This is a genomic window from Williamsia deligens (assembly GCF_024171765.1).
Lineage (GTDB): Bacteria > Actinomycetota > Actinomycetes > Mycobacteriales > Mycobacteriaceae > Williamsia_A > Williamsia_A deligens.
The window spans coordinates 1-56,849 of sequence record NZ_JAMTCI010000002.1 but is presented as its reverse complement, the minus strand read 5'-3'; the positions used below and the strand labels follow the sequence as shown (position 1 = coordinate 56,849).

Here is a 56,849-nt window from a genome sequence, read left to right as displayed (position 1 = left end):
GGCACACGACCCGACGGCGTCGAGACCGTCACCCGGTCGACCGGCGACGTCGACCATCCCGCCAACCGGGGGCGACTCTGCACCAAAGGTGCCACCACGGCGGACATGCTCACCGCGCCGGGGCGACTCCACACCGCCCTGATGCGCGCGACGCGGGATCAGGCCGCGCTGCCGGTCGACACGACGACGGCGATCCGGGAGACCGGCGCACGGCTGCGGGCGATCATCGACGAGCACGGTCCGGAGGCCGTGGCCGTCTACGTCTCCGGCCAGATGACCACCGAGGCCCAGTACCTCGCGACCAAGCTCGTGAAGGGCTGCCTGGGCACGAACACCATCGAGTCGAACTCGCGGCTGTGCATGGCCAGCGCGGGCACCGGGTACAAGCAGTCGCTCGGCGCCGACGGCCCGCCCGGTTCCTACGACGACATCGACCACGCGGACACGTTCCTCGTGATCGGGTCGAACATGGCCGACTGCCATCCGATCCTGCACCTGCGCATGCTCGACCGCGTGCGGTCGGGGGCCCGGGTCATCGTGGTCGACCCGCGACGGACGGCCACCGCGGCCAAGGCCGACCTCCATCTGCAGGTGCGGCCGGGCTCCGACCTCTGGCTGCTCAACGGGCTGCTGCATCTGCTGGTCGCGGACGGCCACGTCGACGAGGACTTCATCGGCGAGTGCACCGAGGGCTGGGATCAGCTCGCCGCGTCTCTGGTCGACTACCCGCCGGCGGTTGTCGCGGACCGGTGCGGGATCACCGAGGACGACCTGCGCACGGCGGCGCGGTGGATCGGCGAGTCCGACGAGTGGATGAGCCTGTGGACCATGGGTCTCAACCAGTCGACCCATGGCACGTGGAACACCAACGCGCTGTGCAACCTGCACCTCGCCACGGGCGCCATCTGCCGCACCGGCAGCGGCCCGTTCTCGCTCACGGGTCAGCCGAACGCGATGGGCGGTCGCGAGATGGGGTACATGGGTCCCGGTCTGCCCGGTCAGCGGTCCGTCCTCGACGACGCGGACCGGGAGTTCGTCGAGGACACCTGGGGTGTTCCCCGCGGGTCCGTCTCCCGCCACGTCGGCGGTGGCACGATCGACATGTTCGAGCGGATGGCGGCGGGGGAGATCCGCGCCGCCTGGATCATCTGCACCAACCCCGTCGCGAGCGTCGCGAATCGCTCGACCGTCGTCGACGCGCTGCGCCGTGCGGACCTGGTCGTGGTCCAGGACGTGTACGGCGACACCGAGACCACCGACTACGCCGACATCGTCCTTCCGGCCGCCATGTGGTCCGAGACCGACGGGGTCATGGTCAACTCCGAGCGATCACTGACGCTCTGCGGCCCCGCCGGTTCACCCCCGGGGGAGTCCCTGCCGGACTGGCGGATCATCGCCGACGTCGCCCGCGAGCTCGGGTACGGCGGGCACTTCGCCCACTCCTGCGCCGAGGAGGTCTTCGACGAGATCCGCCGGTTCCACAACCCGCGCACGGGGTGGGACCTGCGCGGGATCTCCTACGCCGCGCTCGCGGACGGGCCGATCCAGTGGCCCTGCCCGCCGGGGTCCACCAGCCGGCGCCACCCCATCCGCTACGTCGACACCCCTGCGGACGCCGGCCCGGGTGACGCCGCTCGGCCCGTGTTCCCGACCCCGAGCGGTCGGGCACGGTTCCTGGCCCGTCCGGCCGTGGACCCCGCGGAGATGCCCGACGACGATCACCCGTTCCTGCTGAACACCGGTCGCCTGGCCCACCAGTGGCACACGATGACCAAGACGGGTCGCGTCGCGAAGCTGCGCAAGCTGGACCCCGAACCGTTCCTCGAGATCCATCCCGACGACGCACTCGCGCTGACGGTCGCGCACGGCGACCGCGTCGAGGTGGTGTCACGCCGGGGACGGGTCGTCTTGCCGGCCCGGATCACCGATCGGGTGCTGCCGGGATGCTGCTTCGCGCCCTTCCACTTCGCCGATCGGTTCGCCGACGACGTCGCGGTCAACGCCGTCACCAACGATGCCGTCGACCCCGACTCGGCCCAACCCGAGTTCAAGGTGTGCGCCGTGCGACTGGCGCGTGTGGACGCACCCGTCGAACCGGTGGCGTCAGACGACTCGTCGCCTCCCGCGGCCGACGACGACCGTCCTGCGCTCCTGGCCGCGGCACTCGGGGTCGACGCCGCCACGTTCACCGGCGACCGCGCCCCGGATGACGCAGAACGGCAGTGGATCTCGGGCTTCCTCACCGGCCTGGCGACCTCGAGCGTGGCGGCCGGCGAGGTGCCGACGGTTCCCGAGCACTCACCGCTGGGCGTCGGCACACGGCTGCGTCTCGACGGGTTGCTCGCCGGGATGTACTCCCGTGGGTCGTCGTCGACGCCTGGCCTGCCCGGGTCCGCACCGGCGGGGGAGGAGTCGACCGACGGGTCCGTCCTGCTGCTGTGGGCGTCGCAGACCGGGACCGCCGAGGAGGTCGTCGACGAGGTCTCCGCGCGGTTGACCGGCGCCGGTCTCCGAGTGCACGCGCAGGCGATGGACTCCTTCGATCCCGGACAGCTGACGACCGCAGGGCCGGTGCTGCTCGTCAGTTCCACCACGGGCGACGGGGACGCCCCCGACAACGGGGCCGACTTCTGGGGGACGCTGGCCAAGCAGTCGCCCGATCTCGGATCACTGCGCTATGCCGTTCTCGCGCTGGGGGACTCGTCGTACGCGGACTTCTGCGGCCACGGGCGCCGCCTGGACGAACGCCTCGCCGAGCTCGGTGCGACGCGTCTCGTCGACCGCGTGGACTGCGAACCGGAGTACGAGGACCGGGCATCTGCATGGGTCGACGCGGTGATCGCCGCGATCTCCAGTGACGACGACAGCGAGTCCTCCCCGCAGGCATCTCCCGTCGCCACGTCCGGCCCCGCGCCCTCCTCCCGCCGCCACGACCGCCGGTCACCGCTGCTGACCGAGGTGGTGCGCAACGTCCCCCTCACCCGGGACGGCTCCAGCAAGGACGTGCGACAGATCGGGTTCGCCGTCCCCGCCGGCACCATCAGCTACGAGACCGGCGATGCGCTCGGGGTGTGGCCCCGCAACGACGAGCGCATCGTCGACGAGTGGCTCGATCACACCGGGGCGGACGGCGCCACACGCATCGACCTCCCGTCCGCGGCCGGGATCACCCTGCGCGACGCACTGCGGACCAAGCTCGAGCTCGCGAAGATCACGCCGGACCTGATGCGCTTCGTGATCGCCCGCACCGGGGACGTCGATCTCGAGGCGTTGATGCTGCCGGAGAACCGAGACCGTTTCGCCGACTGGGCCTGGGGCAGGCAGGCGGTCGACCTCCTCGCCGACCATCCCGTCCGCGCGACGGTCGACGAATGGCTGACGGTGATGTCGCCTCTGCGGCCGCGGCTCTACTCGATCTCGTCGAGCCCGCTGGCCCACCCCGACGAGGTGCAACTGACCGTGTCGGCCGTCCGCCACAACGTGCACGGCACACCCCGTCGCGGCGTCTGTTCGACCTATCTCGCCGACCACTCCGACGGCGACGACGTCGGCATCTACGTCCAGCGGTCGTCGTCGTTCCGCCCGCCGACCGACCCGACGACGCCGCTCATCATGGTGGGACCCGGCACCGGGGTCGCCCCGTTCCGGGCGTTCCTGCAGGAGCGTCGGGCGTTGCGCCACACCGGTCCGAACTGGCTGTTCTTCGGTGAGCAGCACGAGGCCACCGACTTCTACTACCGCGACGAACTGGAGTCGCTCCGGGACGACGGTGTGCTCACCCGTCTCGACGTCGCGTTCTCCCGCGATCAGGCCGAGAAGGTCTACGTGCAGGACCGGATGCGGGAACACGGCGAGGAGCTGTTCCGCTGGCTGCAGCGCGGGGCCGTGTTCTGTGTGTGCGGTGACGCCGAGCGGATGGCCTCCGACGTCGACGACGCGCTCGTCGGCATCGTCGCGGAGTTCGGGAAGCTGGCGCCGCACAGCGCGCAGGCGTACGTGAAGGCTCTCGCCGCCGACAAGCGGTACCTGCGCGACGTGTACTGATCCCGCGGGACCGGTTGCCTGACGCGACCGGCGCCGGGTCGCGCCGACGATACGATCGGAGGGTGACGATCGTCGGGGCGGTGCTGCTGACGATCGTCGACGTGGCCATCGTCGCCGGGTGGGTGTGGTCGACGGTGCGCGCGTGGCGGGCGCCGTGGGACCCCGATCTCGAACTCGCGATCGAGGCGTCCCGGCACCGGCGATCGGGTCCTGACGACCAGTCACGTCGCGACGCGGTGGACTGGAAGGTCCGACTGGAGAACAGGGCCGGATATCCCGCCTTCGGGTCCGCGATACTCAGCGGCATCGCCGTGGGTTTCAGCGGGAACGCCGTGGACGCGGCCACGTCGCATTTCGACACCTGGATCATCGAGGCGGCCCTGTTCGTCGTGTCCCTGGCCGTCGCCTTTGTCGCACGCCTGCTCACCGCAAAGCGCATCGAACGCCGGTTGTCACCCTCCCGCTGACCGCGTCGTCGTCGCCGCACGCGTGCGACGAATCGGACCAATCCGACGAAAGCCCTACGCGGCGAGCGCATCTGAGAAGCGACAGAGATCCACGCCACACCCGCGCCCGGAATAGCGGGGGATGCCTGTGTACTTAGTTGTACTAAGCTCACGATCCAGTGTGAGGTGGAGGTCCCCGTTCATCGGGAGTGACAGGAGGGCACATCATGACCGCTTCGGAGTCCGCGACAGACGCCCGCGACGAGCGCCTCGCGCAGCGGCGCCAGCATCTGCTCGAGAACGATCCGCAGTTCCGGGACGCCGTCCCGGACCCCGATCTCGCCGAGTCGGTGCTGGCCGGCGACCTCCCGCTCACCGCGGTCATCGACGCGATCCTGACGCGCTACGCCGACCGACCCGCCCTGGGACGTCGCGCGACCGAGACGGTCACCGACGACACGGGCGCGACGACGGTCCGGGTGCTGCCCGAGTTCGAGACGATCACCTACGGGGAGCTGTCGGACCGGGTCACGGCCGTGTCGGCGGCGTGGGCGGCCGACGGACTCACCGCCGGGGACTTCGTGGCCACACTCGGGTTCACCAGCGTCGACTACGCGACGCTCGACCTGGCGTGCATCCGCTCCGGCCTGGTCACCGTGCCCCTGCAGACCAGTTCTGTCCCCGCCCAGCTCCTGCCCATCATCGGCGAGACGGCGCCCCGCCTCCTGGCGATCGCCACCGATCACCTCGACGACGTCGTCGAACTGGCCACCACGGACCACCGACCGGATCACGTCCTGATCTTCGACCACGATGCTCGCGACAGCGCCGAGCGCGACGCCGTCGACCGTGTCCGGCGGGATCTGACCGACGCCGGGATCGCCGTCACGACGATGGCCGAGGTGCTCGATCGCGGCACGGATCTTCCCGCGCCGGCCCCGCACGGCAGCGACGACGGCCAGGACCACTCCGACGACCTGGCCAACCTGATCTACACCTCGGGGAGCACCGGGGCGCCGAAGGGCGCGATGTACCCGCTGCGCGCGGTCCGGCGGCTCTGGACCACGTTCTGGTTCACCGGGGACGCGACGCTGCCCGCCATCACCGTCAACTACATGCCCATGAGCCACGTGGCGGGCCGCGCGATGCTGGCCAAGACCCTCGCCACCGGCGGCACCGCGTACTTCGTCGCCGCCGCCGACCTCTCGACCCTCATGGACGACATCGCCCTCGTGCGTCCGACCGACCTGGCCCTCGTGCCGCGCGTGTGCGACATGATCCATCAGCGGTACCTGAGCGAACTCGACCGCCGCGCCGACGATCCCACCGAGGACGACGAGGCCGCGGTCCGTCAGGACATCCGGGAGACCGTCCTCGGCGGACGGGTCCTCAGCGCGCTGTGCGGGACCGCGCCGCTCGCGCCCGAGATGGCCGACTTCATCGCCGAGTGCCTCGACGTCCACCTCATCGACGGGTACGGGTCCACCGAGGCGGGGTCGGTGCTCATCGACGGCCAGATCACCCGGCCGCCGGTGACCGAGTACAAGCTCGTCGACGTCCCCGAGCTGGGGTATCACGTCGACGACCACCCGCATCCCCGCGGCGAGCTGCTCATCAAGTCCGAGTCGCTGTTCCCCGGCTACTACAAGCGACCCGAGGTGACTGCGGAGGTCTTCGACGACGACGGCTTCTACAAGACCGGCGACATCATGGCCGAGCTCGGCCCCGATCACCTGACCTACCTCGACCGCCGCAAGAACGTGCTGAAGCTGGCCCAGGGCGAGTTCGTCGCCCTGTCGCGGGTGGAGGCGACGTTCGCCGCCGCCGAGACCGTCCGACAGATCTTCGTGTACGGCAACAGCTCCCGGTCCTTCCTGCTCGCCGTCGTCGTGCCCACCGAGGACGCGATCGCCCGCAGCGGTGGCGACGACGCCGCCCTGCGCGCCTCCATCGTCGACACCCTCAAGCGGGTCGGTCGCGAGGCCGGCCTGAACTCCTACGAGATCCCGCGCGACGTCCTCGTGGAGACGACCCCCTTCAGCCGCGAGAACGGGCTATTGTCGGGTGTCGGCAAGGTCTTGCGACCCAAGCTGATCGACCACTACGGCGAGCGCCTCGAGGAGCTGTACCGCGAACTCGCACAGGGGCAGACCGACGAGCTGCGTCAGCTGCGTCGCGACAGCGACTCCCGTCCCGTGGCCGAGACCGTCGGACGGGCGGCGGCCGCGGTGATCGGGGGTGGCGGTGCGGTCGCACCCGACGCGCACTTCTCCGACCTCGGCGGCGACTCGCTGTCGGCCCTGAGCTTCTCGACCCTGCTGACCGAGATCTTCGGCGTCGAGGTCCCGGTCGGGCTGCTGATGAGCGCCGCGACGGACATGGCCGCCATCGCCGACCACATCGAGGCCCAGAGGTCCGGCGAGGCCGCATCACCGACCTTCTCTACGGTGCACGGCGCGGGCGCGACCACCATCCGCGCCTCGGACCTGCGTCTCGATGCGTTCCTCGACAGCGAGCTGCTCGGCGCCGCACCGTCGCTCCCGAGCGCCCCGGAATCACCGACGACCGTCCTGCTCACCGGCGCGAACGGCTACCTGGGGCGCTTCCTGTGCCTCGAGTGGCTCGAACGGCTCGACGCGGTGGACGGCACCCTGATCTGCATCGTGCGCGGGCGCGACACCGACGACGCCCGTCGGCGACTGACCTCGGTCTTCGACTCGGGCGACGAGGCGCTCTCCGCACGGTTCCGTGAGCTGGCAGAACGACGGCTCGACGTCCTGGCCGGCGACATCTCGTCACCGCGCCTCGGTCTCGACGGGCCGACCTGGGACCGCCTCGCCGCCGATGTCGATCGGATCGTCCACCCCGCGGCGCTGGTGAACCACGTGCTGCCCTACGAGCAGCTGTTCGCCCCGAACGTCCTCGGCACGGCGGAGATCATCCGGCTGGCGCTGACCTCGGTCCGCAAGCCGGTCACCTATCTGTCGACCGTGGGCGTCGCCAGCGAGGGCGGTCCGTCCGTCCTCGACGAGGACCTCGACATCCGTGCGGCCAGCAGCGAACGTGCCGTCTCCGAGGGGTACGCGAACGGCTACGGCAACAGCAAGTGGGCCGGCGAGGTCCTCCTGCGCGAGGCACACGACCTGTGCGAGCTGCCCGTGTCGGTGTTCCGGTCGGACATGATCCTGGCCCACAGCGAGTTCGCGGGTCAGCTCAACGTGCCGGACACGTTCTCGCGGCTGCTGCTCACCGTCATCGCGACCGGTCTGGCGCCGGCGTCGTTCTATCCGCGTGAGGCCGACGGCAGCCGGGCGCGAGCCCACTACGACGGACTGCCCGCCGACTTCACCGCGCACGCGATCACGGTCCTCGGCGAGTCCGTCACGAAGGGGTTCGAGACCTACAACGTCGTCAACCCGCACGACGACGGCATCTCCCTCGACACCGTCGTCGACTGGATGCAGGACGCCGGTGTGGCACTCCGGCGGGTCGACGACTTCGACACCTGGGTGGAGCGTTTCGAGACCGCGATCCGCGGTCTGCCCGAGCGCATCCGCCAGGCGTCGGTGGCACCGCTCATGCACTCCTACCGCGCGCCGCAGCCGGTGGACCACGGATCGGCCATCCCGTCCACCCGGTTCGTGGCGGCGGTGGCCGACGCGGGGCTCGGTGACGGCGGTGAGATCCCGCACCTGACCGAGGCCCTCATCGCGAAGTACGTGTCCGACCTGCGACTGCTCGATCTGGCCTGATCGTCTCGACGCCGGTTCAGGCGCGCGCGGTGCTGCGATCGCCCAGGATCACGGGCATCGACGAATACCCCTGCAGCACACGGGTGTCGCGCCGGACCGGCGTCCCGGCCTCGCGGAGGTCGGGGTAGCGGTCGAAGAGGGCACGCAGGCCGACCTCGGTCTCGGCGCGGGCGAGTGCCGCACCCAGGCAGTAGTGCCGGCCGCCCGAGAACGAGTGGTGCTTGGCCGCGTTGGACCGCGTCACGTCGAACCGGTCGGGGTCGGTGAAGACCGCGGGGTCGCGGTTCGCACCCGCCAGCACCAGGATGATGAGCTCGCCGCGGTCGAACGACACTCCTCCCACCTCGGTCGTGCGGACCGCGGAGCGCGCGGTCATCTGGACCGGCGAGCGCAGGCGGAGCATCTCGTCGGCGGCGTTCGCCCACAGCGACGGGTCCTCCTGCAGCAGTGCGAGTTGATCCGGGTGACGGGTCAGCAGGTCGATCCCGCTGCCCAGGATGTTCACGGTGGTCTCGAATCCGGCGGCGAGCACGAGGCCCGCGATGCCGCGCAGTTCCTCGTCGGTGAGCGACACGCCGTCGTCGGTGGCGCGGATGAGCTGGCTCATCAGGTCGTCGCCGGGGTTCGTCCTCAGTGCGTCCAGATGGTCGGCCAGCCAGTCGTTGAACCCCTCGATGCCATGCTCGACACGACGAAACTGACCCCAGGGGAGGCCGAGGTCGAGACTGGGTGCGGCGAGTTCGCCGAAGTGCAGCACCTGGTCGCGCTCCGCCTCGGGCACCCCGAGGATGTCGCCGATGACCGTGACCGGCAGCTTCGCGCAGTACTCCGCGACGATGTCGACCGTCCCGGCCCTGCCGTCGAGATCGTCGAGCAGTCGAGCGGCCGTGTCCTCCACGTTCTCCCGCATGGCCGCGACGGCCCGCGCGGTGAACACCGACGACACCATCTTGCGGTAGCTGGTGTGCTGGGGCGGTTCGGTCGCCAGCAGCGACGGCGGTCGCAACGGGTGCAGGGCGGTGGATCGTGTGTGCCGCTCGATGAACCCGAGCGGTCCGGGGAGTCGCGAGCCCAGGATGATGGTGCGGAAGTCGTCGGAGCGCAGGACCTCGTGCACGACACCGTGATCGACGGTGATCGCCGCAAGCCGACCCGTCGCCACCGGACCCCGCGCACGGATCTCCGCGTAGAGACCTGTCGGGTCCTCGCGGACGTCGGGGTCGCCGATGAGCCGCGCCTGCAGATCTCCCGCGGCGGCGGCACGACCGGCCACCAGCCGCAGGAAGCCGTGCATCACGAACCACCGCAGGATCAGTCGCATCGTCGTCTCGTTCCGCTCGTCGGTCCTCGGATGCCATGATGCCGTAGACACCAGTGGCACAACAGCCGTTGATACGACGACGACCGCGAGAGGCACAGGATGGTGATCGCCGACTACCGGGCGTGGCGTGCCGTGGGACCGGGTGGCCTTCCCGCCAATCCCCTCGGGTGGGGCATCGCCCGCGCGCTCGGGACCGTCCGCCGCGACACCCTGTCCACGTCCGGGGACACCGACCACCGCGGGCCGGACGCGCTGGCCCTGCCGCGACGCGGGGGATCACGACCGGCCATGGCGCCGTTCGTGATCCCGCACCGACAACTCGACGGCATCCCCGACACTTCGCTGGTGAGCGATCTGCTCGCCCGCGTCGCCGCTGTGGGAGAGCAGCCGGGGTGTCATGTGGCGACCAGCCGCCTCGAACGCCACGGGGACGCCGTGTTCGCCGATGACCCGGGCGCGTCCTGGGTTCGTGCCACCGGCGGGGAGGTGGCCCACGTACACGCCGGACAGGGGTCACTCCACGTCGTCGCCGCACCCGCGGACGTGGCGACGATCATCGACCACGGATGGGGCGAACGCCATCCACTGGCCGGCCGCCGGCCGCTGGGTCTGCCCGACAGCTACCTGTTCCTGTACGCGCCGGTCGACGAGTCACAGACGGACACCGTCCTGACGATCGTGCGCCGATGCGTCGCTCAGGCGGGCCCGGCCGCAGCGCCTTTGTGACCCACCGGGTTCGACACCGATCCGATCCGCTCGAGGGTCAAGGTCACCTCGTCGCCGGCACCGATCCACCGGTCGATCTCCAACCCGGAACCGGACGGCAGCGTGCCGGAGGTGAACAACTCGCCGACGCCGATGTCCTCACCTCGGCTCGCGTAGGCGATGCACTCGCCGGGTCCGTACCGCAGACCCGCCGTGCTGGTCGTGGCCCATGTCTGCCCGTTGACCTCGACCCTCCCCTCAAGCGCGTCGATCACAGGGAGAACCACGTCGGGCGTGACGATCTCCGACCCCATCGAGCTGGCGAACGTCTTCGTCTTCACCACCGGCCCGAACGGGCTGCGCCGCTGTTCGTCCCACTGCGTGTCCCGAGCGCTCACGTCGTTGAACACCACGAACCCGGCGATCGCCGACGTCGCCTCCGACTCCGTGGCGTCGCGTAGGGGACGGTCCACGACGACACCGAACTCGAGTTCGTAGTCCAACAGGTCGGTGTAGTCGGGCCAGGGGAGCGGCTGACCGTGTGCGCGGATCGTGCGGTGGTTGCCGGTGTAGTACACGGGATGGTCGTCGTAGGCCGCCCCGGGACGGAGTGCGGGGAACGTCCTGCGCGTCACCACCTCGACACCGCGGATGAACGGCATCGCCGCGGGGAGATTACGACGGACCAGGCTGTGCGCGGCCTGGGTCCAGTGCTGTTCCCAGCCCATGAAGCACCGCAACGACCGGGCGTCGAACGACAGTCGGTGCCCGGGCTCCACGAGCGCGACACCCTCGGCCACGGCGCGGTCGGCGAGATCGGCGGCGAGCTCACGGCCGCGTTCGCGCGCACCGAGGAACGACAGGACGTCCCGGGTCAGGGGCCCTCGGCGGTCGTGTCCGAACATCGCCGCGGCAGAGTCGAGGTCGACCCATGCGCCGGACTCGTGTGCGACCGCGACCGCCGATCGACCACCGTCCTCGATCCGTCGAACCCGCACGATGGCCTCCCCCGGGGCGAGGCCCGCGCCGCCCCCCGCCGTCGATCACCGAATCTACAGGTGTTGAGGCGGGTGGACACCGCGCCGAGGACGCAGGCCACGCAGGAGTCAGTCCTCGTCCGCCTCGGACGCGTGCGGGTAGTCCTCGTCGTCGATCTCGACGACCTGGTTCTGTTCGATGACGTCCGCCTCGGCGCCCTCGGGCACCGGCTTGTCCGGGACCAGGTCGGCGGGGACCGCGTCGGTGGCGCGGGGATCGATGGCATCAGGGTCGACGGTCATGTCGCCTCCTCTCATCCGACGATGTGGGGCACCCACCGTAGTCGAGGCGACGTTCGGGATCGCGACCCCCGGGGGCTCAGACCGCGGCGGCCGCGGCGGCGTTCAGGTCGTCGAGGGTGCCCGTCGCCTCGAGATACTCCTGCACCCAGCGCTCGATGACGGCGGAGGTCTTCTCGACCTTGCGGAACTGTCCGACGACCTGCCCGACCGGGTTGAACGCCACGTCCACCGTCTGGTCGGGGTACTTGTGGGTGGCGGCCACGGCCATGCCGGACACCATGTACTGCAGCGGCATCCCCAGCGGGTCGGGGTTCTCGGGCTTCTCCCACGCGTCGGTCCAGTCGTTGCGGAGCATGCGACACGGCTTGCCCGTGAACGATCGGCTGCGCACCGTGTCCCGGCTCGTGGCGCTGATGTACGCCTCGTGCTGCTTCGCGGTGTTGGCCGATTCCTCGACGATCAGCCACTGCGATCCCGACCAGGCACCCTGGGTCCCGAGCGCGAGCGCCGCGGCGATCTGCTGACCGCTGCCGATGCCGCCTGCCGCGAGGACCGGGATCGGCGCGACCTCCTTGACGACCTGCGGCCACAGCACGATCGAGCCGACCTCGCCGCAGTGACCGCCGCCCTCACCGCCCTGGGCGATGATGATGTCGACGCCGGCGTCAGCGTGCTTGCGCGCCTGGTAGGGCGAGCCGCACAGCGCGGCGACCTTCCGCCCCGTGCCCTGGATCCGTTCGATCATCTCGACCGGCGGTGTGCCCAGGGCGTTGGCGATCAGCCGGACCTTCTCGTGCTGCAGTGCGATCTCGACCTGCGGCGTGGCCGTCGCCTCTGTCCAGCCGAGGAGCTGCAGGCTGTTGTCGTCGTCCTCGGCGAGCGGGACGCCGTGATCGGTGAGGAGCTTGCGACCGAACTCCAGCGTCTCGGACGGCACCATCGATCGCAGCATCTCGGCGAGCTCGTCACCGGACAGGTCGGAGTCCATGCCCTCGTACTTGCTGGGGATCACGATGTCCACGCCGTAGGGACGGTCGCCGATGTGGTCGTCGATCCACGCCAGCTCCACCTCGAGTTCCTCCGGCGTGTAGCCGACGGCGCCGAGAACCCCGAAGCCTCCCGCCTTGCTCACCGCGACGACGACGTCGCGGCAGTGGGTGAACGCGAAGATGGGGTACTCGATCCCCAGGGTGTCGCAGAGCGGTGTGTGCACGATCGTCCTCTCGGGCCCGAAACTTAGAACGTGTTCTAGTTTAGGGCACGGCGGGCGTGCGGGGGAAGTGCTCCGCGATCAGCGCAGCGTGCGTGCGAACAGCGCCTCCAGCTCGGAGAACGCCCGCTCGGCGCCCGCCTCCTGGTACATCGACGTGTCGGCCATCGTGTACCCATGCGGCGCGTCGGGGTAGATCTCGTTCGAGGCGGTCAACCCCGCGGACGCGAGTGCCTCACCGAGCGTGGCGACGGCCTCGGGCGGCATCGACCCGTCGTTGTCCGCGTGGCCGTAGACGAACTCGGCCCGCGCTGTCGACAGCTGCCGATGTGGGCTCCCGGGGTCGTCGGTGGCCAGCCCACCGCCGTGGAAGCCGGCCGCGGCGGCCACGTCCTGGGGGTGCCGGCAGGCGAAGAGCGTGGCCAGACGCGCACCCATGCAGTACCCGACGGCACCGATCGGGCCATCGCTCACACCGTCGAGCCCGCGCAGCGCGTCGCGGTACGCGTCGAGATCCGTCGAGAGGTCCTGCGCGAACAGCCCGCGGACCCGGGGCATGGCCTGGGCGAAGAAGGCATCGCGCGCGCCCTCGGCGCGCAGATCCACGTGCGGGCGCACATCCTCGACCGAGCCGTTGCGGTAGAGGACGTTCGGGCTCAGCACGACGTATCCCCAGGAGGCGATGCGCTCGGCCATCGACGCGATCTGTGGGCGGACACCGATGGCGTCGATGAAGTGCAGGACGCCCGGGCCCGAACCCGAGGACGGTCGTGCGACGTGGGCTTCCGCGGGACCGTCGCCCGCCGTGACGCTGATGAGTTCCATGTCCGCGACGGTAGTCCCGCGTGGCGGGGCCGGACCCGCCGCGCTGGTCCGGGTGCGACGAACCCGGCAGAGGCGGTGGGTAAGGTGTGCCCCGGCGGTATAGAGGTTCGGCGCCGGAGTGTGTTCTGTGATGCGAAGGAACAGCAGTTGCCCGACTCAGCCAGCCCGTCCCCTGGTGCGCAGCAAGAGGTCCCATATCCCGTCGGGGCCTTCCGATTCTCGTTCGACGACGACCGGTGGGAGTTCAGTCCGGAGTGCCTCGAGATGCTCCACCCTGACCCGTCTGCCGCGACGGGTGGGTGCGACGAGAACGTCTCGGCGGCAGGGTCACTGGAGCGCGCCACGGCGACGCTCGCCGGCACGGACGTGCGTACGGCACTCGACCTGGTCCGAGAGTCGCCCAGCCCGTTGGCATCCCGGCACACCGTCACCGATGCATCCGGCCGCCATCGCCATCTGCTCGTGATCGCCGAGCGGGTCCTCGACGCGGATCGAGCCGTCGGCGCCTCCGGTCAGATGGTGGACGTGTCCGGCGTCTTCGACGACGCGGTGGGGTCGCTCGACACCCAGGTGAACGAGTTCGTCGAGAACAGATCCGTCATCGAGCAGGCGAAGGGGATGATGATGCTCGCCTACAGCTTCGGTGACCAGCACGCCTACGACGTGCTCGCCTGGCGGTCCCAGCACACCAACACCAAGGTGCGGGCGTTGGCCGCCGCGGTCGTCCGCGAGGTCCCCTCCGCGGTCAGCCTGACCGATGCGGATCGGTCGGCCTTCGACCACATCCTCCTCAGCGCCCACGAGACCGACGACGAGTGACACGCGGCGGCGACCGCCGCGTCGACCGCTCCGGTCTCCGCGTCAGGATCGTTCGGCGTCGCGGAGGGCGTTCTTGCGCACCTTGCCGGTCGAGGTGCGGGGGAGTGCGTCGATGAACACGATGTCGCGGGGCGCCTTGAACGCGGCGAGACGTCCTCGGACGTGGGCGGTCAGCGTGTCCGCGTCCACCGACTGCCCCTCGGCGAGCACGACGAACGCCTTGGGCCGCTCGCCCCACTTGTCGTCGGCGACACCGATCACCACGACGTCGGCGACCGCGGGATGTGCCGCCAGCGCCTGCTCGACCTCGATGGTCGAGATGTTCTCCCCACCGGAGATGACGATGTCCTTGGCCCTGTCGAGCAGCTGCACATAGCCGTCGGGGTGCATCACCCCGAGGTCGCCGGAGTGGAACCAACCGCCGGCGAACGCCTCGGCTGTCGCCTCGGGGTCGTCGAGGTAGCCCTTCATGACGCCGTTGCCGCGCATGACGATCTCGCCCATCTCGGCGCCGTCGGGTGCCACGTCGACGAGAGAGCCGTCGGCGGCGGGCTCCCGCTGGACGACCCGGAGCCTGTCCGCCGTGAGCATGCCGGCACCCTGCCGCGCCATCTGGACGTTGAGCGCATCGGAGTCGAGCGCGTGCCAGTCGTCGCGGGGTTCGCAGATCGAATAGGGACCGTAGGTCTCGGTGAGCCCGTACACGTGGACCAGCGTCGCGCCGAGTCCACGGATCTGTCCGACGGTGGTCGGACTCGGCGGTGCACCGGCGGTGACCACCGTCAGGGGACTGTCGAGATCATGGGCCTGCGACGCACCGGCGAGCGTCGTGAGCACCGTGGGCGCCCCACACATGTGATCGATCCGCTCGCGGTCGATGAGGTCCCACATGTCCGCGCCCCGCACCGCCCGCAGACACACATGGACACCCGCCGCCGCGGTGACCGCCCACGTGGTGCACCACCCGTTGCAGTGGAACATGGGCAGCGTCCACAGGTAGCGGCTGTCATGGGTGAACCCCTGGTGGTACACCTCGCCGAGTGCGTTCAGGTACGCACCGCGATGGGTGTACATGACGCCCTTGGGGCGCCCGGTGGTGCCGGAGGTGTAGTTGACCGTGATCGTGGCGGTCTCGTCGGCCACCTCCCATGGCAACGCCTCGCCGGTGCCACGAGCGAGGAAACCGTCGAGGTCGGTGTCGAGGTCGACGACCTCGCGCACCGGGAGATCGACGTCGCCCAGCGCCGCGAGCAGATCGGTGTCACCGAAGAGCATCCGCGACGCCGAGTGCTCGCAGATGTAGCTGACCTCGTCGGGCGACAGTCGGGTGTTGACCGCCACGAGCACCGCACCGGCGAGCGGGACACCGAAATGCGCCACCAGGAGTTCGAGACGGTTGGTCGCGAGGAACGCCACCCGCTCACCCGGCGCCACCCCTGAGGCAAGCAGCGCCGAGGCGAATTCCTCCGCTGCGTGCGCGAACTCGCGGTTCGTGATCCGGCGGTCACCATCGACCACCGCCTCGGAGTCGGGGTGCACCTCGGCGGCGCGTTCGAGGAATCGCAGCGGTGTCAGTGGGGTGTCGAGGCCGGCCATGCCGCGAGCGTAGACCGACGTACACCGCGGCCGGGCCGGTTGCGGACGTCCCCCGTCGGGCTCGTCAGAGCAGGTGGCACCGACGGTAGATGCGGGCGGCGGACGGCGTGAGGAGTCCGACCTCGTCGAGGAACTGCATGAGGTGGACGCAGCTGGTCCGCAGCATCGCGTGTCGGTGCTCGTTGGATATCATCTCGCCGACGGCCCGTCGCCGGTCGAGGCCCGCGTCGGCGAAGGCCTGGGGACGGACGAGGTTGATGACGATCATCTCCGCACCCAGGGCGACGAGGACCGCACTGATGCGGCGGCGCACCGGGCCGGCGTCCGCCATCGAGGCGCGGACCTGTTCGCGGGCGAACCGCATGTGGCGCGACTCCTCGAGGACGTGCACCTCGTTGACCGTCTGCATCAGCGGGAGCACCCGCGGGTCGCCCAGCGAACCCCGTTGCAGCACATCGAGGATCTCCTCGGCGACGAGGATGCCGGCGTAGGCGACCTCGCCTCGGGCGGTGTTCATGAACACCCGTCCCATCCGCGCGACGCGGGCCGACGGGTGGTACGAGCGTCCCACCACGCGCTGGGAGGCCGCCGCGAACATCAACGAGTGGCGGCACTCGTCGGCGATCTCGGTCATCGCGAACCGGAACTCGGGGGAGTGGGGCGCGACGGCGTGCTGGTCTCGGATGACCAACTGCTGCAACATCATCTCGAACCAGATGCCGACGGTCATGACCGACGCCATCTCGTGTCGGGTCACGGCCACACGCTCGGCATCGGACAACTCCGACCAGTAGTCGGTCCCGTACAGCGCCGACCACTCCGGACTGCATCCGTGCAGCGTCGGGTCGAGCGGCGCGGACCAGTCGATCTCGGTCAACGCGTTGCGGGAGGCCAGGATCGAGGAGTCCATCAGTCGTCGCGCGACCTCGTCGATCCCTGTGTCGCCGCGGCTCGCCCCGGACGATGTCGGGTCGGTCTCGGTCATCGGTGACTGCGTCACGGTCATCGGTCGCTCCCATCAGCCACAGTGCCATTGCCCGATGTCACCGTACATCTATGTGTGACCGATGGGAACAGTCAGATGTCGGAGGCCCCGATATCGTCCCGAGGGTGACCCGGAAGGCACCACACGACCCGCCCCGCGAGCACCCCGCGGCCGTGGATCTGAAGCGCGTCATCCCGACGTATTCGGCTCGTCGCGGGGTGTTCGCGGTCGTCGAGGTACCGCCGCTGCAGTTTCTGATGATCGACGGGCACGGGGACCCGAACACCGCTGCCGAGTATCACGACGCCGTGAGCACCCTCTACCCGATGGCCTTCACACTCAAGGCCCTCGGGCGGCGGGTGCACGGGACGAACCACCGCGTGATGCCGCTGGAGGCGCTCTGGTGGGCGGACGACCCGAGCGCATTCACCACCCGGCGTGACAAGTCGCGGTGGTCCTGGACGGCGATGATCCTCGTGCCCGACGAGGTGACGGCGCAGGACGTCGACGAGGCCCGACGCCTGGTCGCGACGCGGGGATCCGCACCGGCGGTGGGGAAGGTGCGGTTCGACCGACTCGACGAGGGCACGTGTGTGCAGACGCTGCACGTGGGGCCCTATGACGCCGAGGGACCAGTCCTGGCGCAGATGCACGAGGAGTTCATCCCGGCGAACGGACTGTCACCGACCGGCCCACACCACGAGATCTATCTCGGTGATCCGAGACGTGCTGCGCCCGAACGCCTCCGGACCATCCTGCGTCAGCCGGTCCGACGGACCGGCTGACCGTGCACGGTCCGGTCAGCGACGCAGGGCGCCGGCGACGTAGCTGGCGGCACGCAGGGTGTCGCCGTTGACGCCGTAGAGCACATGGACCGCTCCGGGGCCCGCGAGACGGGCACCGTTGCAGATGTTGTCGCTCGGGATGCAGTACCGCGCGGTCCGGTTCGTCAGTTCAGGACGGACACGCACCGCGGGGGCACCCGCGTCGGAGAGGAACCGCGCCGAGGGCGGCGCGAAGAGCACCACGGCGGCGATCTTCGAGATCAGGTTCGGGGCCAGCGCCCGCGGGGTGAAGGTGCGGTACTCGGGCGGGAGGACGACGCTCGGGCTCACGGTGTACCCGGCCACCACAGCGCCCTGGGAGTAGCCGCCGAGCACCACGCGGGTGCCGGGGCACGCGGTCGCGAGGTACGCGATGCGGCGCTGCACGTCGTTCACTCCGGTGATCACCGACCGCGCGGTGCCGATGCGGTCGGTGAAGCTGGCAGACGCCGGGTAGTTCACGCCGTACGCGGCGACCGATCGGCCGGGCAGCTGGGAACGGACCGCCGCCACGAACGACGATCCCGTCAGACCGATGGGCGGGGCGGGCTCGGCGGTACCGCGGGCGAAGATCACCTCGACGTTCGAACATGTCGCGGCAGCCGCCGGGGCGGTGACCGCGATCCCGGAGACGGAGGCGGCCACGGCCGCGAGGACGGAGGCGGACGCGAGCAGACGCTTGATCACGTTCCGGATGCTACGGCACCACGGTCTCCACAGGACGGGAGTCCGTCGCCCCGCAGGCTTCCCGTCGAAGCGGTCTTGGAGCCACTGCAGCGCGGGAAGAAGTCGATCGGCGGGGTCGCCGGCGTGGAACGCCGCCCAGTCCCGGATGCCCCTGTCCTCGTTTCGCACCCCGTGCGACGGGTATGCGTCCGGCCATGACCCAGAAGCCCCGCACCGTCCTCGTCACCGGCGCCTCTCGCGGTATCGGCGAGCAGGCCGCACTGCGATTCGCCGGACGCGGCGACGCACTGGTGCTCGCGTCCCGAGACCAGACCTCCCTCGACGTGGTGGCGGATGCCTGCCGGGTCGCCGGCGCCGCCGAGGTGCTGACGGTCGCCACCGACATCGGCGATCCGGAGGCGGTCGCGTCCCTGTTCGACACCGCCGTCGGCCGTTTCGGGGGTGTCGACGTCGTGGTGCAGAACGCGTCGGTCGCGGCGTTCGGACGGTTCACCGACATCCCGTCGGACGTCTTCGACGCCGTCATCCGGGTCAACGTCCTGGGTGCCGCCGCGGTCTGCCGCGCAGCGCTGACACAGTTCCGCGCGCAGGGGCACGGCAGCCTCGTCGTCGTCGGATCGCTGCTCGGCCACGCCGCGGTGCCGCTGATGTCGCCCTACGTGATGAGCAAGTTCGCGATCACCGCCCTCGTGCGCATGCTGCGGCAGGAGACGAGGGGTGAGCGGCACATCACGGTGCACGGCATCTACCCCGGCGCCGTGGACACCGCGATCTACCCGTTGTCGGCGAACTACTTCGGGCGTCTGGCCCGGGTGCTCCCGTTCAACGACCCCCCGGAGAAGATGGCCCGCGCGATCGTCGCCGCGGCGGACGGTCGCAGCGGTGAGAAGCAGGTGGGACTCGCGAACCGTCCGATGCTGCTCGGGTACCGGATCGTGCCCCGGGTGTTCGACATGATGGTGCGTCCCCTCATGGGCACGCTGTCCTTCACGCGCCGCCCACTGGACCCGACGACGGGGAACGTCATCGCGCCGGTGCCGCAGACACCGGCTGTGGCCGACACCCACCGCTGACCGCCGACACGCCAGGGGGTTTCGCGCGGACGCACGTGGGCATCCGTCATCACGACACACATCGACGGAAGCGAGACCATGGCACGCGCAACGATCTTCCACCAACTCCACGACGTCGGGCTGGCCGCCTGGTTCGGCGGGACCCTCGCCAACGCGGTGGCGCTCAACCCCGCCGCCTCGGCCGCCGGATCGCCCCAGGCGGTGGGTGCCGTCACCAACGCCGGGTGGGATCGATGGACCCCGGTGAACGCCGCCGCGATCGGAGCCCACCTCGTCGGCGCCGCCGGCCTGCTCAAGCATGATCTCGGCCGCGCGAAGGCCCAGAAGGGCGTGCCGTCCATGGCCATCGCCAAGACCGGGCTGACGGTCGCCGCGCTGGGCGTCACCGCCTACAGCCGGGTGTTGGGGAGCAAGGTCTCCGACCATGGAGCGGTACCCGCCTCGGAAGGCACCGAGCCCGCGGCATCGACACCCCCGGATGTCGCGGCGGCACAGGCGATGCTGGATCGGCTGCAGTGGGTCATCCCGGCACTGACCGGCGGGATCCTCGCCATCGGTTCCTTCGCCGCCGAGCAGTACCGCCCCGAGGAGGTCACCCGTGGCCTCGTGCAGCGACTGGTGAAGTAGCCGCACGGACGACGACGACCCCGCGAGCCGACGGCTCGCGGGGTCGATCCGTTGATCACGGGGCAGGCGACACCATGCGTCGTCGCGCCGGCATCCACTGCGCGGCCACCGCCCCCGTCGCGATCAGTGCGATCATCACGAGAAACGCTGCGCGATAGGCGTTCTGCAGGCCGTGGTCGGTGGTGACCGAGCTGTAGACGGTCCCGATCACGGCTGCACCCAGGGCCACGGCGAGCGCCTGCGCGGTCGTGAACACGCCCGACGCGGCTCCGGCGAGGGACACCGGCACATCGTGCAGGACGAGCAGACCCGCCGAACCGACGATCGCCCCGAATCCCGATCCGGCGACCACCAGGGCGATCGCGAACCACAGTCCCGGGTGTGATGTACCGACCGCGACCGTCATCAGTGCCATCCCGGCGATCAGCACCGCCGCGCCGAGGTGCAGGACGTGCTTGCCGATCCGTTCCGCGAGAACAGTCGCCGCGAGTCCCGCGGAGACGGGTACGGCGAGCGAGAAGGGGATCCACATCAGTCCGGCGTGCAGTACGGACCATCCCAGAGCGGCCTGTACGTGCAGCGACTGCACGAGGAAGAACCCACCGGTCGGGATCATGAGGACCGCGAACGCGATCAGTCCGGTGGTGAACGACCGGGTGGCGAAGAGCGCGGGCGGGACCATCGCCTCGACGCCGGACCGCGCCAGCGTCGACTGGCGACGACCGAAGGCCACGAGGCCCGCCCCTCCGGCGACCATCACCGCGAATCCCCAGACCGGCCAGTCGTTCTCGGGGCCGAGGGTGATGGGCAGCATCACCGCCACCAGCGACATCGCGAGCAGCGCGGCGGATCCCAGGGTGATGGGGGAGCGGCGGTCTGCTCGGGTCTCGGGGATGAACGCAAGCGCTGCCACGATGGCCATCACGGCGAGGGGGACGTTGATGAGGAAGATCGGCCGCCAGCTCAGGCCGAACCAGTCGCCGCTGGTGATCACCGCACCCAGGACCGGGCCGACGACGGCCGCGAGGCCGATGACCGAGGTGAACATGCCCATCGCGCGTCCACGCTCGGCCGGCGGGTAGAGGACCTGGATGTTGCTGAGCACCTGCGGCACCATCAGCGCGGCCGCCGCTCCCTGCAGGAGCCGGAACACCACCAGCTGCGTCGGCGACGCGGCCACACCGCACGCCAGTGACGCGAGACCGAATCCCGCCAGTCCGATGACGAACACGCGACGGCGCCCGACGTTGTCACCGAGGCGGGCACCGAGGATGAGACCGACCGCGTAGGCGAGCGGATACCCGGCGACCACCCACTGCAGGCTCGCCGTCGACGTACCGATGTCACGTTGCAGTGTTCTCAGGGCGACGTTCACCACCGTCGCGTCCATCAACTCCATGAAGGAGGCGGCGAGCAGACACAGCAGCGCGATGGTTCGTGCTCTGCCGACGGGAAAGCCCGCCACCGGCACAGCCGGATGGACGGGCTCCCCGCGGGTCGGGTCGAGAGGGGTCGTGGTCATCGGATCCTCCGTGTGATCGAGTGGGACTCGGACGCCGATGACGCTAGGAACGATCGCGGACAGATACTGTCCGCTGCATCAGGCCTGCTGCGCGACCGCCTCGTCGCGATCCCGATGTCCGGCGACGATTCCGGCGTGTATCAGCGCGCCGACGAGTCCTCCGACCAGCGGGAACACGACGAACACCCACAGCTGCGACAGCGCTGTCCCGCCGGCGAACACCGCGGGACCGAACGACCGCGCGGGGTTGACGGAGGTGGAGTCGATACCGATCGCGATGAGGTGCGCGACGGTCAGCGTCGCGCCGATCGCGACGCCGGCACCTCCCGGGGTGGCGATGGAGTCGGTGGCGGCGAACACCACGAGCACGAGCACGGCGGTCAGGACGATCTCCGCGACGGCCACCGGCAGGATCCCGTAGCCACCTGTCGACTCCGAGCCGTAGCCGTTGGTCCCGAGGCCGTCCGCGCTGAGGGAGTACCCCGGCCGACCCGACGCGATCACCAGGACGATGGCGGCGCCGACGAGCGCGCCGACCGCCTGCGCCACGACGTAGCCGAGGGCCACGACCGGCGTGATGCGACGACGGATCGCCATCGCGAGAGTGATGGCGGGGTTGACGTGGCAGCCCGAGATCGGGCCGATCGCGTAGACCAGCGCGGCCAGGATGAAGCCGAAGGCCAGGGCGATGCCCACGGTGCCGACCGTCTTGCCGGCCAGGACTGCGGTCCCGACCCCGCCGACCACCAGCACCGCCGTACCGACCGCCTCGGCAGCGAGCGCGCCGACCGGCATCGACCTCGCGTGCTCGTCACTCATCGTTGACTCCTTCTCCGTTCCTGGCCGAACCCTGTGCTCGGCCAGGGTTGTAGTCGGGCATGCGTGCGCTTTTACACCAGCGCGTGGCCTATGACGCTGGTCACACTTCCCGGCAGCGTCGTCTGGCAGGGTTGGGGGATGAGCGACACAACGCACGTCACAGTCGAACGCACCATCGAGGCGCCCGTCGACGCGATCTTCGATGTCCTGACCAATCCCGAGCGGCACCGGGAGCTCGACGCCGCCGGGTTCATCCGCGGCGTGGACCACGCCGACCGCATCGCCGAGGTGGGCGACGTGTTCACCATGAACATGCAGGGCGACCACATGGGTGGGGAGTACCAGACCGACAACCATGTGTCGGGCTACGCGAAGGACAAGTTGGTCGCGTGGAAGACCGCGCCCGCCGGCACCGAGCCCCCCGGGTGGGAGTGGCTGTGGGAGCTGGAGTCGCAGGGACCGGGGGAGACCCTGGTCCGCCACACCTACGACTGGTCGAAGGTCACGGACAAGAAGCTCCTGGAGCAGGTCGGGTTCCCCCTCGTCACCGAGGCGCAACTGGAGGAGACGCTGGGGCGCCTCGCTGCCGCTGCCACGGCCTGAGACACAGCCCGTCGACGCCCGTCCCCGATCGCGGGGGCGGGCGTCTGCTGTTCCGTGGCGAGCCTGACGTCAGATCTCGTCCCCGCGGATCACGCGTCGGCGGGCGGAGAGCAACTGCACCTCCGGTCGCCCCGCGGCGTGACGTTCGAGTCCGTCCAAGACCTCGGTGACGTGTCCGCTGTCGGGGGCGACGACGGACGCCGCGACAGTGGCGCGGCGGTGGAGGTCGAGGTCATCCACCTCGGCCGCGGACACCGCGAACTTCCGTCGCATCTCGGCGACGATCGGCCGCACGACGGAACGCTTCTCCTTGAGGGAGTGCACGTCACCGAGCAGGAACTCGAGTTCGATCCATCCGATCCACATCGGCGCGAACGCTACCGCTCGGTCACAATCGACGACACCGTCGAACTCGTACCGACACGACCGGAGGCGCCATGTCCGAACCCCGCCCGCCTGTGCCACCCTTCGACCTGGCGTCGGCCACCGCCAAGGTCCAGGCCGCCGAGGACGCCTGGAACACCCGCGATCCTGCGAAGGTCGCGCTCGCGTACACGCCGGATTCCGTGTGGCGCAACCGCGACACGTTCCTGACCGGCCGCGACGAGATCGTCGCGTTCCTGACCGCCAAGTGGGACCGCGAACAGGAGTACGCGCTGCGCAAAGCGCTCTGGACATACACCGACGACCGGATCGCGGTCCGCTTCCAGTACGAGTGGCATGACGCCGAAGGGCAGTGGTGGCGCAGCTATGGGAACGAGTTGTGGGAGTTCACACCCACTGGTCTGATGAGCCGTCGAGAGGCGTCGATCAACGACGTCGCCATCGAGGAGGGAGACCGACGGATCATCGGGACGCGACCGGGATCCGAGCACGGGCGCGATCTCCCGCTGCGCTGACCGACACGCGACGGCGGACCGGTAACAGCTGACCCGTCAAGCCCTCGTGATCCGTCTGATCGCAAGGATGGGGGCGGACATGCGACGCCGTTAGCGTCGCCGACATGACCTCTGTCTCGGACTCACCAGCGACCCTCACCGGCATCGAGATCGGCCACCTGGATGCACCCCCGTCGGTTGCGGCGGCACCTGTCGACGAGGGCAACCCCGGCCTGGTCGCGCTCCCACTGATCATCGCCGGTGCGGTGGGACTCGGTTTCACCAACACCGGGATCGTCGACGTGGGTGCCGCCGCCGTCCCGATCCTGGTGTCCGCCACCGCCGTAGGGCTGCTCCTGGCGACCATCTGGGCTGCCGCACTGCGCCAGAACGTGAACGCGACCGTGTGCGCGATCTTCTTCGGGTTCTACGGCAGTTACGGCGTGCTCTCGATCGGGTTGACGCACAACTGGTTCGGCATCGGCACGGCGGGTGCCGCGCAGACCACGCAACTGTGGCTGGGGAGTTGGCTGCTCACCATCGGACTGCTGACCGTCCTGACCCTGCGCCTGCCCTGGACCTACCCGGCCCTGCTCGCCATCGTCGACATCGCCCTCGTCCTGCTCCTGATCGGCAGCGCCGCCGACAGCAGGGTCGCCACCCAGATCGGCGGGGTGTTCGTGTTCGCGTTCGTCGGGTTCGTCATCTACTACTACGTCGCAGCCCTGTGGCAGGAGACAGGGGGTTCTGCCCTCCCGCTGGGGCGTCCGCTCGTGCGTTGACGCCAGGCTCAGCAGGACGTGGCGACATGGGACAGCGCCATGCGCGCGATCTCGTCGGCGATCTCCTCCGCCCTCGCCACGACCGCATCGACCGGGGCCGTGTCCGACTCGTGGACCGTCGTCACGACACCGGTACGAGCGCCGCAGTAGCCGAGGACACCCGTCTCGATCTGTGTCGCGATCGCGGTGTCGTAGCCCCGGCGGCGGAAGCCGTCGGCCGTGTCGCCGGCCGGCATGACGAGGTGCACGGTCAGGCGACCCAGCATCTTCTGGAACGGGACGACGCTGTCGTCGAACGCCCACCCCCGGACGAAGACCCGATCCACCCACCCCTTCAGCATCGCCGGCATCGACCACCAGTAGACCGGGAAGACGAGGATGACGTCGTCCACCCCGTCGAGACGCTGCTGCTCGGCCAGCACGTCGGACGGTGGCGGACCGTCGCCGAGGTACCGCCGACGATCGGCGAGAGAGAACCGCGGATCGAACCCCTCGGCGTGGAGATCGGCCATCTCGGTCCGTACCCCTCGACTCTCCAAGGTCGAGGCGATCCGGCGCGCGAGGTGGTGGGTCAGGGATCCGGTGTCGGGATGGGCGACGACGACGAGTGCGGACACGGTGGGCGGCCTCCGAATGATCGACAGCTACCATCAGTAGGTTACCGACAGTAGGTTACCGACAGTAGGTTACCAATGGTACACAGGATCGGGGAGGTGCTCGGATGGCGCGCGAACGGATGACCCGGCAGGACCGGTACGGCCAGCTGGTGGCGCTCGCGTGGTCGCTGGTGCACGAACTCGGCGCCGACGAACTGACACTCGGACGCCTCGCCGAGAGGGCCGGTGTCACCAAACCCGTTGTCTACAGCCACTTCGCATCGAGGAACGCCCTGCTCGTCGCGTTGTTCGAGGAGTACGACGACCGCCAGACAGCAGCGCTGCAGAGGGCGGTCGACGACGCGGACGCCACCGTTCCCGCTCGCGCACGAGCCATCGCGACGTCGTACGTCGACTGCGTCGTCGGACAGGGGCCCGAGCTGCTCGGCGTCGCGGCGGCCCTCGAGGGGTCACCCGAGCTCGCGGCGTTCAAGCGTCGGTCGGAGACGGCCTACGCCGGGCAACTCACATCGATCCTCGCGTCGGTCGACGGGGGCGCTGTCGTGACGACGCCGACCATGACCGGTGTCCTGGGCGCTGCCGAGGCCCTCTCCACCGCGGCGGCGGCGGGGGACATGACGCGCGATGTCGCGGTCCACGAGCTCGCGACCGTCATCGAGACGACGGTCGAGCGGTCTCGCCTCGCCCATCGATCACCGCGATGAGCTGAGGGCGCTCGTACGACCCGTCGGCGCACCGCTCGAGACCGCGACGCCGGGACCACGGACGGGCTGACGCCCGCGCGGCAGCGCGCGCGAGGAGAATGGCCGTATGAGCGCCGACACCCCAGCCCCCGACGAGCGATCCGACGACGAGGAGCGCGAGGCGCCGGCACCCGGTCCAGCCGACCACGGCGGAAGCGGCGGGATGGCCACGCGTGAACTCGGCGCCCACGGTGACGACGCCCACGGTGACGACGCCCATGACGACGAGACGGACTGACGTCATGCAGATCGGCATCGACAACTTCGTCTCGGCGGTGGTCGAGTACGACTCCGGCCGGGAGATCGGCGCCCGGCAACGCATCGCCCACCTGCTCGAGGAGGTCGAACTCGCCGACCGCTCCGGTGTCGACGTCTACGGCATCGGCGAGCACCACCGGGCCGACTTCTACGACTCGGCCCCGACCGTCCTGCTGGGCGCCGCGGCAGCCCGGACCGAGAAGATCCGCCTGACGAGCGCGGTGTCCGTCCTGTCCGCCGACGACCCGGTCCGCCTGCACCAGCAGTTCGCGACCATCGACCTGATCTCCGGCGGACGGGCGGAGATGGTCGTCGGGCGAGGGTCGTTCACCGAGGCGTTCCCGCTGTTCGGACTCGACTTCGACGACTACGACTCGCTGTTCGCGAACAAGCTCGACCTGTTGCTGCGCATCCGCGAGGACCCGTCGTCGGTGACCTGGTCCGGCCGCCATCGCCCGTCGCTGCGCGGCGTCGGTGTGCACCCGCAGCCGGTGCAGCGGCCCATCCCGATGTGGCTCGGTGCCGGCGGCAGCCCCGAGTCGTTCGTCCGTGCCGGACGCCTGGGCCTGCCGCTGATGGTCGCGATCATCGGTGGTGAGCCGCGACGCTTCCGCCCCCTCGTCGACCTCTACCGCGAGGCCGGGTCACGGTCGGGCTTCGCCCCCGAGCAGCTGCCCGTCGGCATCCACGCACCCGGGCTCGTCGCCGACACCGACGACGAGGCGGTCGCCGCGGCCTACCCCGGATGGGCGGACCTGTTCGGTCGGATCGGGCGCGAGCGGGGCTTCGGCGAACCCGGGCGGGCCGAGTTCGACGCCATGGCCGGCCCACACGGTGCGATGTTCGTCGGCTCGCCTCAGACGGTCGCCGACAAGATCGCCCGGGTGTCCGACGATCTCGGCGGACTCGCCCGCCTCACCGTGCAGATGACGAACACGAAGCTGCCCCACGACGCGATGCTGCGCGGGATCGAACTGCTCGGCGGTGCGGTGAAGCCGCTGGTCGCGGGGTCCGGATCAGGCGTCTAGACGTCCACGGCGTGGCCCTGCCCCTGATCGGCGGTGGGGTGACGACCTCATGGCAGGATCGCCGCGGGGCACACGACGCGCCTCACCGACCGAGGATGTGGCACATGGGCTTCGAGCGCCTGGAACAGATCGTGGACGAGGCACGCGCGAACGGGTGGTACGTCGAGGGATCGGCGAACGCCGCGCAGCTCGAGTCGTTGCGGCAGCTGGCGGAGGACGACCGCATACGCAGTGTCGTCGAGATCGGCTTCAACGTCGGGTTCTCCTCCCACGCGTTCCTCAGCGCCGACCCACAGACCCAGGTGACCTCGTTCGACCTCGGTGATCACGAGTACGTGTCGTCGGCGAAGGCGTGCATCGACGACGAGTTCCCCGGCCGGCACACCCTGATCACCGGCGACTCGCGGGAGACGGTGCCGCAGTACGCGGACGACCATCCCGGGCAGACGTTCGATCTGATCTTCATCGACGGCGGACACACCCACGAGGTCGCGCTCGCCGACATCCAGAACATGCGGCGCCTCGCCGGCCCCGAGACCGTCCTCGTGTTCGACGATGTCCTCCCACACAAGCCCTGGGGCGAGGGCCCCATCCGGGCCTGGCAGGACGTGATCGCCGACGGCACCGTCGTCGAGACGGGCTTGTTCGCCGACGGCGTGCAGGTCGACGCCGTCGGCCCCGACGCGGCACGCGCCTGGGTCGTGGGGAAGTACGTCGTGTGACGTCGGTGGTCGAGCAGTACCTGGCGCGGATCGAGTCGGGCTGCCTCCCACTCGACGCCGGTGCGGTGGCCGACTACATCCCCGAGCTCGCATCGGTCGATGCGACCACCTTCGCCGTGTCCCTCGTCGTCCACGACGGACATGTCTACTCCGTCGGCGACAGCACCCTCGAGTTCACGATCCAGTCGATCTCCAAGGCGCTGACCTACGCTCTGGCACTGCGTGATCGAGGCGTGGAGGTCGTCGACGCCCACATCGGGGTCGAACCGTCCGGGGAGGCGTTCAACGAGATCAGCGTGGACCATCGGACGCGGCGCCCCCGCAACCCGATGATCAACGCCGGCGCGATCACCGCCACCGCGCTGTTGATCCGTCCCGACAAGGACGGGCAGCAGCCCACGACGCGGGAGGAGTGGGCGCCGGTGCTCGACACCGCGTTCGCGAGCATCCTCGAGTTCTACTCGGGGTGCGCCGGCCGGCAGCTGTCGATGGACCGTGCCGTCTATGCCTCCGAGATGGCCACCGGTTCGCGCAACCGCGCCATCGCCTACATGCTGCAGAGTTTCGGCGTCTTCCCATCCCATCCCCAGGCGGCGGTCGACCTGTACGTCCGGCAGTGTTCGGTGCGGGTGACGTCCGACGACCTCGCGGTGATCGGGTCGACCTTCGCCAACGGGGGAGTCAACCCGCGGACCGGCCGACGGATGGTGGACGGTCAGATCGCCCGTCGGGTCCTCAGCGTGATGACGACGTGCGGCATGTACGACGGGGCGGGTGACTGGGTCACCACCGTCGGGCTGCCGGCGAAAAGCGGTGTCGGCGGCGGCATCCTGGCGGTCCTGCCCGGCCAGTTGGGTATCGGCGTGTTCTCCCCGCGTCTGGACGAGCACGGCAACAGTGTTCGCGGTGTGCGGGCCTGTCGACTGCTGTCGGAGGATCTCGGCCTGCACATGTTCACCGTCGCGCGCGAGAGCCGCGTGACGATCCGATCGGTCTACGACGGGCGCGAGCTCGACCCGGCGGCGACGGAGCGTTCTGTCCGGGACGCGACTTTCCTTCGCGCACATCGCGAACGGATACGGGTGCTCGAACTGCAGGGGGATCTCACATTCTCCGGCGTGGAGAGCGTGGTGCGACGGGTGGAGGCCCTACAGAATCGCACCGACGTCTTCCTCATCGATCTCAGTCGTGTCGGAGTCGTCGACGACGTGTCCCGACGGCTGCTGGTCGCACTCCTGCGTACGCGTCGCGACGGCGCGGCGGGGTGGGTCGTGGTCGATCCGGACGGGGTCCTGTCAGGACACGGGGCGCCGCCGCGCGCACCGGACTCGACACCCGGCGGCGACGATGTCGCAGTCACGTCGTCGTCGGCCGAGGCGGTGGAGATCGCCGAGACGATGCTCCTCGGCCGGGCCGAGCGATCAGGGTGACCCCACGCGGCACACTGGGACGGTGAACCCCCGAGACCACGCCGTCACCCCGTTCCGGATCGACGTACCCCAGCAGGAACTCGACGACCTCGCCGACCGGCTCGGGCGGACGCGGTGGGCCGAGCCCGAGACGGTGGACGACACAAGTCAGGGTGTGCCGGAAGCGTTCCTGCGCCGCCTCGTCGAGCACTGGGTCCATGGGTACGACTGGCGGCGGATCGAACAGCGCCTGAACGATCTCCCGCAGGTCCGTGTCGACGTGCGGGGAGGCGGTGACGACTCGCTGGCGGTGCACGTCGTCCACGTCCGATCGGAGCGCCGCGACGCGACGCCGTTGCTGATGACGCACGGCTGGCCGGGCTCGGTGCTCGAGTTCCTGGACGTCATCGAGCCGCTGACCGCACCTGCCGACGACCAGCCCGCGTTCCATCTCGTCCTCCCGACCCTTCCGGGGTTCGGCTTCAGCGACAAGCCGACGGCACCGGGATGGGGGGTGAACCGGATCGCGCAGGCCTGGGCGGAACTCATGGCGACGCTCGGCTACGACCGGTACGCGGCGCAGGGCGGTGACTGGGGGTCGATCGTGACCAGCGCACTCGGTGCGATCGATCCCGAACACCTCACCGGGATCCACCTCAACATGCCGTTGGCACCGCCCGTCACCGACGACGAACCGACGGACGCCGAACGCGAGATCATCGCCCATCTCAGGCAGCACCGGCGCGACAAGACCGGATACCTCAAGGAGCAGTCCACGCGCCCGCAGACGATCGGCTACTCACTCGTCGACTCGCCGGTCGGCCTGGCGGCCTGGATCGTGGAGAAGTTCTGGGACTGGACCGACCACGACGGGGACGTGACGAGCATCCTCACGGTCGACCAGATGCTCGACGCCGTGATGATGTACTGGCTGCCCGCGACCGGCGCGTCGTCGGCGCGCCTCTACTGGGAAGCTCCACGCGCCTCCTGGCAGTCCGACATCACCGTCCCCGTCGGCATCTCGATGTTCCCCAAGGAGATCAACAGGACATCGGAGCGATGGGCCCGCACCCGGTATCCCACGCTGTCGTACTGGAACGAGCTGACGACGGGCGGCCACTTCGCCGCACTCGAGCAGCCCGACGCGTTCGTCGACGAGATCCGCGCCTGGTCGCGAACTCTTCGCTGACAGGGTTCTGAGCAGCACGGATGCAATCGGGGCGCACACTGAGGAGATGAACCTGATCGACTCTGCCCAGCAGCGCGTGGGCGAGATGATCTTCGAGCGCGTCGCCGGTGATGAGGGTCCGGCGCGGCGCGACCGGATCCACTTCGCGGCCGGTCCGCGTCGCTACGGGCCCGATTCCGCGATCCACCGGGTCCACGGCGACGCGTCGATGTTCGTCGGCGGCATGCGTGCACTGCTCCTGCAGTCGCTGCACCCGCTCGCGATGGCCGCGGTCGACCAGCACTCGGGCTACCGCGGTGATCCGTGGGGACGCCTCCAACGCACCAGCACGTTCCTCGCCGAGACGACGTTCGGCACGATCGAGGACGCGGACCGGGCGATCCGGATCGTGCGGGCCGTCCACAGACGCATCACCGGCACCACACCCGACGGACAGGCCTACGCAGCATCCGATCCGCACCTGATCCGATGGGTGCACGTCGCCGAGATCGACAGCTTCCTGCGCGCGCACGACCGCTATGGCGCCCGCCCACTCGACGCGGCCGGCCGCGACGAGTACGTCCGGCAGACGGCGTTCGTGGCGCGGGGACTCGGCGCGGTCGACGTCCCGGAGACCACCGCCGAACTCGACGAGGTGCTCCGGTCGTATCGACCCGAACTGCGGGGGACCGCGGCGGCGCGACGGACGGCGCGATTCATCCTCCTGAACCCGCCGATCCCCGTGGCGGTGCGCCCGGCCTACGGGGTCCTGTCGTCGGTGGCCGTGTCGATGATGCCGTGGTGGACGCGCCTGCCCCTCCGGTTGCCCTACCTGCCGCTCACCGAGGCGACCGCGATCCGCGGAACCGGTGTCGCGATGACCGCCGGGATCCGGTGGGCGCTCGGCGCGGGACCCCAGGTCGACACCGCGAGCTGACCCGTCGGGCCCGCTCGTATCTCAGTGGCGGATCGTCGTGAACACGTCGACCGGGTGCGGGACCCGCGGCCGACCGTCCGCTCCGGGCACCGACACCGCATCGAGATACGTGCGCACGGGCTCGCGCAGGTCCGGCGTCAGGCGTGCCTGCACGGCGAAGTCGAGCACCTCGTCGCCCCCGGACGCGAGATCGACCAGAGCGTCGAGCGTGACCACGGGCCCCAGGGCGAGGCCGGAATCGACGAACGCGCGTTCGACGTCGGCGCTGAACCACTGACGGTGGTCCTCGAGGCGAGGGGCGAGGACATCGACCAACGCGTTCAGGGCGGCACGCGGCGCGTTCAGCACCCACAGCTGCCCACCCGGGCGCAACAGGTCGACGGCGGCACGCAGGGTCTCGCCCACATCGGGGACGTAGTAGATCGAGTGCACGAACACCACCACGTCGAACTGGTGCTTCACGGGCGCGTCGGCGAAGGCCGCGACGTGCACGTCGACGGTCAGCTCGTGGGCTTCCAGCGCGGCCATCTCCGCGGCGAAGAGCGCCGCACTCCCGGACCAGGGGTCGATGCCGACGTAGCGCACCGGACGCCCTGGGACCGCCCGGATCAGCCCCTCGGCGAGCCGCACGTCGAGGGAGCCGTCGCCACACCCCACCGAGAGCACCGAGATCGGCTCGTCCCCGATCGCGGTCAGTCGGGCCCGGAGGTGGTCGGCGATGAGGCCTCGCTGATCGGACAACCGCTCGAACGCCGCGTGGCCGCGCGCGTACGCGTCGGGCTCGAGACCGGGGAGCGGCGCTGCACCCGCCCGTCGGGATCGCAGGTCGTCGAGGAGCGCGGCGGCGGTTACGGTCGATGAGGTCGGCACTGGACTCGGCACCTGACCGAGTGAACCACGTCATGCCTGTACAGGTGTCCGTGATCGGTGGACCGGCGACGACGCGAGGAGTGGTGTGAGCAACGGAGACACGGCCGAACGGAGCCTCGAACACTGGAGCGAGGCCGGCCGCACGGGCATGGAGGCGTTCTACGCCCTGGCCACCGAGGACTACCGGCAGCTCGCGCTCGCCGCCGACTGGCCGGGCCTCCTCGGCGCGAGAGCGCACGACGGCTGGGCGCTGCTCGACGTGGCGTGCGGCAGCGGCAAGTTCCCGACCGCACTGCGCCGCCACACCGACCTGTCCGCCGTTCCCGAGATCGCCTACGACCTGCTCGATCCGTCGGACTTCTCGGTGGCCGAGGCAAAGGCGGCGTTGAGCGAACCGTTCTCGCCCCGGCACGAGTTGGTGATGACGCTGCAGGACCTGCCGGACGACTACGCGGGCTATGACGTCGTGTGGGCCACCCACGCGCTGTACGCACTCCCACCGGCCGAACTCGACTCCGCCGCCGAGCGATTCGTCGCCGCATTGGCCCCCGGCGGTCTCGGCCTGGTCGCCCAGGCCACGGCGACCTCGCACTACCTCGCGTTCTACGACGCTTTCCGCGCCGGCGTGCGCGAGGCGACGCCGTACACAACCGCCGAGCAGGTGCGCGACGCCCTGATCCGCGCGGGCGCCGATGTGCGTGATCAGCGCGTCACCTACACCACGGGGACGTCGGATCGCGTTGTCGCCGAGGGCTTCCTGCAGCGCTGCGCGTTCGACGACTCCGTGTCGCTGGAGGAGATGGAGGCCGCCCCGGTGCTGGGCGACTACCTCGCCTCCTGCCGCGACGCATCCGGTTCCTACACCTTCTCCCACGAGGCGGCTCTGCTGTGGCTCTGAGCGACGCGACGACGAACGAGCGCCTGCCCGAACAGAATCGGGACGGCGGGATCGAGCAGGACTGGGCCGGCAACGACCAGGACTGGTGGGACTGGTACGTGACCTTGGCCGCCAACGACAGCCTGCCCACCGACCTCGTCGACGGCCCCGGTCTGCCCGATGTCGAGCCGGCGTCGGACGAGCAGGTCGCGCGGGAACTGGCCGAGCCCTACGACCTCGATCCCGCCGCGGTCGACGCGTTCGCGCGAGAAGCGTTCGTGCGTCTGCCCGGCGTACTGTCGCCGGCCGTGGTCCGCCGTCTCGCCGAGCGCCTCGAGGAACTGCTGCGGGCCGAGCACGGAGCCGACGTCGCGGGCCGGTTCACCGCACTCGAGCAGATGTGGCTGCACGACGACCTGATGCGCGCCGTGGCGTTGTCTCCGCGGATCGGCGGACTGGCGGCGGCACTGCTCGACGAACCCGCTGTCCGGCTCTACCACGACAACGCGTTGTCGAAGGAGCCCGGTTGCGGACGCACCCCGTGGCACCACGACGCCGAACACTTCCCGCTGCAGACCGTCCAGGCGGTCACGGCCTGGATGCCGATGTCGGCCATCCCCGGTCGGATGGGTCCGCTGTCGTTCGCGCGCGGACGTGAGGTCCTCGGGGAGGTGTCCGACCTCGAGTTCGACAAGATCGGCACCTCCTACGACGAGGCCGTGACGGCGAGGTTCGTCGAGCGGGACGTCCCCGTCGAGTCCGGGCCGTTCGCCGTGGGCGACGTGTCGTTCCACTCGGCGTTGTGCTTCCACACCGCGGGCCCCAACCTGACGACGCAGCCGCGACGTGCGTTGGCCACCACCTACTTCGCCGACGGAGCGCGCGTGGTGGAGTCACCGACTCTCATCAGCGGTACGTGGCGCGAATTCCTCCCCGGCGTCGAGCCGGGTGGCCTGGCGGCCTCCGAGCGCAACCCGGTGGTGGGTCGCCGCGCGTGACCCGACCGGTCGCGACTACTTCGACCGTGTGGCCGTGAAGCTGACGGTGACCTCGTCCACGACCTTCATCGCACCCATCAGCTGCGAGTAGGGCTTGATCCCGTGGTCGCTCTGTCGGACAACGGATTCCGTCGACAGGCGCCACGTGTCACCCTCGTCGGTCACAGTCAGGTCGACGGAGTGGTCTCGGATGACGCCGTGGATCTCCAGCGTGCCGACGAGCCGGAACCCCGCGTCGGTGGCATCGATGGCGTCGGAGCGGAATAGGATGTGCGGGAAGCGACCGGCCTCGAGGTTCTTCAGTGCGTTGGACCGCGCCAGGAGCTTCTCCGGGCCGAGCAGGGGAGTGACGCCACCGTCCCCGTCCACGACGTCGATCGAGTCGACGTCAGCCGTGAGCTGCACCGTGGCCGGCTGATCCCCGTCGCAGTCCACCGTCGCATGCCAGCGGGTCACCACGATGGTGAGTCGATGACCCATCCTGGCGGCCTTGCCGGTGACCCCTGTCTCGATGCGGAGGACCGCATCGTCGGAGGGCTCGAATGTCCACTGCGCGTCGGTCACCACCCAACGCTATAGACCGCCGGGGTCCGCCGACGTATCGGCGAGCAGGGTGCGCAGGTTCGTGATCGCACCGGGCATGTGCCGGATGATGGTCTTCAGGATCCCGATCTGCTCGGGCGTGGGTGGTCCGGTCAGCCCGGTCTTGACGCTGTTGAGCCGTGCGCCCTCGAGCCACGACGTGATCCCGGGTTCCCTGCCCCAGCGCACGGTGCTCTCCGTGTTGACCAGAGTCGTCCGCAGCCAGTCGATGTCGGAGTCGGGCGACGGGATCACCGTGCACAGTTCGTTCTTCGTGGCGTCGTCGTCGTCGTAGGTGGCCTCGACGAACGCCACCAGGGCTGCGCTGAACACCTGCTGGCACGTCCGGACGCTCTGCAGAGTGAGGGTGTTCCCGGCGAAGATCGGGACCGCGGGCCGCCGCCGGAAACCGTCTGCTGTGCAGTCGATGTGCACGACGTCGGGGGAGGTGGGGATGACGCCGTCGTCGAGTTCGATGGACTCGAGGCCGATCGATCGCACATGCCCCGACCGCACCACACCGGTGATGGTGCGGAGCTGATCCAGCTCGTGGACGGTCACGGTCGCGCACCGGTACATCGTCGGCGTGACATCGGGATCGAGGCGCAGCAACTGACCGGCTCGCTCCAGGCGGTGGAACAGGTCCGCCACCGACGTGGCCGTGGCCGACGCCTCGAGCTGTGCGGCGTACCCGCCGACGGTGCACTCGAAGCTGCCCTCGACGGGCTGGATGGTGCGCCGGTCCAGGAACCACGAGTCCCTCGGGACGACCCAGCGGACGGCGTCCGGGTCGACTCCGGCGTCGAGGAGCCACAGGCAGGCGTCGACGCCGGTCTTCCCCGCACCGATCACCACGAACCGCGACGCGTGATCCGCCACCGTCGGCAGGTCGTTGGGGGCGACGCTCCGCACTCCCTCGGCGACGTCGTACCCCGGTGGACGCATCGACGGGACCGTGACCTCGCTGTGGCGGGCGTCGACGGTCTTCGTCGCGCGGACGGAGCGCCGCGTGCCGTCCTCGAGCGAGACGACGTCCTGGCCTGTGTGGTCGTGACCGGCGAGGAAATGCACCCTGCCGGTGGGGAGGAACTCCTCCCGCAGCACCTGGTCGAAGTACGACACCACCTCAGGCCCGGACGCCAGCTCCTGGAGCCCCGCGTTACCGCCCACCGTGTCGACACCACCCGAGCCCAACGCGAGTGAGTTCACCCCGTAGAACGCCGACGGTTGGTGCAGCCGGACGAACGGATAGGCACGATTCCAGTGCCCACCGGGTCGGCTGTATCGATCGACGAGGGCGACGGTGGCCGTCGTCTCCGCCAGGATGGTGTCGGTGAACGCCATCCCGACGGCGCCGGCGCCGATGACGAGGTAGTCGACATCGATGACCTCGTTCTCGGGCTCCATGTCATCGACTATGCCATCGCTGTGACGTGGGGCACTGTCTGGCGACCGACGTACCGCACCGCCCCGGTGTTTCGTCCACGGCCGGTCCGGGTACACGCGCTCACATGCCACGCGAACAGGGACATGCCGACAGCGGATCCGCGCACGAGACGTCCGGGTCGTCGCCCATCGGACGGGCGCTCGCCGCAGCCGAGGGAGTGTCGGCGCTCGACGGCCTGGCGCAGACGACCACCCGGCTGCTGGCGCCGGTGCTCGGCGGGGGCCTGGGCAACGTCCTGCGTGGGTCGTGGTTGGGCCATCCGCTGCACCCGGTTCTCGTGACGGTCCCGATCGGGGCCTGGACGGCGGCTCCCGTGTTCGATCTGACGGGTCGACCCGCGGCGGCACAAACGCTGGTCACGATCGGCCTCGCCGCGGCAGTTCCCGCCGCGACGGCCGGCCTCGCGGAGTACACCACCCTCGACACCCCCCAGCGGCGGGTGGCGCTGCTCCACGCGGCGACCAACTCCGTCGCGATGACGACGCTCGTCGGGTCGATGATCGCGCGCAAGAAGGGCTTCGCAACCCGCGCACTGGCGCTCACGGTGGCCGGCCTCGGGATCACCGGGGTCTCCGGAGCCCTCGGAGGGCATCTCTCCTACGTGCAGGCCGCCGGGGTGCAGCGCGAGGCGGTCCCTGCCGTGGCCACGGACCCGCTCGCCGACTGACGCCGCACCCCTCCCGCCGCCGGTCGACGCCGTCGCGGGTCAGGTCACCGGGCAACCCGGTCGAGACTGTCAGTCGACGGTCAGGACCACCCGTCCGCTGGGCCGGCCGTGTTCGATCAGGTCGTGTGCGTCCGCGATCCGGTGGAGGGGGAACTCCAGGATCTCCGGTACGAGGTCGGGGACATCGGCCGCTGCGGCGGTGAGTTCCCATGCGGCCTCGGCCTTCGCCTCCGGCGAGAAGTCGTCGCTGCCGAGCAGTCGGATCGACACGTTCGCGAACAACAGCGTCCACAGGGGCAGCACGGGTCGCGGGTCCGGGCTGCCGTAGACGGCGATGACCGCGTCCGGCGCCACGACCTCGCTGTCGAGCTCGATGTTCGCGGACAGCGCGACCTCCACGATCCTGTTCACGCCGTGCGGGGCCGCGGCGCGGATGCGGGCGACCGGGTCGGCCGCGGTGGAGACCACCACGTCGGCGACCTCACCACTGACCCGCGTCACGTCACTGTCGTGACGGACCGTGCCGATGACCGTCGCCCCACCCCGACGCGCCAGCTGCGCCGCGAGGGACCCGACTGCGCCGAGGACGCCGTGCACCAGAACCGTCGATCCCCGGACGGCTCCGTCGGCGAACACCGCTCGGTGGGCGGTGATACCGGGGATCCCCAGGCACGCGCCGACCGAGTCGGGAACCGTGTCCGGGAGGTCGACCGCGAGTTCTGCGGGCACGACGGTGCTCTTCGCCGCCGTGCCGAACTGCCTGTACGACTGGGCGCCGTACACCCAGACGCGGCGTCCGACCCGTGCCTCGTCCACGCCGTCGCCGACCGCGTCGACGACGCCCGCGCCGTCGCTGTGGGGCACGACCCGGTCGTAGGCCATGGGGGAGTCGAGCCACGCCTGCCGCTTCTTCACATCGCCGGGATTGACGGCCGACCGTCGAAGAGCCACACGCACCTCGCCGGGGCCGGGCTCGGCCTGCGGCATCTCGCCGAGGCTGAGTACCTCCGCGGCAGGCCCCTGCCGGTCGTAGAACGCTGCGCGCACACCGCACCTCCGAGCTCGATCCGAAGTATCTTCCGTGGAATACACTATCGGTTCGACGGTTCTGTGCCATGCCCACCACAGACGGGAGCAGAGGTGGACGACGACGCATTCGCAGTGTTCGACCGGCTGGTCCGGGTCCAGATCCTCCTGTGGAATGCCGTCGACGCCGAGCTGCGCCGCGAACACGACCTACCGCTGACCTGGTTCGAACCCATGAGGGTGATCGCGCGCCGGGGGACCGCCCGGATCAACGACATCGTCGACGACCTCGTCATCACCGCCGGCGGAGCCAGCAAACTCGTCGACCGCATGCAGGCCGCCGGACTCGTCCGGCGCACCCCGGACCCCGCCGATCGACGGTCCGCCCGGATCACGCTGACCACCGTCGGCGAGAGCACCCTGTCCCGGGCGGAACAGACCGCGCGAACGACCTTGGACGACACCATCGGCATCTCTGACACCGATCGCCGCCGCCTCGCCGCCACCCTCGATCAGATTCGTGGCGGCATCCCCCGCGAACGCTGAAAACCGTGTCGTTCCGGGCCAGCGTCCCCGTTGCCCGGCCACACCGGCCCGGTGAGCCGCCAGATCGCCCAGACCGCGACGACGACCTCGGCGACCGCCAGCAGCAACGCAGTCGACATGGCGTCTGCATGCAGGGCCGGACCTGTCGCGGCGGTGTGCGTCATCGCATGGCCGTGGGTGCGCCCCCCGCTCATGGTGAGGTGCGCGGCGACCATGACCGCGCCCATCACCGCCGTCGCGAGCCATTCCTTCACCCTCGGTGTCCGCACCAGGCGAACGCCGCACCACAGGCACGCCATGGCCATCGCCAGCACCACCGCGTGCGTCACCGTCGAACCGGGCATCGTGACGAGCATCAGGATGTGGGTCCCGATCGATGCGGTGGCCAGCGCCGCCGCCGCGACCGCCGCCGCACGACATCGCCCGGGGGCGATGGCCGTCGGCGACGGCGCGATCAGCTCACGAACAGCCATGGTCGCAGTGCTTCGCCGTCGATGCGGGCACGTTCATCACCGGGTTCGCGTCGAAGAAGTTGTACGGCTTGAGCGTGAAGCCGGCGTAGTCGGTGGGCATCACCGGCCAGTCCTCCGAGCGCGGGAAGTGGGTGAGACCGAAGGTGTGCCACACGACGATGTCCTCGCCGTCGAGCGGGCGGTCGGCGGCCATGTACCCGGACACCCCGGACGACCCGTCACTCATGTTGACGAAATCACCTGCGGCGTACCGTTCGTCGACGCCGTAGCGACTGACCCACACCTGATTGGTGGTGAACGGGGCACGACGGGAGATCGAGGACGACGGGTCGGCGAGCAGGGTGGGGGACTGCTGCGCGTGCAGGGCGTACGCCGTGGGCGCACCCATCCGGTTGGTCTTCTCGGTGTTGACGATGTGCCAGGTGCGACCCACCTCCGCGTTGGCCCGCCGGACACCGTCACGTTCGGAGGCGATCCTGGTGCTGCTGAGGGTGAACGCGTTACCCCACGGGTTGTCGTCTCCAACCGGCACGGTCACCGCATCGATCTCGTCGACGGCGTTGGCGAGTCCGTCGACGGTCATGTCCAGGCGCGCGTTGAACAGGTGCTGGTGATAGGGCAGGCCGAGTCCGGGTGCAACGTGACTCTGGTAGTCCGAGCCCTCGGGCGGATACGCGGCGGTGAAGGCGACACCGGTCAGCTTGGCCTCGAGTTCGATGGTGCCGTCGAGGTAGAGGTACCAGTAGAAGCCGTAGTCGTAGTTGCCCACGGTGGTGAAGAAGCTGATCACCAGGCGGCGCTGTCGACGGACCTCGCTGGAGCCGGTGAAGATGTCGCTGTGCTTCCACAGCGTGCCGTAGTCCTCCTCGTGCATGCAGATCGCGTTCTCGATCACGCGCGGGCTGCCCTGCTCGTCGGCCAGGACGGCGTCGAAGTAGTGGATCTCCCCGAGGCAGTCGCACCCGAGCTTCAGCGAGTTGGCGTATCGCCCGTAGACGTACTCACCGGTGTCGAAGTAGTTCTGCCAGAATCGGTTCGGTGAGGGATCGCCGTAGGGGACCACCATCTCGTTGATCGAGCCGCGGTACATCACCGGGCGGTCGAGGTAGCTCAGCTGCCGTAGGATGAGCCCCTCGCGAGCATCGAAGGAGATGTCGAGTTCCCAGTTCGCCCAGGTGATGTGCTCTCCGTCGACGGTGAAGCTCGGTCCCTCGGGCTGGGTGATCTCGATGGGCTTGAGCCCCTCGAGCGGTGGACCGGCGACCGCGGGGTCGTCGAAGTTGCCCGACTCGAGCGGGACGTCGTACATCCGGTAGTCGATCAGGTCGATGAGTTCGCGGTTGATGATGTCGACGTACGCGCAGAGCCCGTCGACCGGATGTGCCCACGGATGGTCCTTGGGATGATCCATGACGAACGCGAACGAGCGGACCATCCGCCGACCCTCCTCGCCCGGAAGGTCGTAGCTCCCCGCCGACAACGGGACCGCGACGGTCGTCGCGGGGTCGATGCCCCGCGCCTGGAGCGCAGCGATCCACCGGGGCTCGGTCGACAGGAACTCCCCGACGATCTCGAACTCCTCGTCGAGGATCGGCACCTGGCCGACGGCGGCGTCGATGGTTCGGGCGGTGACGTTCCCGGCGTCGAGGTCCACCAGTGCGTCACTCGTGTCGCCGGTGGCGAGGTCGAGGAGGAGCGCCCGGGTGACGCGCGCAGGCGCAGGCCCCTCCCCGGACCGGAAGGCCAGGACGTCGGCCTTGTCGGGCTCGTCGAGACCGACGTAGACGAAGCGTGTGGTGGCGGTGAGTGCGCCGGCGTCGGCGAGAAGCGATCGTGTGGTGCGGATCTCGTCGGCGGTGAGACTGCCGAGCACACTGGTCGCGGTCGTGGGCGGGGTGTCGAATGTCGTCATGGGGTGTCTTCCGTTCGGGCTCGAGGTCAGAGCGAGATGGCGTCGGTGAGGGTGTCGTAGGCGGCGGGATTGCGGCGGGCGATGATGCGGGCCTGGACGACACCGATCACGATGCTGAGCACCACCAGGGCGATGAAGATGTCGGCGAGAGTGGACGATCCGCCGATGAGGGTCGCGAAGTTGGTCACCACGATCACGAGGATCGTGATCAGTCCGACGAGTCCGAGCACCGGGGCGATCAGCGACTGCCACGCTCCGACCGCGGACGGATTACGTCGGAAGTACACGCTGACGGCCAAGCAGGTCAGCGCCATCAGGACGACGATGCCGAGCGTCGCGATCCCGGAGAACCAGGCGAACACCTGCAGCTCGGGGTCGAGTCGGCAGGCCGCGAACACGGCGACAAGCACGGCGGCAGTGGCGGTCTGCACCAGCGACGACACGTGGGGGGAGCGGTGCCGCGCGTGGACCGCCGCGAACCGCCTCGGCATCGCCGTCGCCGACGCCATCGAGTGCTGATACCGGGTGATCACGTTGTGGAAGCTGAGGATGCAGGCGAACAGGCTCGTCAGCAGGAGCACGTGGACCGTCACATCCGCCCACTGTCCGAGGTAGGTCCGGGCGGTGGCCATGATCATGCCCGCGGGGTCGGCGGCGGCCGCGGGAACCACCTTGTCGACGCCCCAGGCCTCGACGAGCGACCAGGACGACAGTGTGTAGAAGACGCCGATGATGGCGACCGCGGCGTAGGTGGCGCGGGGGATGGTGCGGTCGGGGTCACGCGCCTCGTTGCGGAAGATGGCTGTCGACTCGAACCCGATGAAGCCGGCGACCGCGAACATCAGTCCGATGCCCGGTGAGCCGGAGAGGAACTGGTTGGGCGTGAACGACTCGGCGCCCAGGCCGGAGTCACCGCCTTTCACGATCACGGCGATGTCGAGCAGCAGGACGATGCCGACCTCCGCGGCGAGCAGGACCCCGAGCACCTTGCTGCTCAGCTCGATGTCGCGGAACCCGAGGTAGCCGGTGACGGCGACGACGGCGAGGCTCCACACCCACCACGGGATCGACGGTCCGCCGAGGTCGATGATCGAGCTCTGCAGTGCGCCACCGAGGTAGCCGTACACCGCGGCCTGGATCAGCGTGTAGGTGAGCAGCGCGAGGTGCGCCGTGCCCAGACCCATCGGACGGCCGAGGCCGTAGCCGACATAGGTGAAGAAGGCACCGGGCTTGGGGACGAAGCGCGACATCGTGCTCAGTCCGACCGAGAAGAACAACAGCACGATCGCCGACAGCAGGAACATCATCGGGACGCCCGCGCCGTTCCCCAGCAGGATCGCGATGGGGACCGCGCCGCCGACGACGGTCAGGGGTGCCGCAGCCGCGACGACCATGAAGACGATCGACCCGACGCCGAGCCGGCCCGTCAGGGATCGCGCCGCGCTGGGGGCGGCGGTGATGGTCCCGCCGGGTGGTGCCAGTTCTGTGGACATCGGTGACAGCTCCGTTCAGGAGGTCGCGCTGTGTCGGCGACCGTGCGCCATCACCGTCTCGTCGCGAGGCGGCGTGGCGGTTGCCTGCCGGTAAAACGGTGTGTGCGGGTCGTGGGAACGGCACCGGTCCGGTGTCCCACGCCGCGTCACCCTGGCCACATCGGGAGGTAACACCGGCGAAACCCGCCGGTCCTAGCGTCGCCGCGTATGTCACGCACTCGGGGTGCCCGGCAGACGGGTGTCGGGTCGCTGGGGGCGCGGACTCGTCTCGCCGGTCTGGACCGCCGCTCTCTGGGTCAGGCCGAGGTGGCCGCACAGTCGGTGTCGGTGATGGCGCCGTGCGCTGCCGGCGCGACGGTGCCACTGCTGATCGCGGAGTCGGGTGCAGCCGTGGTCTCGAGCATCCTCATCGCCGTGCTCCTCGCGGGCCTGGTGTCGCGGGTCCTCACCGAGTTCACCTCGCGGATGGCGGCACCCGGCGTCCTCTACACGTTCGCGGCCAAGGGACTTGGTTCGGGCGCAGGCTTCGCGACCGCGGCCGCGATGGTCCTGGGCTATGGGGCGTTGACGATGTTCACCCTCACCGAGGCGGCTGCCTATGCCCTGCGGGCGGTCGGTGTGGACCGTCCGACCGTCGGGACGTTGATCGCGGTGCTCGTCGGTGTCGCGGCGATCAGTGCGGTGATCCTGTTGCGCGGTATCAGGTTGTCGGCGCGGGTCAGTCTGGTGGTCGAGGCGATCGCCGTGGCGATCCTGTTGGTCGTCGCCCTGGTGGTCGTCATGACGGTGCGAGGTGATGGCGACGTCGGCGACGTCGTCGTCGTCGCCCCGACCGGGGTCGCTGATTTCGCCACCGGTGTCGCCCTGGCGACGTGTGCACTGATCGGTTTCGAGAGTGCGGCGTCGCTGTCGGTGGAGGCGCGGCGGCCTCTCCGATCGATCCCCAGGGCGATCCGCGGGTCTCTCGTCGTCGGGGCGGTCGTCGTGGTCATCGCATCGGTGGCGCAAGCCGTCGCCCGCAGCGCCGTGACACCTGCTCCGCACGGCTCGGCGGCCTCTCTGGATCGGCTGGTGGAGCGTATCGGCGACGGCTGGCTGGCGCCCATCGTCGACATCGGTGTGGTCGCATCGTTCGTCGCATGCGCCCTCGCGTGCGTGACCGCGCTGGCGCGGCTGCTGTTGTCGCTGTCCCGCGAGGGCGTGATCTCACCCCGTTTCGGCAGCACCCACGTGCGCTTCAAGACGCCCACGTTCGCCATCACCGCATCCCTGGTCATCGTGACCGCGACCCCGGTGCTCATGACGCTCGCCGGCGTGGACCTCCGGGCCATGACCGGATCGCTGGCGACCGCGTCCGTGATCGGCTTCATCACCTCCTATGTCGCCGTGAGCGTTGCGGCCCCGTTCTTCTTGCACCGGGTGGGTGAACTCCGGCCCTCGGTCGCAGTGACTGCCGGCGTCGCGGCCGCCGCGTTCGGCGGGATCGAGGTGGTGTTCGTCGGTGTCGTACTCGGCACCGATTGGGCGTTGGGGGCCATCGGGGCGCTGTCGTGGTTCGCCGCGACTCTCGTCGTGTACGTCGTGCTGCGCCGAAGCCGCCCCGACGCACTCGCCGGTATCGGTATCCACGAGACGCCCACACGCGCGGACATCTGGCGCGGCCACGCCGAGGTCATGTCCGGGTGAGCGCGTTCGGGGGCGACGGTGGCGCGCGCTCGGTGATCAACGCCCTCGAGTTGCTAGAGGAGGTCGCCGCCTCCGGACCCGGGGTCACCGCGATCGACCTCGCGCGCAGCCTGGGGTTGTCCCGGTCGACCACCTACCGGCTCGTCAACCTGCTCGCACAGGAGGAGTACCTGGTGAGGACGCCGGATCTCGGTGGCTTCGCGTTGGGTCGCAAGCTCGACCGGCTCGTCGGGGTCGCGTCGGCCGCACCGGTCACGGACCAGGTGCGTGCAGTCCTGGACGACGCCCGCGGAGGACTGCGCTTCGGGCTGCATCTGTTCGGCTACCTGCGTCCCGGCACGTCGCGTGCGCGGATCACCCTTCTCGACATCGACCCCGACTACCCGCTGTCGGACCCGTCGCGAATCCTCCACGACCACACCAGCTCCGCCGTGGGCCGGCTCCTGCTCACCTACGAGACGAGCGACCCCGCGCGAACTATCGGCTTCGCGACCCAGACCGGTTCCTTCGTACCGGGATTCGGGTGTCTGGCCCTGCCGGTGCTGTCGCCGGAGGGACATCTGAGGGCCGCCTTGTCCGTGTCGGCCCCGGAACACCGCATCACCCATCCGACCGCTCTGATCGAATCCCTCCAGCCGACACGACTGATGCTGGACGGCCTGCTGGCACACCACGCAGTCGGGCCGCCCTCGGAGCGGTGACGACGGGCCGCCGCGCAGATCACCCGGGTCGAGTGTCCCGGGCGCCCCGGCCGAGCGCGGACACGATGCGAGACAACGACGATTCGGGGACGTACCAGTGGCAGGTGCAGAGGCTGCAGTCGGAGCCCGGGCGGTCATGGTGGTGGACACGACGCGGATGAGCGCACGAACGACAATCGTCGTTGTCGTCCGCACGCAGGACACTCCGAAACATGGAGCGATGGTAGGTAAACCGAGCGTCAAGGCTCAGCAAATCCGCCGTAATGATCTTCAACAGATCCACTCCACCAGACCACAGCGCGCCGCAGACGTGATCCGCCGTGCGAACGTGCGGTATCGGGTCGGTCCCGATAGCGTTCATCCCCGACCGTGTCAGTCGGGATTCGGGAGGGGCCGGTTGTGCCGATCAGTGTGGTGGCTCCAGCGTTCAACGAGGAACACACGTTGCCGCGGTGCCTACACGCATTGATGGGACAACCCACCGACGTCGTCGTGGACATCGTCGTCGTCGACAACAACAGCGTCGACGACACCGTCCGTGTGGCGACCGAGATCGCCGCGCAGGACGATCGAGTGCGAATCGTCCACGAGGAACGCCCCGGTGTCGCCGCGGCGCGACGAGCCGGGTTCGATGCAGCATCGTCGTCGATCATCGCCGGAGTCGACGCGGACACCATCGTCGAACCCGGTTGGGCGGAGTCGATCGAGGAATTCTTCGACCGACACCCGGCCGTGTCCGGCGTGTCGGCCCCGATGGTGATGCGCGACCTCCCTCTGCAGGGCGGATATCGACGCCTTCATGACCGGCTCGTCGAGCGGGCTGTGCGCGCCGGCGCCCGCGGCGGCACGGTGTCGCTACCTGCGCTGACCGGGGCGAACATGGCACTGCGCGCTACAGCATGGGCGGGCGTGCGCGACCACGTCACCGAGCGGCAGGACCTGTTCGACGACCTCGACTTGTCCCTCTGCCTGGCCGACGACGGGTCCGCCATCGCACTGGCGCCGGGGATGTCCGCGACGGTCTCCGGGCGGAGGACGTTGGCCCCGGTCCCGGAGTTCGTGCGCTACGCGTTGTGCGTTCCTCGCACCTACTGGTGTCATCACAGACACCTCGCGGCGATCCTGAACGCAGCTGTGATCCCTCTCGGCATCGTGCGTCACGCGGTGTTCCTGCCCATCGGCCGGTCGTGGGACAGCGATGCGCAACGGTACGTACCGGCTCGCCTGTTCCGTCGGCAACGGTATCGGGCTTCCCCGGTGAAGTCGGCGCTGCGACGAAGCTGACCCCAGTTCGAGATGACTGCGTGCGACGGGGATCAGCCGCAACCGGTGACTCGCCAATCCTCCCCCGAGTTGGTGAGCCACCGGCTGTCGCCCGGGCGCTTCCAACCCCGGTAGCCAAGCGGGGGCCACCCGCGGACCGACGTGGTGCTCGCAGCGTCGGCCGGGGGTCGTCTTCAACCGTACGCTCGCGCGATGTCGGCGAGAACAGGCTGCGGGTGTCCACTGTGTTCATCATCTACATAGCAATGTTTCGGATCGCTCGGCGTATTCACCGGTAGGGGCACCACTTCTCACTCCTCGACGCGACGGGAGTTGCTGAGGCTGAGCGCCCCGACACCGGCGACCACGCCGACCACGACAGCGAGCAACGCGTAGGTGATGCGCTCGCCGTGGAAGAACGACTCGACGAGCGCTGGGCTCCATGTCCCCGACGGCAGTTGCGCGGCAACCAGTGCAGCGATCGCCGTTCCCACCACGGCCGTGCCGACGCTGGTGCCGACCTCCTGCGCGGTGTCGTTCAGAGCGGTTGCCACGGACGTGCGGTTGGCCGGCATCGCGTCGACGAGAGCCACTGCGCAGATCGTCATCACCGTCCGCAACCCGATCGTCATGACGACCATCGACAGGGCGATGACGGCGTAACCGTGTTCGACTCCCCACGACAGGCCGGCCAGCGACCCCGCGAGGCATGCCGCGCCGATGAGGCAGGCGATCCGATGCCCGAAGCGGGACGCCAACTTCTCCGACAGGGGAGAGGCCAGCAGCATCGTCGCGATGATCGGGAGGTTCGCCAGGCCCGCGCGGACCGGGCTCCACCCGTAGGCGTACTGGAAGTGCAGGATCAGGCCGAACATCACGCTGGCCATCGCGATCGACGTACCGACCTGGGCGATCGCCGCACCGCGGACGGTCCCGACGGAGAACAGCGATAGGTCCAACATCGGTGCGGCCGTGCGCCGTTCGTGCCAGACGAAAGCGATTGCGGCGACGAAGGACCCGAGGATCGAGAGCACGGTGATCGCCGACGTCCAGCCGTGGTCGATGCCGCTCGTCAGCGACCAGCAGGCCAGGCCTATGGTCGCGATGCTCAGCAGTGCGCCCGGCAGGTCGAGTCGGTCCGACGTCAGATCCTCGCGGCGGTCGGCGGCGACCCCGTAGCGCACCCCGAGACCGGCGATGAGCGCGATGGGCGCGTTGACGACCAGCAGCCATTCCCACCGGACGTGCGCGAGGGCGGTGCCACCCAGGAGAGGACCGAGCACGAACCCGGCCATGCCGACCGTGATCATGACGGTCATCGCACGCATCCGCAGCGACGCGTCGTCGAACAGTCGGAAGACGAGGGAGTTGGTGATGGGGGCCATCGCCGCGGCCGCGACGCCGAGGGCGGCGCGGAGGGCGATCAACTCGCCCGACGAGTCGACGAGCAGTACCAGCAGGCTCAACGAACCGAATGCGGCCAGCCCCACCATGAGGACACGGCGGCGTCCGAATCGATCGGCGATGGAGCCTGCTGTGAGCAGGAGTCCGCCGAAGGTGAGGGAGTATGCGCCGGTGACCCACTGGAGGTCGGTGGTGCCGCTGCCCAGGGCGCGGCCGATGGTGGGCAGCGCGATGGACAGCAGCGTGTTGTCGACCATCTCGACGAAGAACGCCAGGCAGAGCGCGGCGAGCGGGATCCACGCCGCAGCCAGCGACGTGTAGGTACGGGTGGGCGCCGCGGGGATCGCGGTCGGGGCGAGGCTCATGACGTCTCCTCTCGGGTCGGGTTCGGAGGGAACGCTATGAATCCCGACTGTCGTGGGCCTGTCGTGCGCTGTCGTCGCGCGGTCGCCCCCTGTCGCGGTGCTCGGCAGCGACAGACAGGGCTAGAACAAACGGTCAGGTGCGGGGGAGTCGACCGATGGCCGACTCGAGCGTCGTGGCCGCCAGAGGGTCGACGCACGCGAGGATGTGGCGGGCGGCAGAGCCCAGTTGCTCGAACTCACGGGGTTCGATGGCATCGACGACGAGCCGCCGGACCTCGTCCACGTGGTGGGGCGCAATCCGTTGCAGCTCTTGCCAACCCGCCTCGACCAACACCACTTCGGTTCGCCGACCGGCACCACCGCAGGACCGCCGCCGCACCCAGCCGGCGGTCTCCAGACGGGTGACGGCGTGCGACAACCGAGACAGCGATCCGCGGGCTTGGACGGCGAGGTCGCTCATCACCCGCGTCCGTTCCGGTGCCTCGGCCAACGACACCAGAACGCTGTACTCGTAGAAGTTGATCCCGGCCACCTGCTTCAGGTGTGCGTCGAGCCTGGTCGGCAACGCCATGAGCAAAGCGACCAGCGAGGCCCAATCTCGTTTCTGAGCACTCGACAGCCACACATCGTCGGGCACGTCTGACTCTCCGGGCACGGCCCAAGAGTATCCGAGTTGAACATTCAAGTGACCGGAGTACGCTCGTACTTGATCGTTCAAGTTGACGTTCGACCGCCGCGCGCCTGTCGGCGCCGTTCACGCAAGGAGCACCCATGTCCCTGTTCCGTCTTGATGCCAGCATCCGCATCGCGGGTTCTCACAGTCGGGCGCTCGCCGACATCGTCGAGCACGAGTGGCAGGCCGAGCATCCCGGCGACCCCGTCGTACGACGTGATGTGGGGACGAACCCCATCCCGGCGACCACCTGGGCGACTGCCGCTTTCGCCGGCTACACGCCCGACGACGAGCGGTCACCCGAGCAACGGGATGCGCTCGGTCTCGCCGCGACACTCGCCGACGAGCTGATCGATGCAGATGCCCTGCTGTTCGCCGTGCCGCTCTACAACTTCGGGGTGTCGCAACACTTCAAGACCTGGGTGGACACGGTCATCGCCGATCCGCGCTTCAACCCCGCCCTTCCTCCCGTGCTTGCAGGTAAGCCCGCAGTTCTCGTGAGCGTGCAGGGCGGCAACTACTCGACGGGCACGCCCCGCGAGGGCTGGGACCATGCCACCGGATGGATGCGCCGCATCCTCGCCGACGTGTGGAATCTCGACCTCGAGGTCATCGAGGCCGCGTTCACCCTCGTCGGCGAGAACCCGGCCCTCGACGAGTTCACCGACCTCGCCGCCACCCTGCGTACCGAAGCGAACGAGCTCGCCAGGCAGTACGGGAAGGCATTGCACGCGTCGAGCTGAGGGGGCATCCGCGCCCTCACTCGGTCTGATTCGCCTCTCGCCGCCGTACTAGTGTGCGGGGCATGCTGCTGCGCGCCGAGGCCGGCCCAGGAACGAACCGCTGTCCGTACTCGTTCGTGGCGACCGGCGCGAGCGACGAGCCTGTCGTCGACCTCGGCGTGCGCGGATGAGAGCGCCGTCGTGGGTGGAGCTGGCGGGCCGGAATGCCGCCGCGGAAGCGGTGAGTGTCGCAGGGACGCTCGTGGTGAGTGAGTCGCTGACAGAACGCGTTCGATTCGATTTTCTTCACGCTCCAGGCCAGAACTGAGGATCGAGCGGAGCGGTGACCCGGTGTACCTGTCATCGGGGACCACCTCAGTGGTCCGCATCGAGAACGAGATGCACCTACTGGACGGCGACATCCAGCTCGCCTGGCTGGGAGCGCAATTTAGCCCATTCGAACTGCTGGGGCGTGACTCGCTGCTGCGAAAACTCAGCACCGGACTGACCCCGGACGGGCCGGCGATCGGCGTCGAGGTCGGGGGACGGTCCGCGTGGTCGGTACGCCTCCGAACCTCCAACGACGAGGCGATCGACCTCGCCTTCGACGACGCCACCGGAGTGCTGCTGCAAGTCGCGAACTCCGACGGATACGTGCTGCTCCGAGTCGACGATCTCTCGGAGCCGGAATCGCTCTCGGACAGCCTGTTTCGCTGGGATGGGCCGGTTCGCGAAGCCCAGAGAGGCCGCAGCGGGCGAGCGCGCAACGGAGTCGGCGAGGCGGAACGCCTCGAATTTCTGCGAGTTCTCATCGCCGCGCAGGAAATGCCCCAGGAGGTGTTGGCCGCGATCGGCACCGCCGACACCGACGCAGCGGCCCGTGACGCGCTGGTGCAGCTGCTCGGGGTGACCGAGTCATGGGCTGAGGCGATCATGGCGACACCGATCGGCCAGTTCCGACCCGACCACCTGGCTGCGAACCGGCGCTCCCTTCGCGAACTCGAGGAGCGGCACCGTGGATGAGTCGCCGGAGTCTCATACAGCACCCGGCAGTGCATACCCAGCGCCATGTCGCTGACGCCCCGCCGGGGCGGAATCTTGTGAAGCGAACAGACACCCGGGATAATCGGCACTGTCTTCGTCAGGTGTTGCCGTAAAGGGGTGAACCATGTCGCAGGTGATGTCATTGGCCCGCAGGCCCAGCGTTCGCTGGACCGCAGGATGGATCGGGGTCTATCTCGCATTCGTGACTGCGGCTTTCATACGACTGGCCGCCGACGAACAACTCTGACTACCGGCGCCGTCGACAGCCGATGGGAACTACCGGCCGGATAGGTCTGGCGCCGGCGGTCGCCGACGGAGCACGTGGTGAGAGCGAAGTCGGTCACCGGTGGGTTCCGTCCGTGGAAACGGCGCTGCAGCACCGATGGGGGAGGGTTAGCTCGCTCACTTCAGACGAATTCCCCGGGCCCGCCGGGTGTTCGATGTCATTGGTGATGATCCATCCGTCGCGCGCAGCGATGGCTTAGACGTCGTAGATCGGTCGTCGAGGTGATGGTGGGGGACCCTCCGAGCGTCGGTAGTTCGGCGCCGATAGGCCCCGCACGACGGACTGGCCCGGAGGGGCCTCAGGCGAGGGTCGGTGGCCGGGTGCCCGTGACGACGTAATCGGCGATGTCGTGCAGGGCGAACGGGTCGGCGGCGATGAGAGCGGCGACGGCGGCGCGCGCGACGGGATGAGTGACGATTACCCCACCGGTCCGGGGGCTTTTCGGTCCCGACGTTGCCACGACGCCACGGGCGGCGAAGTCCGCCAGAACGGTGAGATGGGCATCACGCATGCGGTCGACCACGTCCAACGATGCTTTATAGGTCAGATCGATGACCCAGATCGTCGAGGCGTCGGAATGGGCAGAGGTCTCGGCCACGGAACCACCTCATATCAGGCGCGGGTGACCGGCAACCCGGCGCCGTCCAACATCACAAGAGGTGGCCACAGCCCGCACAATGCGTTGACGCACGCCGTTGTTTCGGTCTGGACGGACGAGGCTGCGTCGGTGGGACAGCAGGATTGCCACCGTCGTGCCGACGAGGATGTATGCAATCAGCACCCAGATGCCAGACATCACGCCGTGTCCGTGGAAGTAGACGAGCTTGCGCACAGCGTCGGTTCCCGCCCCGTTGGGGATGACGGCGCTGATGGCCCGCCAGAACGGCGGGAGCAGAGCCGCCTGATACGCCCCACCGGCGCTGGGGTTGCCGAGGATCACGAACACGATGATGGTGACCGCGATCCCCACTATCCCCAGCATGGCTTGCAGCGCGATGGTGGTGGCGGCCGACGCGAACACCGCGAGCGCGCCGAGCAGCGTGAGTTCGAGAAGGCCGGTGTGCAGCGCGACGAGGATCGGTCCGACGATCACTGCGCCGAGGAAGCCCGACGCGAGTGCGTAGAGGACGACCACCACGAGTCGTCGGCTCGCGGTGCGGGCACTGGTCATCTTCGCGCCGCGGACCACGCCGAGGACCGCGGCGAGCAGGTACCCGCCGATGATCCAGCCGACCACCAGGTAGAAGCCGGTGAGGCCGTTCCCATCGCCCGGCTGAAGGGGAACCGCGTCATGGATCGTCAGGGTGCGCCCGCGCTGGGTGGCGACGCCGAAGAAGATCTTGGTGAGTGCCGTACCCACCGACGTTCCGCCGGCATCGGCGATGAGCAGCGTATCGTGCGTCGACATCGGGTCCGGGATGTAGACACCAGAGGCGACGCCGGAGGCCAGATGGTCACGGGCGGTGGGCAGATCGACGGCGACCGAGGCGTGTACCGGTGAACTTCGGACGGCGTCGAGCGCATCAACGGTCGCGCGGCCCACCGGTGCGGAGCCCACCACCTCGACGGGAATGCGGTGCGGATGTGGGGCATGGAAGGCGCCGACGAACGACACGATGAAGCCCAGTTGCAGCAGCAGCACCACCAGGCAGACCAGCCACGTCGGTAGTGAGACGGAGCCGGGTTTAGTCGCCGTGTCCGGCGGCGACGGCGAATGGGGTGCGGCGGCTGGCTCTGTCGGTGTCATCGGAGTCCCTCGGATCGGCGGCTGCATTCGGATACTCTCAAGTATTGAATACCGAACAGTATCTGATACTGGCTGGTATCGTCGAGCGTGGTTCGAAATCGACAGGGAGGTCGTGGATGACGCGAGCGGATCCGCGTCGCCGGGTACGCCGGGCCGACGTGCGGGAAGCGATCATCGCCTCGGCGCGGGTGGTGTTCGCCGAACGCGGATACGACGGGGCCTCTATCGACCGGGTGGCTGAGCACGCTGGGTTCACCAAAGGCGCTGTCTACTCGAACTTCTCGACCAAGGATGAACTCTTCGACGCGCTGATCGACGCCGAGATCGGCAACCGGATTGATGCGGTCACCGCAATGCTGGGTTCCGAGCGCGACGCGGTTGCCCTGGCTCGTGCTGGGGGGCAGGTTTCCCGTTTGATCGGCGACCGCCTGTCGACGGCGATGCGAGCCGATCCGCAGTGGCAACTGTTGTTCCTGGAACACTGGATCCGCACCGTGCGCAAGCCGGACAGCCACGGCGATTTCGTCGACTTCCGCCGCCGACTACGGGCCCGCATCGAGGAATCGATCAGGCAGTTCTGGCCCGAGGATCAGCGCCGAGGTGCATCCGTCGGCGACCTCTCCATCGCGGCATTGGCCTTGTCCAACGGGCTGGCCATCGAGTCGATGATCGATCCCGACGCGGTTCCCGACGACCTGTTCGGCCGACTGTTGGCGAAAATGGCCGAGACACGGTCGGGCGCCTAGACGAGGACGCCATCGCTTTACGGTGCGAATGCAGGGAGCGTCCCAGGCACCCGCGAACACAAAGGCACTGAGGACGAGCGCCCATCGGTCACCAACCGCTCGGCGAGATGGTGGTAGCGCGCAGCGAGCGTGGTCTCCAGCTCCTCGGGGTCACGTTCACCGTTCTCGAGAACGTCGACGATTGCTCGGTAGGTTCGACCGATGTGCGCCTCGAGTCGCTTTTCGAGCGCGCACGGCGCGCGCCAACCACTCCGCCAGTATGGTCGAGAACTGCAGCAGAAGAATCTATTTCGCCTCAGGTTGACGTAATTTACGCTATCGGTTTTCCGACTAGGTCCTTACCCCGCGAAGTCGTCGCACCTGTCAGTCGCGGTTGGTCTCGGCGGCGAAGCGGCGTGCTGCGGCGAGGACGTCAGGTCCAGTTTCTCCGAGCTCGCCTTCTCGTAGTAGTGCGGCTGGTGTCTTGTCGTCCAGGAGCGGATTGAGTCCCTGAAACCACGTCTGGGCGACGGTAGCTCCGTCCTTCTGGGAGATGAGGCGGGCTGCTCGGTAGGCGATTCTGAGGCGTTCGAGGTCCGCGTGGTTGCTCAGGGTGCGGGTGCCGTGTGCCCATTGTCGGACAGCTCTGGTCTCGCGTACCCGTCCGAGGTAGGCGACCAGTTTGTGTCCGAGTAGGTCGCAGAGCGCTGCGACGAGCTGCTGGCTGTTCATGCGCGCCGCTTCGTTGTAGATCACGAGATCGTCTGCGGTGTCAGTCATGCTGAGCCCGTCGGGTTCGGTGCATGGTGGTGACAGCGGCGAGTAGAGCCACCAGGGCGATGATGGTGACCACGGCGAAGATGCGGACCGCGAAGGTGGTGTCGGTGGCGGTCGCCACGATGCCGGCGCCGATCACGGGGATCCCGACGCCACCGTAGGTGGCGATGTAGAAGCTCGACAGGACACGGGGGCGGCGGTCGAAGTTTTCGGTCAGCGCGTTGGTGGTGCGCAGGGCGGCCATGAACGTCAGGCCGTGACCGACACCGGCGATGATGGCTGCGGCGATCACGGCGGCGGGCTGGGCGAGGAAAGTCGCGCCGATCAGTCCGGCGAGGCCGAGGGCGAGCAGGGTGAGGCCGCTTATGGTGGCGCGGTGGGTGCCGAGGCGGGCCAGCGTGATCTGGGCGAGGCCGGAAGCAATGAGTACTACGCCGGCGACGATGCCGGCGGTCAGGACGTGGGTGTCCCCGGTGAGGTCGGCGATCAACGATGGGGCGATGGTGAGGAACAGAGCCACGACCCCCCAGGCGAGGAAGGTGCCGGCGGCGGCGGTGAGGAACGTTGCGGGCTCGGTCGTGGGCAACGCGGGTCGCGCGGTGGCGGGGCCGGTGGTGGATTTGCCGAGGTGGGGCGGGATGGTGGCCACGACGAGGACGCCAACGATCAGCAGTGCAGCTTCGACCCAGTAAATGGTGTGTAGGGGCGCGGGCAGGAACTGAGCGAACACCCCGCAGACGACGGGGCCGAGTCCACCGCCGAACGCGGTCATTGCGGTGACGACCGCGGAGGCGGAGTGCCCGTCGGATCGCGGGTGCAGCGCCACGATGGTTGCGGTCAGCGCGCCCGATGCGATGCCGACGGCGGCGCCTTGCAGGCCCCGTGCGACGAACAACCACGCTGTGTTGGACGCGAGGGCGAAGACGGCACTGGCCAGGGCGGCGGTGGACAGGGCCCCGATGAGCGACACCCGGTAGCCCAGGCGCCCGGTAACGCGGCTCGCGGTGAGCAGAGCGACGACGAGCACCGCTGCGTAGGTGGAGAACAGCAGGGTCAGCACGGTGGGGGAGAAGCCCCATTGGTGGGCGTACTGCTTGTAGAGCGGCGAGGGGATGTTGGTGCCGGCGATGACTGTGAACAGCACCGCGGCCATTGCGGCGTACCGAGTCCACGGTCGGGTGTCGACGGGAGCTGGTCGAGGGGTCGTGGTGGTTGTCATGGACCTGACGCTATTGCCTCGTCATTTCACGCGACGATGAATAGTGAGGTTGGCGCACTACCGGGTGACGGCCTCGAGGTCGACGCCGAGGTTCGCTTTCAGCGCACGAATACCTTTGTCGCTGACGGTGATTGCGCGGTTGTGGCTGCCGCGGCTGATCCAGCCGGAATCGAGCCAGGCGGTGGTCAGGGCGGCGCCGAGCTGACCGGCGAAGTGGTGACGTTGTTCGGTCCAGTCGACGCAGGCGCGGATGAGTGGGCGGGTGCTTTTGGCGGCGGTGAGTGTGGTGCTGTCGACGCCTACGGCGGGGAGGACCTCGTCGGCGGCCGGGCCGAGGCGGTACAGGGTGGTGTCGCCGGTGCCTGCGGTGAGTGGGTCGCTGGTGCGGCGTGTGGTGTCGGTGTGGCCGTCGGCGCGCAGCACAGCACCGTGGTCGAGCAGGGCTTGGGCGGTGAGGACGCCGAGCTTGCCGGCGAGGTGGTCGTAGCAGGTGCGGGCGGTGCGCAGGGCGTTGGCGCGGGTGCCCTGGCGCAGGCTGGTGATGACCCGGGGACGCCCGATTCCGGCGAGGCCCTCGAGGGCGACGCCGACGGCGTCGCTGGCCAGAGCGTAGTAGCGGTGGCGCCCGGACACCGTCACGTGCAGCAGTCCACCGTCGACGAGCTTGCGGAGATGGTTCGACGCTGATTGCGCACTGACGCCGGCCTCGTCGGCGAGTCTCGTCGCGGGGAGCGACCGTCCGTCGTTGAGAGCCATCAGCATCGACGCGCGCGCCGGGTCGGCCATGAGAGCGGCCGCGGCCGAGATGTCGACATCGCCGTACCGGGCATCGCGCGGGGCGATCTGGTCACCGACCTCGCCCAGGCGGGGGTTGTTCGCAGTCATCTCTCCAGTCTGACCCCGACATGGTTCACCGCCGGATGAATATTTCAGCGTCGACGGTGTCGACGTGCCTCCTCCACCTACGACTAGCGGGTTGCGCCACCGCAGGTTGCGGCCGCCCATCCGCGGGCCGCCAAGAGTCGGACTATTCAGGCGCGGTCACCGACACGGTCGATGAACTGTTCTTTTTCTCGACTAGTGATTTATTCACCGCGACTCCACCGCATCGTTACCGAGGAATCACGCGACGACGATTCCTCAGCTTTGTGCACAATTTTTAAAAATGCGCACGCTTGACGCTTAGACAAATTCCGACTTCGTGTCCAAGAATGCTTGTATGTGAACATTCCTGTTAATCACTAAGCGGTTGACAGGGTTGCTCGGCGTCGCTTTCCTCGTTCGCATGTCCGAGCACGCCATTGACGTTCGGTTCGTGGTCGAGCGAGCCGATTCCATTGATCACCCGCACCTCGCCCGGTTGCTACACGACCTGTATCGGGCGGAGTGCAACGAAATGCTGTCGCCGGATGATGCGGCGATGGTTCGCCTTCTCGAGCGGTCACTGTCGGTGGACGCCACGAGCGAGGGTGCGGCCACCTTTGTGGTGCGAGACCGGCTGCACGACAATCGAATTGTCGCGAGCGTGGGGGCGTCGACGAGTCGCCGTCCGCGATCGAGTCCACTGACGCCTAAGCATGTTGGTCATGCCCTTCGCACGCTCGGCCCACGCTCGTCGGCGCGTTTTCTCACTACCCAGCTGCGCCTTTCTCAATTGTTGTGCGCG

At 69.2% G+C, this 56,849-nt stretch carries 55 protein-coding genes (1 of these 55 running past the window's edge); 29 read left to right on the top strand and 26 right to left on the bottom strand.

Annotated elements, in window-relative coordinates:
- The 3 genes from LX14_RS14565 to car all read left to right on the top strand — a co-directional run.
- Positions 1 to 4,044: the 3' portion of a bifunctional nitrate reductase/sulfite reductase flavoprotein subunit alpha gene (locus LX14_RS14565; protein ID WP_253648091.1), read on the top strand. The gene continues 72 nt to the left of window position 1, outside the view; 4,044 of the gene's 4,116 nt are visible here — the last part of the coding sequence; its start codon lies beyond the left edge, outside the window; it ends in the stop codon at positions 4,042 to 4,044.
- Positions 4,045 to 4,106: 62 nt separating this feature from the next.
- Complete coding sequence (locus LX14_RS14560; protein ID WP_253648090.1) at positions 4,107 to 4,511, top strand: hypothetical protein; 405 nt, start codon at positions 4,107 to 4,109, stop codon at positions 4,509 to 4,511.
- A gap of 206 nt (positions 4,512 to 4,717) precedes the next feature.
- On the top strand, positions 4,718 to 8,242 hold the full coding sequence (car, locus tag LX14_RS14555; RefSeq protein WP_253648089.1) for a carboxylic acid reductase: 3,525 nt from the start codon (positions 4,718 to 4,720) through the stop codon (positions 8,240 to 8,242).
- A gap of 16 nt (positions 8,243 to 8,258) precedes the next feature.
- On the opposite strand, the gene LX14_RS14550 is transcribed toward car, so the two are convergent.
- A complete protein-coding gene (locus LX14_RS14550) occupies positions 8,259 to 9,563 on the bottom strand; it encodes a cytochrome P450 (RefSeq protein ID WP_253648088.1) in 1,305 nt (434 codons plus the stop codon).
- 99 nt (positions 9,564 to 9,662) lie between these two features.
- On the opposite strand from LX14_RS14550, the gene LX14_RS14545 reads away from it, so the two are divergent.
- A complete protein-coding gene (locus tag LX14_RS14545; protein ID WP_253648087.1) occupies positions 9,663 to 10,289 on the top strand; it encodes a luciferase domain-containing protein in 627 nt (208 codons plus the stop codon).
- On the opposite strand, the gene LX14_RS14540 is transcribed toward LX14_RS14545, so the two are convergent.
- From LX14_RS14540 to LX14_RS14525, 4 genes are all read right to left on the bottom strand, one after another.
- Positions 10,259 to 11,266: a fumarylacetoacetate hydrolase family protein gene (locus tag LX14_RS14540; protein WP_253648086.1), complete on the bottom strand. Its 1,008-nt coding sequence runs from the start codon at positions 11,264 to 11,266 to the stop codon at positions 10,259 to 10,261. The genes LX14_RS14545 and LX14_RS14540 overlap by 31 nt on opposite strands.
- Positions 11,267 to 11,374: 108 nt before the next feature.
- Entirely contained in the window at positions 11,375 to 11,548 is a 174-nt protein-coding gene (locus tag LX14_RS14535) for a hypothetical protein (RefSeq protein WP_253648085.1), read from the bottom strand.
- Between the two features lie 76 nt (positions 11,549 to 11,624).
- Positions 11,625 to 12,761 (bottom strand): nitronate monooxygenase, encoded by a 1,137-nt coding sequence (locus LX14_RS14530; protein WP_253648084.1) that lies wholly within the window; start codon positions 12,759 to 12,761, stop codon positions 11,625 to 11,627.
- 78 nt (positions 12,762 to 12,839) lie between these two features.
- The gene (locus tag LX14_RS14525; protein WP_253648083.1) at positions 12,840 to 13,583 is read right to left on the bottom strand and encodes a dienelactone hydrolase family protein; all 744 of its coding nucleotides are present in this window, start codon (positions 13,581 to 13,583) and stop codon (positions 12,840 to 12,842) included.
- Positions 13,584 to 13,847: 264 nt separating this feature from the next.
- Between LX14_RS14525 and LX14_RS14520 the strand changes: the two genes are divergently transcribed.
- On the top strand, positions 13,848 to 14,402 hold the full coding sequence (locus tag LX14_RS14520) for an ANTAR domain-containing protein (protein WP_253648082.1): 555 nt from the start codon (positions 13,848 to 13,850) through the stop codon (positions 14,400 to 14,402).
- Between the two features lie 42 nt (positions 14,403 to 14,444).
- Here the strand turns inward: LX14_RS14520 and LX14_RS14515 are convergent, their stop codons facing one another.
- Positions 14,445 to 15,998: an AMP-binding protein gene (locus tag LX14_RS14515; protein ID WP_253648081.1), complete on the bottom strand. Its 1,554-nt coding sequence runs from the start codon at positions 15,996 to 15,998 to the stop codon at positions 14,445 to 14,447.
- A 64-nt stretch (positions 15,999 to 16,062) separates the two neighbouring features.
- The gene (locus LX14_RS14510) at positions 16,063 to 16,983 is read right to left on the bottom strand and encodes an AurF N-oxygenase family protein (RefSeq protein ID WP_253648533.1); all 921 of its coding nucleotides are present in this window, start codon (positions 16,981 to 16,983) and stop codon (positions 16,063 to 16,065) included.
- A gap of 125 nt (positions 16,984 to 17,108) precedes the next feature.
- On the opposite strand from LX14_RS14510, the gene LX14_RS14505 reads away from it, so the two are divergent.
- The gene (locus LX14_RS14505; protein WP_253648080.1) at positions 17,109 to 17,768 is read left to right on the top strand and encodes a GyrI-like domain-containing protein; all 660 of its coding nucleotides are present in this window, start codon (positions 17,109 to 17,111) and stop codon (positions 17,766 to 17,768) included.
- 15 nt (positions 17,769 to 17,783) lie between these two features.
- Here the strand turns inward: LX14_RS14505 and LX14_RS14500 are convergent, their stop codons facing one another.
- Complete coding sequence (locus LX14_RS14500) at positions 17,784 to 18,494, bottom strand: cutinase family protein (protein WP_253648079.1); 711 nt, start codon at positions 18,492 to 18,494, stop codon at positions 17,784 to 17,786.
- A 194-nt stretch (positions 18,495 to 18,688) separates the two neighbouring features.
- Between LX14_RS14500 and LX14_RS14495 the strand changes: the two genes are divergently transcribed.
- Positions 18,689 to 19,567 (top strand): SDR family NAD(P)-dependent oxidoreductase, encoded by an 879-nt coding sequence (locus LX14_RS14495; protein ID WP_253648078.1) that lies wholly within the window; start codon positions 18,689 to 18,691, stop codon positions 19,565 to 19,567.
- 78 nt (positions 19,568 to 19,645) lie between these two features.
- Positions 19,646 to 20,194, top strand: coding sequence for a hypothetical protein (locus LX14_RS14490; protein ID WP_253648077.1), 549 nt, complete (start codon positions 19,646 to 19,648; stop codon positions 20,192 to 20,194).
- Between the two features lie 55 nt (positions 20,195 to 20,249).
- Here the strand turns inward: LX14_RS14490 and LX14_RS14485 are convergent, their stop codons facing one another.
- Both LX14_RS14485 and LX14_RS14480 read right to left on the bottom strand, forming a co-directional pair.
- Positions 20,250 to 21,716: an MFS transporter gene (locus LX14_RS14485; protein WP_253648076.1), complete on the bottom strand. Its 1,467-nt coding sequence runs from the start codon at positions 21,714 to 21,716 to the stop codon at positions 20,250 to 20,252.
- 78 nt (positions 21,717 to 21,794) lie between these two features.
- Positions 21,795 to 22,535, bottom strand: a complete 741-nt coding sequence (locus LX14_RS14480) for an aquaporin (protein ID WP_253648075.1) — start codon at positions 22,533 to 22,535, stop codon at positions 21,795 to 21,797.
- 138 nt (positions 22,536 to 22,673) lie between these two features.
- Here LX14_RS14480 and LX14_RS14475 point away from each other — a divergent pair, with 138 nt between their 5' ends.
- Positions 22,674 to 23,138, top strand: coding sequence for an SRPBCC family protein (locus LX14_RS14475; RefSeq protein ID WP_253648074.1), 465 nt, complete (start codon positions 22,674 to 22,676; stop codon positions 23,136 to 23,138).
- Positions 23,139 to 23,207: 69 nt separating this feature from the next.
- Here the strand turns inward: LX14_RS14475 and LX14_RS14470 are convergent, their stop codons facing one another.
- The gene (locus LX14_RS14470) at positions 23,208 to 23,504 is read right to left on the bottom strand and encodes a DUF503 domain-containing protein (protein ID WP_253648073.1); all 297 of its coding nucleotides are present in this window, start codon (positions 23,502 to 23,504) and stop codon (positions 23,208 to 23,210) included.
- A 71-nt stretch (positions 23,505 to 23,575) separates the two neighbouring features.
- On the opposite strand from LX14_RS14470, the gene LX14_RS14465 reads away from it, so the two are divergent.
- Complete coding sequence (locus LX14_RS14465; RefSeq protein ID WP_253648072.1) at positions 23,576 to 24,037, top strand: nuclear transport factor 2 family protein; 462 nt, start codon at positions 23,576 to 23,578, stop codon at positions 24,035 to 24,037.
- Positions 24,038 to 24,141: 104 nt separating this feature from the next.
- Positions 24,142 to 24,798: a GPR1/FUN34/YaaH family transporter gene (locus LX14_RS14460; RefSeq protein ID WP_253648071.1), complete on the top strand. Its 657-nt coding sequence runs from the start codon at positions 24,142 to 24,144 to the stop codon at positions 24,796 to 24,798.
- Between the two features lie 8 nt (positions 24,799 to 24,806).
- On the opposite strand, the gene LX14_RS14455 is transcribed toward LX14_RS14460, so the two are convergent.
- On the bottom strand, positions 24,807 to 25,415 hold the full coding sequence (locus tag LX14_RS14455; RefSeq protein ID WP_253648070.1) for an NAD(P)H-dependent oxidoreductase: 609 nt from the start codon (positions 25,413 to 25,415) through the stop codon (positions 24,807 to 24,809).
- A gap of 104 nt (positions 25,416 to 25,519) precedes the next feature.
- On the opposite strand from LX14_RS14455, the gene LX14_RS14450 reads away from it, so the two are divergent.
- From LX14_RS14450 to LX14_RS14420, 7 genes are all read left to right on the top strand, one after another.
- On the top strand, positions 25,520 to 26,119 hold the full coding sequence (locus LX14_RS14450) for a TetR/AcrR family transcriptional regulator (protein WP_253648069.1): 600 nt from the start codon (positions 25,520 to 25,522) through the stop codon (positions 26,117 to 26,119).
- A 106-nt stretch (positions 26,120 to 26,225) separates the two neighbouring features.
- Positions 26,226 to 26,396, top strand: coding sequence for a hypothetical protein (locus tag LX14_RS14445; protein ID WP_253648068.1), 171 nt, complete (start codon positions 26,226 to 26,228; stop codon positions 26,394 to 26,396).
- Positions 26,397 to 26,400: 4 nt separating this feature from the next.
- The gene (locus LX14_RS14440) at positions 26,401 to 27,444 is read left to right on the top strand and encodes an LLM class flavin-dependent oxidoreductase (protein WP_253648067.1); all 1,044 of its coding nucleotides are present in this window, start codon (positions 26,401 to 26,403) and stop codon (positions 27,442 to 27,444) included.
- 104 nt (positions 27,445 to 27,548) lie between these two features.
- Positions 27,549 to 28,166: an O-methyltransferase gene (locus LX14_RS14435; protein WP_253648066.1), complete on the top strand. Its 618-nt coding sequence runs from the start codon at positions 27,549 to 27,551 to the stop codon at positions 28,164 to 28,166.
- Positions 28,163 to 29,596, top strand: coding sequence for a glutaminase A (gene glsA, locus LX14_RS14430; RefSeq protein WP_253648065.1), 1,434 nt, complete (start codon positions 28,163 to 28,165; stop codon positions 29,594 to 29,596). The genes LX14_RS14435 and glsA overlap by 4 nt, the downstream gene beginning before the upstream one ends.
- A gap of 22 nt (positions 29,597 to 29,618) precedes the next feature.
- Complete coding sequence (locus tag LX14_RS14425; RefSeq protein ID WP_253648064.1) at positions 29,619 to 30,764, top strand: epoxide hydrolase family protein; 1,146 nt, start codon at positions 29,619 to 29,621, stop codon at positions 30,762 to 30,764.
- Positions 30,765 to 30,810: 46 nt separating this feature from the next.
- Positions 30,811 to 31,680 (top strand): oxygenase MpaB family protein, encoded by an 870-nt coding sequence (locus tag LX14_RS14420; RefSeq protein ID WP_253648063.1) that lies wholly within the window; start codon positions 30,811 to 30,813, stop codon positions 31,678 to 31,680.
- Between the two features lie 21 nt (positions 31,681 to 31,701).
- Here the strand turns inward: LX14_RS14420 and LX14_RS14415 are convergent, their stop codons facing one another.
- Complete coding sequence (locus LX14_RS14415; protein ID WP_253648062.1) at positions 31,702 to 32,550, bottom strand: class I SAM-dependent methyltransferase; 849 nt, start codon at positions 32,548 to 32,550, stop codon at positions 31,702 to 31,704.
- A gap of 85 nt (positions 32,551 to 32,635) precedes the next feature.
- Between LX14_RS14415 and LX14_RS14410 the strand changes: the two genes are divergently transcribed.
- Both LX14_RS14410 and LX14_RS14405 read left to right on the top strand, forming a co-directional pair.
- Complete coding sequence (locus tag LX14_RS14410) at positions 32,636 to 33,448, top strand: class I SAM-dependent methyltransferase (RefSeq protein WP_253648061.1); 813 nt, start codon at positions 32,636 to 32,638, stop codon at positions 33,446 to 33,448.
- A complete protein-coding gene (locus LX14_RS14405; RefSeq protein ID WP_253648060.1) occupies positions 33,439 to 34,425 on the top strand; it encodes a phytanoyl-CoA dioxygenase family protein in 987 nt (328 codons plus the stop codon). Before LX14_RS14410 ends, LX14_RS14405 begins: the two co-directional genes overlap by 10 nt.
- Positions 34,426 to 34,440: 15 nt before the next feature.
- Here the strand turns inward: LX14_RS14405 and LX14_RS14400 are convergent, their stop codons facing one another.
- Both LX14_RS14400 and LX14_RS14395 read right to left on the bottom strand, forming a co-directional pair.
- On the bottom strand, positions 34,441 to 34,989 hold the full coding sequence (locus LX14_RS14400; protein ID WP_253648059.1) for a YceI family protein: 549 nt from the start codon (positions 34,987 to 34,989) through the stop codon (positions 34,441 to 34,443).
- 9 nt (positions 34,990 to 34,998) lie between these two features.
- A complete protein-coding gene (locus tag LX14_RS14395) occupies positions 34,999 to 36,414 on the bottom strand; it encodes an NAD(P)/FAD-dependent oxidoreductase (protein ID WP_253648058.1) in 1,416 nt (471 codons plus the stop codon).
- Between the two features lie 104 nt (positions 36,415 to 36,518).
- Between LX14_RS14395 and LX14_RS14390 the strand changes: the two genes are divergently transcribed.
- On the top strand, positions 36,519 to 37,121 hold the full coding sequence (locus tag LX14_RS14390; protein WP_253648057.1) for a DUF2231 domain-containing protein: 603 nt from the start codon (positions 36,519 to 36,521) through the stop codon (positions 37,119 to 37,121).
- Positions 37,122 to 37,190: 69 nt separating this feature from the next.
- Here LX14_RS14390 and LX14_RS14385 read toward each other — a convergent pair whose 3' ends face one another.
- Entirely contained in the window at positions 37,191 to 38,168 is a 978-nt protein-coding gene (locus LX14_RS14385) for an NADPH:quinone reductase (protein ID WP_253648056.1), read from the bottom strand.
- A gap of 93 nt (positions 38,169 to 38,261) precedes the next feature.
- Between LX14_RS14385 and LX14_RS14380 the strand changes: the two genes are divergently transcribed.
- Entirely contained in the window at positions 38,262 to 38,693 is a 432-nt protein-coding gene (locus LX14_RS14380; RefSeq protein ID WP_253648055.1) for a MarR family winged helix-turn-helix transcriptional regulator, read from the top strand.
- On the opposite strand, the gene LX14_RS14375 is transcribed toward LX14_RS14380, so the two are convergent.
- The 3 genes from LX14_RS14375 to LX14_RS14365 are packed head-to-tail and all read right to left on the bottom strand — an operon-like array spanning position 38,660 to position 42,571.
- A complete protein-coding gene (locus LX14_RS14375; protein ID WP_253648054.1) occupies positions 38,660 to 39,166 on the bottom strand; it encodes a hypothetical protein in 507 nt (168 codons plus the stop codon). The two genes, LX14_RS14380 and LX14_RS14375, sit on opposite strands and share 34 nt — an antisense overlap.
- Positions 39,153 to 41,078, bottom strand: a complete 1,926-nt coding sequence (locus LX14_RS14370) for a primary-amine oxidase (RefSeq protein ID WP_253648053.1) — start codon at positions 41,076 to 41,078, stop codon at positions 39,153 to 39,155. Before LX14_RS14370 ends, LX14_RS14375 begins: the two co-directional genes overlap by 14 nt.
- A 26-nt stretch (positions 41,079 to 41,104) precedes the next feature.
- Positions 41,105 to 42,571 carry an APC family permease gene (locus LX14_RS14365; RefSeq protein ID WP_253648052.1) on the bottom strand — a complete coding sequence of 489 codons (1,467 nt, stop codon included), beginning with the start codon at positions 42,569 to 42,571 and terminating at the stop codon, positions 41,105 to 41,107.
- A 207-nt stretch (positions 42,572 to 42,778) separates the two neighbouring features.
- On the opposite strand from LX14_RS14365, the gene LX14_RS14360 reads away from it, so the two are divergent.
- From LX14_RS14360 to LX14_RS14350, 3 genes are all read left to right on the top strand, one after another.
- Positions 42,779 to 44,257: an APC family permease gene (locus LX14_RS14360; protein WP_253648051.1), complete on the top strand. Its 1,479-nt coding sequence runs from the start codon at positions 42,779 to 42,781 to the stop codon at positions 44,255 to 44,257.
- Positions 44,254 to 44,958, top strand: coding sequence for a helix-turn-helix domain-containing protein (locus LX14_RS14355; RefSeq protein ID WP_253648050.1), 705 nt, complete (start codon positions 44,254 to 44,256; stop codon positions 44,956 to 44,958). The genes LX14_RS14360 and LX14_RS14355 overlap by 4 nt, the downstream gene beginning before the upstream one ends.
- 369 nt (positions 44,959 to 45,327) lie before the next feature.
- Positions 45,328 to 46,242 carry a glycosyltransferase family 2 protein gene (locus LX14_RS14350; RefSeq protein ID WP_308214121.1) on the top strand — a complete coding sequence of 305 codons (915 nt, stop codon included), beginning with the start codon at positions 45,328 to 45,330 and terminating at the stop codon, positions 46,240 to 46,242.
- Between the two features lie 290 nt (positions 46,243 to 46,532).
- Here LX14_RS14350 and LX14_RS14345 read toward each other — a convergent pair whose 3' ends face one another.
- Together LX14_RS14345 and LX14_RS14340 are read right to left on the bottom strand one after the other, a co-directional pair.
- The gene (locus LX14_RS14345; protein ID WP_253648048.1) at positions 46,533 to 47,990 is read right to left on the bottom strand and encodes an MFS transporter; all 1,458 of its coding nucleotides are present in this window, start codon (positions 47,988 to 47,990) and stop codon (positions 46,533 to 46,535) included.
- A 133-nt stretch (positions 47,991 to 48,123) separates the two neighbouring features.
- On the bottom strand, positions 48,124 to 48,645 hold the full coding sequence (locus LX14_RS14340; protein WP_253648047.1) for a MarR family winged helix-turn-helix transcriptional regulator: 522 nt from the start codon (positions 48,643 to 48,645) through the stop codon (positions 48,124 to 48,126).
- A 116-nt stretch (positions 48,646 to 48,761) separates the two neighbouring features.
- Here LX14_RS14340 and LX14_RS14335 point away from each other — a divergent pair, with 116 nt between their 5' ends.
- Positions 48,762 to 49,406, top strand: coding sequence for an FMN-dependent NADH-azoreductase (locus tag LX14_RS14335; protein WP_253648046.1), 645 nt, complete (start codon positions 48,762 to 48,764; stop codon positions 49,404 to 49,406).
- Between the two features lie 357 nt (positions 49,407 to 49,763).
- The gene (locus LX14_RS14330) at positions 49,764 to 50,408 is read left to right on the top strand and encodes a hypothetical protein (RefSeq protein ID WP_253648045.1); all 645 of its coding nucleotides are present in this window, start codon (positions 49,764 to 49,766) and stop codon (positions 50,406 to 50,408) included.
- Between the two features lie 605 nt (positions 50,409 to 51,013).
- Here LX14_RS14330 and LX14_RS14325 read toward each other — a convergent pair.
- Positions 51,014 to 51,313 (bottom strand): YciI family protein, encoded by a 300-nt coding sequence (locus LX14_RS14325; protein ID WP_253648044.1) that lies wholly within the window; start codon positions 51,311 to 51,313, stop codon positions 51,014 to 51,016.
- Positions 51,314 to 51,322: 9 nt separating this feature from the next.
- A complete protein-coding gene (locus LX14_RS14320) occupies positions 51,323 to 52,360 on the bottom strand; it encodes a YhgE/Pip domain-containing protein (RefSeq protein ID WP_253648043.1) in 1,038 nt (345 codons plus the stop codon).
- 218 nt (positions 52,361 to 52,578) lie between these two features.
- Here LX14_RS14320 and LX14_RS14315 point away from each other — a divergent pair, with 218 nt between their 5' ends.
- Positions 52,579 to 53,208, top strand: coding sequence for a TetR/AcrR family transcriptional regulator (locus tag LX14_RS14315; protein ID WP_253648042.1), 630 nt, complete (start codon positions 52,579 to 52,581; stop codon positions 53,206 to 53,208).
- Positions 53,209 to 53,571: 363 nt separating this feature from the next.
- Here LX14_RS14315 and LX14_RS14310 read toward each other — a convergent pair whose 3' ends face one another.
- From LX14_RS14310 to LX14_RS14300, 3 genes are read right to left on the bottom strand one after another with little or no spacing between them, the layout of a single operon-like run.
- A complete protein-coding gene (locus LX14_RS14310; RefSeq protein ID WP_253648041.1) occupies positions 53,572 to 53,967 on the bottom strand; it encodes a hypothetical protein in 396 nt (131 codons plus the stop codon).
- On the bottom strand, positions 53,960 to 55,183 hold the full coding sequence (locus LX14_RS14305; RefSeq protein WP_253648040.1) for an MFS transporter: 1,224 nt from the start codon (positions 55,181 to 55,183) through the stop codon (positions 53,960 to 53,962). Before LX14_RS14305 ends, LX14_RS14310 begins: the two co-directional genes overlap by 8 nt.
- 57 nt (positions 55,184 to 55,240) lie before the next feature.
- The gene (locus LX14_RS14300) at positions 55,241 to 56,068 is read right to left on the bottom strand and encodes an ArsR/SmtB family transcription factor (protein ID WP_253648039.1); all 828 of its coding nucleotides are present in this window, start codon (positions 56,066 to 56,068) and stop codon (positions 55,241 to 55,243) included.
- A 400-nt stretch (positions 56,069 to 56,468) separates the two neighbouring features.
- Between LX14_RS14300 and LX14_RS14295 the strand changes: the two genes are divergently transcribed.
- A partial coding sequence (locus LX14_RS14295) for a hypothetical protein (RefSeq protein ID WP_253648038.1) occupies positions 56,469 to 56,849 on the top strand: 381 nt, incomplete at its 3' end.

What these genes read in the sequence shown, in the direction of transcription:
- car (WP_253648089.1), top strand. Translation starts at nt 4,718, where the DNA reads ATGACCGCTTCGGAGTCCGCGACAGACGCCCGCGACGAGCGCCTCGCG.
- LX14_RS14550 (WP_253648088.1), bottom strand. Translation starts at nt 9,563, where the DNA reads ATGCGACTGATCCTGCGGTGGTTCGTGATGCACGGCTTCCTGCGGCTG.
- LX14_RS14545 (WP_253648087.1), top strand. Translation starts at nt 9,663, where the DNA reads ATGGTGATCGCCGACTACCGGGCGTGGCGTGCCGTGGGACCGGGTGGC.
- LX14_RS14535 (WP_253648085.1), bottom strand. Translation starts at nt 11,548, where the DNA reads ATGACCGTCGACCCTGATGCCATCGATCCCCGCGCCACCGACGCGGTC.
- LX14_RS14525 (WP_253648083.1), bottom strand. Translation starts at nt 13,583, where the DNA reads ATGGAACTCATCAGCGTCACGGCGGGCGACGGTCCCGCGGAAGCCCAC.
- LX14_RS14520 (WP_253648082.1), top strand. Translation starts at nt 13,848, where the DNA reads ATGCTCCACCCTGACCCGTCTGCCGCGACGGGTGGGTGCGACGAGAAC.
- LX14_RS14515 (WP_253648081.1), bottom strand. Translation starts at nt 15,998, where the DNA reads ATGGCCGGCCTCGACACCCCACTGACACCGCTGCGATTCCTCGAACGC.
- LX14_RS14510 (WP_253648533.1), bottom strand. Translation starts at nt 16,983, where the DNA reads ATGACCGAGACCGACCCGACATCGTCCGGGGCGAGCCGCGGCGACACA.
- LX14_RS14495 (WP_253648078.1), top strand. Translation starts at nt 18,689, where the DNA reads ATGACCCAGAAGCCCCGCACCGTCCTCGTCACCGGCGCCTCTCGCGGT.
- LX14_RS14490 (WP_253648077.1), top strand. Translation starts at nt 19,646, where the DNA reads ATGGCACGCGCAACGATCTTCCACCAACTCCACGACGTCGGGCTGGCC.
- LX14_RS14485 (WP_253648076.1), bottom strand. Translation starts at nt 21,716, where the DNA reads ATGACCACGACCCCTCTCGACCCGACCCGCGGGGAGCCCGTCCATCCG.
- LX14_RS14480 (WP_253648075.1), bottom strand. Translation starts at nt 22,535, where the DNA reads ATGAGTGACGAGCACGCGAGGTCGATGCCGGTCGGCGCGCTCGCTGCC.
- LX14_RS14475 (WP_253648074.1), top strand. Translation starts at nt 22,674, where the DNA reads ATGAGCGACACAACGCACGTCACAGTCGAACGCACCATCGAGGCGCCC.
- LX14_RS14470 (WP_253648073.1), bottom strand. Translation starts at nt 23,504, where the DNA reads ATGTGGATCGGATGGATCGAACTCGAGTTCCTGCTCGGTGACGTGCAC.
- LX14_RS14465 (WP_253648072.1), top strand. Translation starts at nt 23,576, where the DNA reads ATGTCCGAACCCCGCCCGCCTGTGCCACCCTTCGACCTGGCGTCGGCC.
- LX14_RS14460 (WP_253648071.1), top strand. Translation starts at nt 24,142, where the DNA reads ATGACCTCTGTCTCGGACTCACCAGCGACCCTCACCGGCATCGAGATC.
- LX14_RS14450 (WP_253648069.1), top strand. Translation starts at nt 25,520, where the DNA reads ATGGCGCGCGAACGGATGACCCGGCAGGACCGGTACGGCCAGCTGGTG.
- LX14_RS14445 (WP_253648068.1), top strand. Translation starts at nt 26,226, where the DNA reads ATGAGCGCCGACACCCCAGCCCCCGACGAGCGATCCGACGACGAGGAG.
- LX14_RS14440 (WP_253648067.1), top strand. Translation starts at nt 26,401, where the DNA reads ATGCAGATCGGCATCGACAACTTCGTCTCGGCGGTGGTCGAGTACGAC.
- LX14_RS14435 (WP_253648066.1), top strand. Translation starts at nt 27,549, where the DNA reads ATGGGCTTCGAGCGCCTGGAACAGATCGTGGACGAGGCACGCGCGAAC.
- LX14_RS14420 (WP_253648063.1), top strand. Translation starts at nt 30,811, where the DNA reads ATGAACCTGATCGACTCTGCCCAGCAGCGCGTGGGCGAGATGATCTTC.
- LX14_RS14395 (WP_253648058.1), bottom strand. Translation starts at nt 36,414, where the DNA reads ATGGAGCCCGAGAACGAGGTCATCGATGTCGACTACCTCGTCATCGGC.
- LX14_RS14390 (WP_253648057.1), top strand. Translation starts at nt 36,519, where the DNA reads ATGCCACGCGAACAGGGACATGCCGACAGCGGATCCGCGCACGAGACG.
- LX14_RS14375 (WP_253648054.1), bottom strand. Translation starts at nt 39,166, where the DNA reads ATGGCTGTTCGTGAGCTGATCGCGCCGTCGCCGACGGCCATCGCCCCC.
- LX14_RS14370 (WP_253648053.1), bottom strand. Translation starts at nt 41,078, where the DNA reads ATGACGACATTCGACACCCCGCCCACGACCGCGACCAGTGTGCTCGGC.
- LX14_RS14365 (WP_253648052.1), bottom strand. Translation starts at nt 42,571, where the DNA reads ATGTCCACAGAACTGGCACCACCCGGCGGGACCATCACCGCCGCCCCC.
- LX14_RS14360 (WP_253648051.1), top strand. Translation starts at nt 42,779, where the DNA reads ATGTCACGCACTCGGGGTGCCCGGCAGACGGGTGTCGGGTCGCTGGGG.
- LX14_RS14345 (WP_253648048.1), bottom strand. Translation starts at nt 47,990, where the DNA reads ATGAGCCTCGCCCCGACCGCGATCCCCGCGGCGCCCACCCGTACCTAC.
- LX14_RS14335 (WP_253648046.1), top strand. Translation starts at nt 48,762, where the DNA reads ATGTCCCTGTTCCGTCTTGATGCCAGCATCCGCATCGCGGGTTCTCAC.
- LX14_RS14315 (WP_253648042.1), top strand. Translation starts at nt 52,579, where the DNA reads ATGACGCGAGCGGATCCGCGTCGCCGGGTACGCCGGGCCGACGTGCGG.
- LX14_RS14310 (WP_253648041.1), bottom strand. Translation starts at nt 53,967, where the DNA reads ATGACTGACACCGCAGACGATCTCGTGATCTACAACGAAGCGGCGCGC.
- LX14_RS14305 (WP_253648040.1), bottom strand. Translation starts at nt 55,183, where the DNA reads ATGACAACCACCACGACCCCTCGACCAGCTCCCGTCGACACCCGACCG.
- LX14_RS14300 (WP_253648039.1), bottom strand. Translation starts at nt 56,068, where the DNA reads ATGACTGCGAACAACCCCCGCCTGGGCGAGGTCGGTGACCAGATCGCC.